The organism is Achromobacter sp. SIMBA_011, assembly GCF_046535435.1.
Classification (GTDB): Bacteria; Pseudomonadota; Gammaproteobacteria; order Burkholderiales; family Burkholderiaceae_B; genus Achromobacter; species Achromobacter dolens.
This window is the reverse complement of the sequence record NZ_JAWRWN010000003.1, coordinates 1-57,671: the sequence shown is the minus strand read 5'-3', so window position 1 is coordinate 57,671 and position 57,671 is coordinate 1. Positions and strand designations below refer to the sequence as shown.

At 67.5% G+C, this 57,671-nt stretch carries 38 protein-coding genes and 1 pseudogene (1 of these 39 running past the window's edge); 21 read left to right on the top strand and 18 right to left on the bottom strand.

Annotated elements, in window-relative coordinates; all coding sequences use genetic code 11:
* A protein-coding gene (locus SB816_RS13340; protein ID WP_410547141.1) for a hemagglutinin repeat-containing protein crosses the window boundary here: on the top strand, positions 1 to 5,363 show its 3' portion. 3,295 nt of this gene lie to the left of the window's left edge; 5,363 of the gene's 8,658 nt are visible here — the last part of the coding sequence; its start codon lies beyond the left edge, outside the window; its stop codon occupies positions 5,361 to 5,363.
* Positions 5,364 to 5,368: 5 nt separating this feature from the next.
* Positions 5,369 to 5,857: a contact-dependent growth inhibition system immunity protein gene (locus SB816_RS13335; protein WP_162876560.1), complete on the top strand. Its 489-nt coding sequence runs from the start codon at positions 5,369 to 5,371 to the stop codon at positions 5,855 to 5,857.
* A 469-nt stretch (positions 5,858 to 6,326) separates the two neighbouring features.
* On the opposite strand, the gene SB816_RS13330 is transcribed toward SB816_RS13335, so the two are convergent.
* The 3 genes from SB816_RS13330 to SB816_RS13320 form a co-directional block, all read right to left on the bottom strand.
* The gene (locus SB816_RS13330) at positions 6,327 to 6,920 is read right to left on the bottom strand and encodes a C40 family peptidase (RefSeq protein ID WP_116791225.1); all 594 of its coding nucleotides are present in this window, start codon (positions 6,918 to 6,920) and stop codon (positions 6,327 to 6,329) included.
* 212 nt (positions 6,921 to 7,132) lie between these two features.
* On the bottom strand, positions 7,133 to 9,220 hold the full coding sequence (locus tag SB816_RS13325) for a TonB-dependent receptor (protein WP_064522999.1): 2,088 nt from the start codon (positions 9,218 to 9,220) through the stop codon (positions 7,133 to 7,135).
* A 59-nt stretch (positions 9,221 to 9,279) separates the two neighbouring features.
* Positions 9,280 to 9,633, bottom strand: coding sequence for a hypothetical protein (locus SB816_RS13320; protein WP_054502639.1), 354 nt, complete (start codon positions 9,631 to 9,633; stop codon positions 9,280 to 9,282).
* A gap of 222 nt (positions 9,634 to 9,855) precedes the next feature.
* Here SB816_RS13320 and SB816_RS13315 point away from each other — a divergent pair, with 222 nt between their 5' ends.
* Together SB816_RS13315 and SB816_RS13310 are read left to right on the top strand one after the other, a co-directional pair.
* On the top strand, positions 9,856 to 11,355 hold the full coding sequence (locus tag SB816_RS13315; protein ID WP_369815833.1) for an AMP nucleosidase: 1,500 nt from the start codon (positions 9,856 to 9,858) through the stop codon (positions 11,353 to 11,355).
* A 166-nt stretch (positions 11,356 to 11,521) separates the two neighbouring features.
* Positions 11,522 to 13,099, top strand: a complete 1,578-nt coding sequence (locus SB816_RS13310) for an amino acid permease (RefSeq protein ID WP_156330766.1) — start codon at positions 11,522 to 11,524, stop codon at positions 13,097 to 13,099.
* 81 nt (positions 13,100 to 13,180) lie between these two features.
* Here SB816_RS13310 and SB816_RS13305 read toward each other — a convergent pair whose 3' ends face one another.
* A complete protein-coding gene (locus tag SB816_RS13305) occupies positions 13,181 to 14,110 on the bottom strand; it encodes a YicC/YloC family endoribonuclease (RefSeq protein ID WP_410547140.1) in 930 nt (309 codons plus the stop codon).
* Between the two features lie 179 nt (positions 14,111 to 14,289).
* Between SB816_RS13305 and rph the strand changes: the two genes are divergently transcribed.
* Complete coding sequence (rph, locus tag SB816_RS13300) at positions 14,290 to 15,024, top strand: ribonuclease PH (RefSeq protein ID WP_410547139.1); 735 nt, start codon at positions 14,290 to 14,292, stop codon at positions 15,022 to 15,024.
* A gap of 16 nt (positions 15,025 to 15,040) precedes the next feature.
* Here the strand turns inward: rph and SB816_RS13295 are convergent, their stop codons facing one another.
* Together SB816_RS13295 and SB816_RS13290 are read right to left on the bottom strand one after the other, a co-directional pair.
* A complete protein-coding gene (locus tag SB816_RS13295; protein ID WP_410547264.1) occupies positions 15,041 to 16,411 on the bottom strand; it encodes an MmgE/PrpD family protein in 1,371 nt (456 codons plus the stop codon).
* Complete coding sequence (locus SB816_RS13290) at positions 16,408 to 17,568, bottom strand: acyl-CoA dehydrogenase family protein (protein WP_054502634.1); 1,161 nt, start codon at positions 17,566 to 17,568, stop codon at positions 16,408 to 16,410. Before SB816_RS13290 ends, SB816_RS13295 begins: the two co-directional genes overlap by 4 nt.
* Before the next feature lie 140 nt (positions 17,569 to 17,708).
* Here SB816_RS13290 and SB816_RS13285 point away from each other — a divergent pair.
* A pseudogene (locus SB816_RS13285) lies at positions 17,709 to 19,235 on the top strand (methyl-accepting chemotaxis protein); the annotation flags it as partial.
* A gap of 150 nt (positions 19,236 to 19,385) precedes the next feature.
* On the opposite strand, the gene SB816_RS13280 reads toward SB816_RS13285, so the two are convergent.
* Positions 19,386 to 21,242 (bottom strand): EAL domain-containing protein, encoded by a 1,857-nt coding sequence (locus SB816_RS13280; RefSeq protein WP_231132851.1) that lies wholly within the window; start codon positions 21,240 to 21,242, stop codon positions 19,386 to 19,388.
* A 125-nt stretch (positions 21,243 to 21,367) separates the two neighbouring features.
* Here SB816_RS13280 and rdgB point away from each other — a divergent pair, with 125 nt between their 5' ends.
* The 5 genes from rdgB to ntrC all read left to right on the top strand — a co-directional run bounded on the left by rdgB (position 21,368) and on the right by ntrC (position 27,605).
* Complete coding sequence (gene rdgB, locus SB816_RS13275) at positions 21,368 to 21,991, top strand: RdgB/HAM1 family non-canonical purine NTP pyrophosphatase (RefSeq protein WP_054502632.1); 624 nt, start codon at positions 21,368 to 21,370, stop codon at positions 21,989 to 21,991.
* 36 nt (positions 21,992 to 22,027) lie between these two features.
* Positions 22,028 to 23,251: a radical SAM family heme chaperone HemW gene (gene hemW / locus SB816_RS13270; RefSeq protein ID WP_410547138.1), complete on the top strand. Its 1,224-nt coding sequence runs from the start codon at positions 22,028 to 22,030 to the stop codon at positions 23,249 to 23,251.
* Between the two features lie 184 nt (positions 23,252 to 23,435).
* The gene (glnA, locus tag SB816_RS13265) at positions 23,436 to 24,848 is read left to right on the top strand and encodes a type I glutamate--ammonia ligase (RefSeq protein ID WP_049073515.1); all 1,413 of its coding nucleotides are present in this window, start codon (positions 23,436 to 23,438) and stop codon (positions 24,846 to 24,848) included.
* A gap of 190 nt (positions 24,849 to 25,038) precedes the next feature.
* A complete protein-coding gene (glnL, locus tag SB816_RS13260; RefSeq protein ID WP_064522984.1) occupies positions 25,039 to 26,103 on the top strand; it encodes a nitrogen regulation protein NR(II) in 1,065 nt (354 codons plus the stop codon).
* Positions 26,103 to 27,605: a nitrogen regulation protein NR(I) gene (gene ntrC / locus SB816_RS13255; RefSeq protein ID WP_054502629.1), complete on the top strand. Its 1,503-nt coding sequence runs from the start codon at positions 26,103 to 26,105 to the stop codon at positions 27,603 to 27,605. The genes glnL and ntrC overlap by 1 nt, the downstream gene beginning before the upstream one ends.
* A gap of 72 nt (positions 27,606 to 27,677) precedes the next feature.
* On the opposite strand, the gene SB816_RS13250 is transcribed toward ntrC, so the two are convergent.
* Entirely contained in the window at positions 27,678 to 28,592 is a 915-nt protein-coding gene (locus tag SB816_RS13250) for a LysR family transcriptional regulator (protein WP_054502628.1), read from the bottom strand.
* A gap of 181 nt (positions 28,593 to 28,773) precedes the next feature.
* Here SB816_RS13250 and SB816_RS13245 point away from each other — a divergent pair, with 181 nt between their 5' ends.
* Both SB816_RS13245 and SB816_RS13240 read left to right on the top strand, forming a co-directional pair.
* Positions 28,774 to 29,472 carry a pirin family protein gene (locus tag SB816_RS13245; RefSeq protein WP_410547137.1) on the top strand — a complete coding sequence of 233 codons (699 nt, stop codon included), beginning with the start codon at positions 28,774 to 28,776 and terminating at the stop codon, positions 29,470 to 29,472.
* Positions 29,473 to 29,549: 77 nt separating this feature from the next.
* Positions 29,550 to 30,455 (top strand): pirin family protein, encoded by a 906-nt coding sequence (locus SB816_RS13240; protein ID WP_064522980.1) that lies wholly within the window; start codon positions 29,550 to 29,552, stop codon positions 30,453 to 30,455.
* 57 nt (positions 30,456 to 30,512) lie between these two features.
* Here the strand turns inward: SB816_RS13240 and prfH are convergent, their stop codons facing one another.
* The gene (gene prfH, locus SB816_RS13235) at positions 30,513 to 31,136 is read right to left on the bottom strand and encodes a peptide chain release factor H (protein WP_054502625.1); all 624 of its coding nucleotides are present in this window, start codon (positions 31,134 to 31,136) and stop codon (positions 30,513 to 30,515) included.
* The gene (locus SB816_RS13230; protein WP_336236258.1) at positions 31,136 to 32,272 is read right to left on the bottom strand and encodes an RNA ligase RtcB family protein; all 1,137 of its coding nucleotides are present in this window, start codon (positions 32,270 to 32,272) and stop codon (positions 31,136 to 31,138) included. The genes prfH and SB816_RS13230 overlap by 1 nt, the downstream gene beginning before the upstream one ends.
* A 418-nt stretch (positions 32,273 to 32,690) precedes the next feature.
* Here SB816_RS13230 and SB816_RS13225 point away from each other — a divergent pair, with 418 nt between their 5' ends.
* Entirely contained in the window at positions 32,691 to 33,668 is a 978-nt protein-coding gene (locus SB816_RS13225) for a Bug family tripartite tricarboxylate transporter substrate binding protein (RefSeq protein WP_410547136.1), read from the top strand.
* A 96-nt stretch (positions 33,669 to 33,764) separates the two neighbouring features.
* Here the strand turns inward: SB816_RS13225 and SB816_RS13220 are convergent, their stop codons facing one another.
* From SB816_RS13220 to SB816_RS13210, 3 genes are all read right to left on the bottom strand, one after another.
* Positions 33,765 to 34,541: an ABC transporter ATP-binding protein gene (locus SB816_RS13220; protein WP_410547135.1), complete on the bottom strand. Its 777-nt coding sequence runs from the start codon at positions 34,539 to 34,541 to the stop codon at positions 33,765 to 33,767.
* 5 nt (positions 34,542 to 34,546) lie between these two features.
* Positions 34,547 to 36,217, bottom strand: a complete 1,671-nt coding sequence (locus SB816_RS13215; RefSeq protein WP_064522972.1) for an ABC transporter permease — start codon at positions 36,215 to 36,217, stop codon at positions 34,547 to 34,549.
* A gap of 152 nt (positions 36,218 to 36,369) precedes the next feature.
* Positions 36,370 to 37,413: a Fe(3+) ABC transporter substrate-binding protein gene (locus SB816_RS13210; RefSeq protein WP_410547134.1), complete on the bottom strand. Its 1,044-nt coding sequence runs from the start codon at positions 37,411 to 37,413 to the stop codon at positions 36,370 to 36,372.
* Between the two features lie 299 nt (positions 37,414 to 37,712).
* Here SB816_RS13210 and SB816_RS13205 point away from each other — a divergent pair, with 299 nt between their 5' ends.
* Positions 37,713 to 38,489 (top strand): ferredoxin--NADP reductase, encoded by a 777-nt coding sequence (locus SB816_RS13205; protein ID WP_026383518.1) that lies wholly within the window; start codon positions 37,713 to 37,715, stop codon positions 38,487 to 38,489.
* Positions 38,490 to 38,595: 106 nt separating this feature from the next.
* Here the strand turns inward: SB816_RS13205 and SB816_RS13200 are convergent, their stop codons facing one another.
* Genes SB816_RS13200 through SB816_RS13190 form a run of 3 tightly spaced genes read right to left on the bottom strand, consistent with a single transcriptional unit; the run spans position 38,596 to position 41,366 of the window.
* Positions 38,596 to 39,573, bottom strand: a complete 978-nt coding sequence (locus SB816_RS13200) for a Bug family tripartite tricarboxylate transporter substrate binding protein (RefSeq protein ID WP_064522970.1) — start codon at positions 39,571 to 39,573, stop codon at positions 38,596 to 38,598.
* A gap of 54 nt (positions 39,574 to 39,627) precedes the next feature.
* Positions 39,628 to 40,011, bottom strand: a complete 384-nt coding sequence (locus SB816_RS13195) for a hypothetical protein (protein WP_410547133.1) — start codon at positions 40,009 to 40,011, stop codon at positions 39,628 to 39,630.
* Positions 40,008 to 41,366, bottom strand: a complete 1,359-nt coding sequence (locus SB816_RS13190) for an acyclic terpene utilization AtuA family protein (RefSeq protein WP_054502620.1) — start codon at positions 41,364 to 41,366, stop codon at positions 40,008 to 40,010. The genes SB816_RS13195 and SB816_RS13190 overlap by 4 nt, the downstream gene beginning before the upstream one ends.
* Before the next feature lie 91 nt (positions 41,367 to 41,457).
* On the opposite strand from SB816_RS13190, the gene SB816_RS13185 reads away from it, so the two are divergent.
* Entirely contained in the window at positions 41,458 to 42,372 is a 915-nt protein-coding gene (locus SB816_RS13185) for a LysR family transcriptional regulator (RefSeq protein ID WP_054502619.1), read from the top strand.
* Between the two features lie 37 nt (positions 42,373 to 42,409).
* Here the strand turns inward: SB816_RS13185 and SB816_RS13180 are convergent, their stop codons facing one another.
* Both SB816_RS13180 and SB816_RS13175 read right to left on the bottom strand, forming a co-directional pair.
* On the bottom strand, positions 42,410 to 43,636 hold the full coding sequence (locus tag SB816_RS13180; RefSeq protein ID WP_410547132.1) for a hypothetical protein: 1,227 nt from the start codon (positions 43,634 to 43,636) through the stop codon (positions 42,410 to 42,412).
* 136 nt (positions 43,637 to 43,772) lie between these two features.
* Positions 43,773 to 44,246 (bottom strand): YbjN domain-containing protein, encoded by a 474-nt coding sequence (locus SB816_RS13175; RefSeq protein ID WP_116791208.1) that lies wholly within the window; start codon positions 44,244 to 44,246, stop codon positions 43,773 to 43,775.
* A 184-nt stretch (positions 44,247 to 44,430) separates the two neighbouring features.
* Here SB816_RS13175 and SB816_RS13170 point away from each other — a divergent pair, with 184 nt between their 5' ends.
* The 5 genes from SB816_RS13170 to SB816_RS13150 form a co-directional block, all read left to right on the top strand.
* Positions 44,431 to 44,817: a Rid family detoxifying hydrolase gene (locus SB816_RS13170; RefSeq protein ID WP_054502616.1), complete on the top strand. Its 387-nt coding sequence runs from the start codon at positions 44,431 to 44,433 to the stop codon at positions 44,815 to 44,817.
* Positions 44,818 to 44,857: 40 nt separating this feature from the next.
* The gene (gene recG / locus SB816_RS13165) at positions 44,858 to 46,948 is read left to right on the top strand and encodes an ATP-dependent DNA helicase RecG (protein WP_144655032.1); all 2,091 of its coding nucleotides are present in this window, start codon (positions 44,858 to 44,860) and stop codon (positions 46,946 to 46,948) included.
* Positions 46,949 to 47,029: 81 nt separating this feature from the next.
* A complete protein-coding gene (locus SB816_RS13160) occupies positions 47,030 to 47,980 on the top strand; it encodes a LysR substrate-binding domain-containing protein (RefSeq protein ID WP_054502614.1) in 951 nt (316 codons plus the stop codon).
* Between the two features lie 120 nt (positions 47,981 to 48,100).
* Positions 48,101 to 48,601, top strand: coding sequence for a Dps family protein (locus SB816_RS13155; RefSeq protein ID WP_006386428.1), 501 nt, complete (start codon positions 48,101 to 48,103; stop codon positions 48,599 to 48,601).
* 380 nt (positions 48,602 to 48,981) lie between these two features.
* On the top strand, positions 48,982 to 57,671 hold an 8,690-nt coding region (locus tag SB816_RS13150; RefSeq protein ID WP_410547131.1), incomplete at its 3' end, for an autotransporter-associated beta strand repeat-containing protein.

The following is a 57,671-nucleotide window of genomic DNA, read 5'->3' as shown; positions in this document are numbered from 1 at the left end:
ACTTCCGCACCGAACTGGCAAGGATCAGCGGCCCGACCCGGCACCTGTACATCCAGCCTGAAGGCGATCCTGAAAAACACGATGCCGGCGAATACCGCTGGGAAAGCTGGAGCAGGGCCGGACGTTATCGGCACAGGGAAACCGGCGCGAAGATCCACGACTGGACCCAATACGACATAGCGCAGACCGAGTATGAAACGCAGGTGATGGAGAGCGCGCCGGCGCTCATCCGCGCCGGCGGCAACATGACCCTGCGCGGCGACCAGCTCGTCAACGACAAGAGCCGGATCATGGCCGGCGGCGCCCTGCACGGCGATCTGGACCGAATCGACAACGTGGCCGCCCTGGGCGAGCACACGATCAACCGGGTCGGAACCAGCCAGTACACCTACTCGAAATGGCACGGCGGTTTCAAACGCCACCACAAGCGCAAGTGGGACGGCAAGATCGCCTACGCGCCGGTCGACCTGGCGACCACCATCGAGCTCGGTGTTTCCCGCATTGTGCAGAACGCCGCGGGCGCAGGCAGCGGCTTCGCGGTCACCGACCGCCAGGACCATCGCGTCGGCCCCATTGTGGGCGGCGGCGTCCGTGCCGCCGTCAATGCCGACCCAGCGCCGATAACGGACCCCCGGGCGCAAGCAGCCCGCATCGAGGGGCCGGGAATCGACAGAGGAACACATGCCGCCGGCGGTAGCGGTCTCGCTACCGCGCGGCTGGACACGGCGGCGCCCGCCAACAGCCTGTTTCGTGTTTCCCCGAACGCCAGGGGTTACCTGGTCGAGACCGATCCGCGTTTCACCGACTACCGCAACTGGCTCAGTTCCGACTACATGCTGTCGCAGCTCGGCCATGACCCGGCCCTCGTGCACAAGCGACTGGGCGATGGCTTCTACGAACAGCAACTGGTCCGCGACCAGATAGGCCAGTTGACTGGCCGCCGATTCCTCGGGGGCTACGCCAGCGACGAGGCGCAGTTCCAGGCATTGTTGGACGCAGGCGTCACCTATGCGAAAGAATGGAATCTGCGTCCTGGCGTGGCGCTGAGCGCCAGGCAGATGGCCCAGCTCACCAGCGATATCGTCTGGCTGGTCGAACGCGACGTGACGCTGGCCGATGGCAGTATCACGCGCGCCCTGGCGCCGCAGGTCTACGTCCGCGTACGGCCTGGCGACATTGACGGCAACGGTAGCCTGCTGGCCGCCAACTCCATCGATCTCAACCTGAAAGGCGATCTCGTTAGTTCCGGCGCCATTGCGGGACGCGCGGTGGTCAGTCTCAGCGGCGAGAACCTGCGCATTCTCGGCGGCCGCATCACCGGCGATGCCGTGGCGCTCAGCGCCCGCGCCGACATCGACAACATCGGCGGCACGCTGGATGCCGGTTCGACGCTGCGGCTCGGCGCCGGACGCGACCTCAACGTGGTCAGCACCACTTGCGGCGGCGCCACGCGGGCCGGACGCAGCGACTTCAGCCGGACCAGCCTGGATCGCGTGGCCGGTCTCTACGTCACCAACCCGAATGGCCTCCTGCTGGCCTCGGCGGGGCGTGACGCCAAGCTGATCGCGGCCCGGGTCGGCAACCGCGGCAAGGATGGTCAGACCGCCATGGTCGCCGGCCGGGACCTGACGCTGGGCACCGTCACGATTGCCGAGCAGGAGAACAACGTACGCAATGCCAGCAACTATCTCAGGCAGGGTTACGAGCAGGATGTCGGCAGCGCCATCACCACGGCCGGCGACGTGCGCCTGCAGGCTGGCCGCGATCTGAGTAGCACCGCTGGCGCTGTCACCAGCGAGCAGGGAGCCCTGGTTGCCGTTGCGCGGGGCGACGTGAATATCCTGGCAGGCAAAGCGAACCGCAACTGGGCCGAAGGCCGTCGACATACATCCAGGAGCCTGCTGGGCTCCAGCACGAAAACGACCCGCGACAGCCTGGAAGAGACCACGGCGCTATCCGGCACCTTCAGCGGCAACACCGTTGCCATCCGGGGCGAGAACGTCAACCTGACCGGCAGCAACGTCGTCTCCGATGCCGGCACGGCCATCGTGGCCAACAACAACCTGACCCTGCTGGCCGCCACCGAAACCAGCCAGGAAAGCCACTTCAAGGAAAACCGGAAAAGCGGCTTCCTTTACAACGGGGGGCTCGCCTTCACGATCGGCAGCCAGATGCAAAGCGGCGACCGCCGGGACGCCAGTACCCATGCGGCGGCCTCAACCGCGGGCTCCACTGCCGGCAACGTGACCCTGGCGGCGGACGGCCACTACCAGCAGACCGGCAGCCATATCCTCGCGCCCAAGGGCGCTATCGACATCCACGCCGGGAAGGTCGATATCGTCGACGCGCGGGAAACCGGCAAGCGCGTGGAACAGAGCAAGTTCCGCCAGTCCGGCCTGACCGTGGCGCTTTCTGCGCCGGTGTTGTCGGCCATTGAGACCGCCGGGCAGATGAAGCGCGCTGCCGGCCAGACGACTGACGGACGTATGCAGGTGCTGGCAGGCGCGGCCACGGGGCTGGCGGCCAAGAATGCCTACGATGCCGTCCAGGCCGACCCGCAGTCGGCCGGCGGCGTCAATATCTCGATCACCGTTGGCGCCAGTAAAAGCGACAGCAAATCCACCGCCACCACGGATACGGCCGCCGGTTCAGCCGTGGCCGCTGGCGGCGATGTGCGCATCGACGCCAGCGGCGGCCCGGATTCCAACCTGACCGTGCGCGGCAGCGACATCCGCGCGGGCGGCGACGCGGTGCTCAAGGCCGATGGCGATATCAATCTGCTGGCGGCGCAGAACACCATAGAAACCCGCCGAACCAGCAGCAACTCCAGCGCGGGAGTGGGTGTGGCGATCTCTGTCGGCCAGGGCGGCGCCGCCATGGGCGTCACGGCGAACGCCAGCATTGGCAGAGGTAAGGGAGAAGGCAAGGATGTCACCTGGACCAACAGCCACGTAACAGCCGGCGAACGTTTGATCCTGGGATCCGGCGGCGACACCCGCCTGCGCGGCGCGGTCGCCAGCGGCAGGCAGGTGATGGCCGACGTAGGCGGCAACCTCAGCATCGAGAGCCTGCAGGATACCAGTACCTTCCGGAGCAAGGACACCAACGTTGGCGGCAGCGTGACCGTGGGCGCGGGCTTCTCGGGCAGCGTAAACCTTAGCCAGCAGAAGATACACAGCGACTATGCCAGCGTCACCGAACAGTCGCGCATCGAAGCCGGCGAGGGCGGGTTCCAGATAAAAGTCAGGGACAACACCGACCTAAGGGGAGCCGCCATCACGTCGTCCGAGAAGGCGGTCAGGGATGGTTTCAACACGCTGACCACCGGCACACTCACCACGAGTGACATCAGTAACCACGCCGAATACTCCGCCAGCAGCATCAGTGTTGGCGGCGGGTACAGCACTGGCAATGGCGACAGGAAGGAAACTGGCCCCGGCGGCGGTGTGGGTACCAACCAGCAGGGGCAGGCCGCCACCGGCGGCCAGGTGCCCGGCAGTACCCTGCCGACCCTGGGCAACTTCAGCGCCAGTCTGCCAGTTGTCATGGCCGCCAGCGGCAACAGTGCCAGCGCCACCCGCAGCGGCATTAGCGGGGCGCGCCTCACTATCACCAACGAACTGGCTCAGCAGGACCTGTCAGGCCAGTCGGTCGACGAAATGATGGCCGGACTGAACCGTGACGTGTTCACCGGACAGGACGGCGCCAACGCTCTCAAACCCATTTTCAACGAGCAGGAGATCAGGGCAGGCTTCGAGATCGTGGGGGCGCTGACGCGGGAAACCGGCACGCTGCTCAACAATATGGCGAAGAAGGCCGATGTCAGAGTCAGCGAAGCCAAAGCGGCTGAAGCAATGGCCGCGGACCCCGGCAATGGTCTTTCGGATGCTCAACGGCAGGCTCTCAGGGATCAGGCAGCGGCAAGCTACGCCGAAGCACGAAACATTGACGCCAATTGGGGGGCGGGCGGCACGTACCGGCAGATTGCTGCCGCCCTTACCGCTGCGGCTGGCGGCAACGTTACTGGCACGACTTCGCAGTTCGCTCAGAACATGCTGGTCAACTACGTGCAGCAACAGGGGGCGGGCTACGTCGGCAAACTGGTCGCCAACGGAACGCTGACCGAAGGCAGTGCGCTGCATGCGTCGATGCACGCGATAGTGGCCTGCGCAGGCGCCGCGGCGAGTAGCCAGAGTTGCACCAGCGCCGCGCTGGGAGCATCGGCCAGCAGTCTTCTGACAGGATTGTTCGGCGAAACGACACCCGATGAAAAAGCGACTGAGCGCGAAGCCAAACGCAATCTCATAGTCAGCATCGTGACAGGCATCGGTGCGGCAGGCGGCGTGGTGGATGCAGCCCCGGCATCGACCGCCGCGGCAACCGCGGTGGACAACAACTGGCTGGCGACCCAGCAGATCGTCCAGATGAACAAGGAACTCGCGGCCGCCGACGGCATGCTTGAGTACCTGAAGATTCAGGGCAAATGGGTCTACATCTCGGGCAAGCAGGATGTGCTGACGACTGCCGGCATTGGCAAAGGTCTCGCTCTGGCGGGCTGGGATGACGTTAAGGGTCTGGCGGCATTCCTGTCCGACCCGATCGCGGGATTGAACGGAATCAAGGAGCTCGTCACCGATCCTGATATGCGGAAACAACTCGGCGACTCGCTCGTCGCCGAATTCGACGCGAAGATCACTCGGATGCGTCAGGCCATTGAGGTTGGTGGCACCGACCATGCCCTTCAACTTGGCGAGGACCTCGGCAATCTGGCGTGGCAGGTTGGCACCGCAGTGACTGGCGTCGGTACTGCGGCAAAGGGGGGAATTGCACTTGCAAAGGCAGGCATTAACGTAAGTGCCAAGACCCTGGACGTCATGAAGCTTGGCGCTCAACTGCTGAAGGCTGAAGGCAAAGGCCTGGGCGGTACAGTTTCGATGAGCGAGATCGGGATGCAATGGGGGAAGGGGATCGCTCAGCAGGGCAAACCCTTCGAAGCTTTTGTTCAGGCGAAATTACCGCCGGGAACACGCGATCTGAACGCGGTCAAAAGTAATTTTTCAACCTTTGATCATCTCACCCCGGACGGAATAGCCATCAGCACAAAAACGCTGGATACAGGGGCAAAGAGCTATCAACAACCTGCGGCGATCACAAGAACGCTCAACAAATACGTGGATGAGATGATTGAGTTCACAAGGGATGGCGCAAAGGAAGAAATGATCAGTGCGAGCTCTTTTGCGCGACGCGAGATGCATCTTGCTGTGCCGGCGAATTCGACGGTCGAACAGTTTTCAGCCATCGCGAAAACTATCGAATATGCAAAGCAATTCGATATAAATATCGTTGTAACTAAAGTGAGGTAATGAGCATGAAAAAATTTATTCCATCTGCCATCGTGCTTTCGAATGACAAATTTTTCAGCGTAAGTTCCCTGGCAGTTGAATTAATAGAAATTAGTGATCCAGATGGATATAAGTTATTTCTGCCGCCGGATGAAAACGATGAGGTGCTGGGTAGTGCTGTCAGGCGGGCTCTTGCCGCGAGCAGACCCGTTTCTCAAGAATATGTGAATCAACTGATTAATTCGGGCGAACTGAAACGAAGGGGGGGCGAAGAAGATTCCTTGATGATGAAAAAATTCGGATATGCCGGGAAGCGGGCTTTATATAAGAGCATGAAGTTTTGTCCGGTCTCCGTGATAAGCGAGGGAATCGAATTCCAGCCGACTCACCGCAAAGGGCTGGACGGCTTCACGGTGCGTACTAATTTAGATCTTGTCCCAGTAATCGTTCCGCAGACTGCCAGCGACATGGAGCTGGGTCTTGCTTTGCGGGAGGCATTTACTCGCTGCACATGATCGATCGCATCGGCCCCAAGCGCATAACGGATGTTTCGGCACAAGCAGGGCGCGTCTACACCCTCAAGGCTCGTCCGAAGCGACGGTGATGGGGGAATGCCGTGATGAGGCGAAGCTTGCCGTCAGTGACATCGAGAGCGGCAGCTTTACAAGGTGCCCCGGGCGAGGCCTGTTGTGCGGCTTCAGCGTTACCGGGGATGCGAGCTGTTCAGAACTTGGGTGCCGGCGCCAGCGCCGGGCATGCGCACGCTCCTGAGCAGCAAAGCAACGTGACGCACAGCAGTATCTGCCGTGCGGCCGTGTCCAACGCCGGTATCAACGCCCAACGGAATCGCACCGGCAAGACCGCCAATCAGGTGCTGGCAATGCCGGATCCGAACTCGCGGGAGGGCGACGGCGCCTGCGCCCTCACGACGAGACATTCCCTACACGGCGCCGCGAGCGCACAGCACGCGGCGCGGCGGCTTATCTACTTCTGCGCCAGCATCTGGCCCTTGGCCGTATCGATGTAGCTGCGCGCGCCGAGATAGCGCTTGGACCAGTACGGATTCTTCATCTCGTCCACGCGCACTTTGGCGCCTCGGCGCGGGGCGTGCACGAATTTGTCCTGGCCGATGTAGATGCCCACGTGCGAGGTGATGCCGCGCCCGCGGGTGGCGAAGAACACCAGGTCGCCGGGCTTGAGCTGTTTCTTGTTGTTGACCGTATCGCCCTGGGTGCGCTGCTGGCGCGCGGTGCGCGGCAGTTCCAGGCCGGCGATCTCGCGAAACACGTACAGCACCAGGCCGCTGCAGTCGAAGCCTTCGGCGGCGTCGTCGCCGCCCCAACTGTAGGGCGTGCCGATGGCGGCCAGGCCGGCTTGCACCACGCGTTCGCGCAGGGTGGGCACGGTGGGTTCCTGCGCCAGGCTCAGGCCGGACAGGGTGGCGCGGGCTTGTTCGGAGGGGATGGACGCCTGGGCGGCGCCGGGTAACCAGGAGAACGTCAGGGCCAGCAGGGGCGCGGACAGGAATGCGGGCAGGCGGAACAGGGCGGATCGTGCTTTTCGCGTAGGCGGCGTCATTACGTCACTTCAGGAATCGGAGTGGGCGGCATGGCTTTGTCGGGTCAGACAAGCCGGCGGAAAAGGGCGCAGGGGAGGCTTGAGCCTCGCAATCTGCCTTCGCATTGTAATGGAATAAAGTTTCATTACATTTGTAGTGCAATGCAGCATTCTGGCGGGGCGCCCGTTACCTGCGGCAGTGGGGAAAAGGTAACGGGCGCCGCGCCTGGCGGCTAGAAACTGCCGCGCAGGCCGACCATCACGGCGCGCCCGCCTTCGGGAGCGACGTCGCGCAGCACCGAGGTGGCGTAGCGGATGTCCTGGTTGGTCAGGTTGATGCCGCGCACGTAGGCCTGCCATTGCACCGCGGCGACTTTGAAGCGGTAGCCGGCGGTGGCGTCCAGGCTGTAGTAGCCGGCGGTGGCCGTGTCGTTGTCCGGGCGGCTGTGCTGGGCGAAGGCCTTGGACACGCTCAGGCCGGCGCTGTAGGGGCCGTAGCCGTAGTCCAACCCCACCCGCAGGCGCAGCGGCGGAATGCGCGGCAGCGAGCGGCCGGTGTCGCTGTTGCGGGCCACGGTGTAGTCGCCCGACAGGCCCAGGTCCAGCTTGTGGCCGCCCGATTGCAGCACGCGCGTGCTGCTTTCCGCTTCCACGCCGTACAGGCGCGCGGACACGCCCTGGTAGCGGGCCTCGGGCAGGGCGCCGTCATCGCCGGCCGCGACCAGGTCGCCGTCATCGTTGCGGAAACGGCCGGTGTTCATTTCGGCCAGGTAGTTGGAGAAGCGGCTGTAGAACACGCCGACGCTGGCGCTGTCGGCGTCCTTCTTGTAGCGCAGCGACAGGTCGCCGGACCAGGCGCGTTCCTTGGCCAGGTTCTGGTCGCCCAGCAGGTATTGGCCGGTGGCGGCGTGCGGGCCGTTGGCGTACAGCTCGTAGAAGGTGGGCGCGCGCTCGGTGTAGGCGGTGTTGGCGGCCACCGACCAGGCGCTGTCCAGCTTGTAGATGCCGCCCAGCGAGAAGCTGCCGGCGGTGAAGGTGCGGCGATTGGAGCCGTCGAAGCGTTCGTTGCCGCCGCCGCCCGGCGTCAGGCGGGTGTGGTCGGCGCGCGCGCCGGCGCTCAGCGTCAGGCGCTCGTTGATCTTCCATTCCTCCAGCGCGAACAGCGCGGCGGAATCGGTGTCGGTGGTGGGCACCAGCGCTTCGTCGCCCAGCGCCGAGAAGCGCGTCTGGCCCAGTTGCAGGCCTACCACGCCGCGCAGCGGCCCGATGTCGGCGTGGCGGGCCTCGATGCGGGCCTCGTAGCCGCGGTTCTTGAAGATGGTGCCCGTCTCGCCGTCCTCGATTTCCTTGTGCTGGTAATCGGTGTAGGCGAAGTTCATCTTGACGCTGGTGAACAGGCCTTCCAGGTCGCGCAGCTCGCTGGCGAAGCCGAAGCGTTCCTGGCGCATCCTGATGCGCACGTCCGGCTCGGCCACCGAGCCGTAGTTCGAGTCGTAGCCGCTGTAGGACAGGCCGGCGTAGCCGCGGTCGCCGGTCCAGGACATGCCGAGCGCGCCGCCGCTGGCCTGGCCGTCGCTGTTGGGCAGGGTGCCGCGCGGCTGGTCCCGGTCGGGGCCGTCGATCGCGCGTTGCTGCGAGGTGCGGGCGTAGCCGGGAATGCGCAGGTCGCCGGTCTTGCGGCTGAAGGCGTCGGCGTGGATGGCGAAGTTGCCGTCGCCGCCTTCGAGCTGGATTGCGCCGTTGCGGTCGTTGTTGGCGCCGCCGTAGCTGCCGGCGACGTCGCCGTGGATGCCGTCGATGGGTTCGGTGGGAATGCGGTTGTCGATGGTGTTGACCACGCCGCCGATGGCGCTGCCGCCGTACAGCAGGGCGGCCGGGCCTCGCAGGATCTCGACGCGGTTGGTGGACAGCGGGTCCTGCGGCACCGCGTGGTCGAACGACAGGGACGAGGCGTCGAGCGAGCCGACGCCGTTGTTGAGCAGGCGGATGCGGTCGCCGTCCATGCCGCGGATGATGGGGCGGCCCACCATCGGGCCGTAGGTGGTGGTGGAGACGCCGGGCAGCCCGTTGAGGGTCTCGCCGAGGTTCGAGGCGCGCCGCAGGTCGAGGCCGGTGCCTTGCACCACCGTCGACGGCGAGGCGAGCGCTTCGCTGCCCAGCGGATTGGCGGTGATGATGACGGGCGACAGCGTGGTGGCGTCGGCGGCGGCCTGGGCGCGGGCGGCCTGCGGCAGGGCCAGCAGGCAGGCGAGGGCGAGCGGGCTGAGGGTGAAGGCGCGCAGGGACGAGCGCGTCCCCGCAAAGGAAGAAGCAATAGACATGGTGGCAGTCCTGGGTGCCGGCCGATGGACGGCGGCGGTTGGAATCGGGCGCGAGGGGATCAGGCCGCGGCGGGCGGGGCGCGCGATTGGAACCAGGGACTGGTGACGAGCGTGGCGCCGCGCGGGGTGGGCGGCGGCGGCGTCAGCCGGGGCGGACTGCCGTTGATGACGGGAAACGAGGCTGGCAGCGTTGCGTCCAGCAGATCCCAGATATGGCAGAGGTCGCAGTGGCCGAGCTTGTCGGGGGTATGCGCGGCGTCCTGGCTGGACTCGGGTGCGTCATACAGGTGCGCCAGCGCGTGCCGCACTCCGCCCAGCGGCGCCAGCAGCAGGCAGGCGCACAGCCACGCCAGCGTCGCCCATCGGGCAAGGCGCTGAGTCGGGCGGGGGCGAAAGCCGGTGGCCGGCGGCATGGGCAGGGCGTAAAAATGGAAAAACGGAATGATATATTGTTTCCATCGCAATGACGACCCTGGCGCCGGAGATCAGGCGTCAGATGGCGTCTGGTCAGGCGGGCCAATATGGCACTTCATCGAGCGATTGGGTCGGGCATAATCGGTGCCATCGGCCCTTGCCGGTTTGATCGCCGACAGCGGCCGCTGAAAACAAGACCATAAGAAAGCGGAGTCCAGCGCATGATGAACGCAGTACACCCTTTGTCCTCGATGAACCGGCCCGAGGCCATTCCTTTCGAGCCCTACCAAGACGCGGTGGCGGCGGTCGACCGGCTGGCGGAGATCTACGCCCGCAACACGGCATTCCTGCGGGCGGCGTTCCGCGAAGTCCTGAAAGGCTCGTCCAATGGCCGCGAACGGGCCCGGGCCTATTACCCGGCCATCCGTATCCTGGTGGAAACCTACGATCCCATCGATACCCGCCTGTCGTACGGCCACGTGGCCGAACCCGGCATCTACCAGACCACCATCACCCAGCCGGCGCTGTTTCGCGACTATCTGATCGAACAGGTGGGCCAACTGCTGCAGAACCACCGCGTGGCGGTCGAGGTTGGCGAATCCGATTCGCCCATCCCGCTGCACTTCGCTTTCCCCGAGGGCGCGTATGTCGAAGGCGAGCATCTCGAGGCGCTCAAGCGCCCGCTGCGCGACCTGTTCGACGTGCCCGACCTGGCGGTGACCGACGACGCCATCGTCAACGGTTCGTGGCGCGGCAAGGAGGGCGAGCCCAAGCCGCTGGCGCCCTTCACGGCGCAACGGGTGGACTATTCCCTGCACCGGCTGCAGCACTACACCGCCACGGCGCCGGCGCATTTCCAGAATTTCGTGCTGTTCACCAACTACCAGTTCTACGTCGACGAGTTCTGCGCCCGCGCCCGCGCGCTGATGGCCAGCGGCAACGAAGACTACGAGATGCTGGTGGAGCCGGGCAACCGCATCACGCGGCGCGGCGAATCCGGCCCGGCCGACGACGGCCAGGCGCAGCGCCTGCCGCAGATGCCGGCCTATCACCTGGTGCGCGGCGACCATTCGGGCATCACGCTGGTGAACATCGGCGTGGGGCCGTCCAATGCCAAAACCATCACCGACCACATCGCGGTGCTGCGCCCGCACGCCTGGCTGATGCTGGGCCACTGCGCCGGCCTGCGCGACTCGCAGCGGCTGGGAGACTACGTGCTGGCCCACGGTTACGTGCGCGAGGACCACGTGCTGGACGACGACCTGCCCACCTGGGTGCCGGTGCCGGCCCTGGCCGAGGTGCAGGTGGCGCTGGAGCAGGCGGTCGAAGAGGTCGCCGGACTGTCCGGCTGGGACCTCAAGCGCATCATGCGCACCGGCACCGTGGCCACCATCGACAACCGCAACTGGGAACTGCGCGACCACGTCGAGCTGGTCGAGCGCTTCGCGCAGTCGCGCGCCATCGCGCTGGACATGGAGTCCGCCACCATCGCCGCCAACGGCTTCCGCTTCCGCGTGCCGTACGGCACGCTGCTGTGCGTGTCGGACAAGCCGCTGCATGGCGAATTGAAATTGCCGGGCATGGCCAGCGCGTTCTACCGCCGCCAGGTCAATCAGCACCTGGAAATCGGAATCCGGGCGCTCGAACGCCTGCGCGACATGCCGCCCGAGCGGCTGCATTCGCGCAAGCTGCGCACCTTCATGGAAACGGCGTTTCAATAGCCCCGGCGTGAATATCCCCCGCGCGGGGACGGATCCACGCCTGCCCCCGGCCGTTTCGACGACCGGGGGCAGTTGCGCTATGCTCGCGCGTTGCGTGGAAATCCCACGGCGCCCGGGGGCACAATCCGCGGGGGCTTTTTTGCTCTGAAGGAACACGACTTTGGCATTGACGGAACACGACCAGCACCGCGACGGCGGCAAGAAGGGGGCGGCAGAACCGTCCGAATTGCGCCGCGCCCTGTCGGCGCGCCACCTGACGATGATCGCGGTGGGCGGCTCCATCGGGACGGGGCTGTTCGTGGCCTCCGGCGCCACCATCGCCCAGGCCGGTCCGGGCGGGGCGCTGCTGGGTTATGTGCTGATCGGCGTGATGGTCTATTTCCTCATGACAAGCCTGGGCGAGCTGGCCGCCGCGATGCCGGTGTCCGGGTCGTTCTCGACCTACGGCGCGCGCTATGTCGAAGATGGCTTCGGCTTCGCGCTGGGCTGGAACTACTGGTACAACTGGGCCGTCACGGTGGCGGTGGATCTGGTGGCCGCGCAACTGGTGATGGCGTACTGGTTTCCCGACGTGCCGGGCGTGTACTGGAGCGCGCTGTTCCTTGCCATCACTTTTGGGTTGAATGCGCTGTCGGCGCGCGGCTTCGGCGAGGCCGAATTCTGGTTCGCGCTGATCAAGGTGATCGCCGTGCTGGCGTTTGTCGCCATGGGCGTGATGATGCTGCTGGGCATCATCCGCGGCGGCGAGGATGGCGGGGTGGCCAACTGGACCGTGGGCGACGCGCCGTTCGCCGGCGGTTTCGCCGCCCTGATCGGGGTGGCCATGGTAGTGGGCTTTTCGTTCCAGGGCACCGAACTCATCGGCATCGCCGCCGGCGAATCCAAGGACCCCGCGCGCAACCTGCCGCGCGCCGTGCGCCAGGTGTTCTGGCGCATCCTGCTGTTCTACGTGATGGCGATCCTGGTGATCGGCCTGCTGATTCCCTATACCGATCCGCACTTGCTGCGCAATGACGTCACCGACGTCAGCGTCAGTCCGTTCGCGTTGATCTTCGAACGCGCCGGGCTGCTGGCGGCGGCCTCGATCATGAACGCGGTGGTGCTGACCTCGGTGCTGTCGGCCGGCAATTCCGGCATGTACGCGGCCACCCGCATGCTCTACAGCCTGGCGCGTGACGGCAAGGCGCCGCGTATTTTCGGCCGGGTGGCGCGCAACGGCGTGCCGCTGTGGGCGCTGCTGGCCACCACCGTGGTGGCGGCGCTGTGCTTCTTCTCGTTCATCTTCAGCCCCAAGGCGGTCTACATCTGGCTGCTGAACACCTCGGGCATGACCGGCTTCATCGCCTGGCTGGGCATTGCCATCAGCCATTACCGGTTCCGCCGTGGCTACGTCAAGCAGGGCCGCAATCTGGCCGATCTGCCCTATGTGTCGCCGTTCTTCCCGTTCGGCCCGATCTTCGCCTTCGTGCTCTGTCTCATCATCACGCTGGGCCAGAACTACCAGGCCTTCCTGGAACACCGCATCGACTGGGGCGGCGTCGCGGCCACCTACATCGGCATTCCGCTGTTCCTGCTGATCTGGCTGGGCTACCGGCTGGTCAAGGGTTCGCGCTTTGTCAGCTACAAGGACATGACGTTCCCGGATGCCCGGGCGCGCAGCGCCTACCTGGATTCGGCCCTGCGCGGCGAGCCCGCCACGGTCGGGCCGGAGACGGCGACAGCGCCCGGTACCAACGCGCGATGAGAAAAGGCCGCGGAACTCCGCGGCCTTCTTGCATCCGGCCAAGGCCGCCGCAGTGATTGCGGCGGCCTTGGCGTTTGCGGGTCACTCGATGTTCTGCGCCTGTTCCCGCATCTGCTCGATCAGCAGCTTCAGGTCCATGGCGGCGCGGGTGACTTCCATGCTGCCGGCCTTGGAACCCAGCGTATTGGCTTCGCGGTTCATTTCCTGGAACAGGAAGTCCAGGCGCTTGCCGGCGCTGCCGGCGCTTTTCTTGCCTTCGGCCTTGCCGCCGCCGTCGGTCAGCAGGTGACGCAGCTCCGCCACGTGCGAGCGCAGGCGCGACAGTTCCTCGGCGACGTCGATGCGCAGCGCGAACAGGTTGGCTTCCTGCGACAGCCGCTCGGACAATTCGGCGCCCGAGATATGGGTGAAACCGCCGGGGAAAGCCGTTTCCACGCTTTCACGCAGCTTGGCGGCGAGCTTGTCACGGTGGTCGGCGAGCAACTGCGGCAGGTGGTTCTGCACCAGTTCGACGATGGCGGCCACGCCGTCGGCACAGTCGCGCATCATGCCGGCCAGGCGTTCGCCTTCGCGCGCGCGGCCTTCCTGCAACTGCTTGAGCGCTTCCTGGGCGGCCTGCATGCAGGCGGCGCCCCAGACCTGCGGGTCGAGCGCGTCGTTGGCGCGCTGGCCGGGCCAGTTGAACAGCTCGACCAGTCGCGGGGCGGCGATGTCGGGCAGGACGCGGCGCGCGGCCTGCAGTTGTTCGGCCAGCGTTTCGAGCCAGGCGGGGTCCAGCCTGGACAGGTCGGCGCTGACGTTGCGGGTGTAGGACACGCGGATCTCGACCTTGCCGCGCCCCAGTTGCGCCGTCAGCAGTTCGCGCAGCGGCGTCTCGACGTGGCGCAGCTCGTCGGGCAGGCGGAAATAGAGGTCGAGGAAGCGGCTGTTGACGCTGCGCAGTTCCAGCGCCAGCGTGCCTTGTTCCAGGTCTGCCCGGGCGTTGCCGAAGGCGGTCATACTGCGAATCATGGTGTCGATATCCTGTTGCTTGTTTTGGATCGGGCCGCGCCGGTTCCGCCTGTCCGTCGTGCGCGGACGCGGGCGGGTATATGCAACCCGTGTATCGCGGCAGGATACTCCAAACCCGGGCGGGGCAGCGACCGGCAGCCCGTACAATGCCGCCAACCGAATCTGATTGGAGCCTTGCCATGACCACTGCCACCGCCATTGCCCGCCCGTCGGGCCGCGCCGTCGACGAACTGCGGCCGTTCAGCCTGGAGCGCGGTTTCACGCGCTACGCCGAAGGGTCGGTACTGGTGAAGGCCGGCAACACCCACGTGCTGTGCACGGCCAGCGTGCTGGAAAAGGTGCCGCCATTCCTCAAGGGCAAAGGCGAGGGCTGGGTCACGGCCGAGTACGGTATGCTGCCGCGCGCCACCCATACCCGCGGCGACCGCGAGGCCGCGCGTGGCAAGCAGAGCGGCCGCACCCAGGAGATCCAGCGCCTGATCGGCCGCAGCCTGCGCGCCGTGTTCGATATGCGGGCGCTGGGCGAGCGCACGCTGCACCTGGATTGCGACGTGCTGCAGGCCGACGGCGGCACCCGCTGCGCCAGCATCACCGGCGCCTGGGTGGCCGCGTCCGACGCGGTGGCGCTGCTGATGCAACGCGGCGACCTGGCCGTGAACCCGATCCGCGACGCGGTGGCGGCGGTGTCGGTCGGGCTGGTGCAGGGCCGTCCGGTGCTGGACCTGGACTATGAGGAAGACTCGGCCTGCGACGCCGACGTCAACGTCATCATGACGGGCGGCGGCGCCTTCGTGGAAGTGCAGGGCACGGGCGAGGGCGCGACCTTCACGCGCGCCGAACTGGACGCGATGCTGGGCCTGGCCGAGAGCGGCATCGCCGGCCTGGTGCGGGCGCAGCGGGCGGCGCTGGCGTAAGCGGCCGGCGCGGGCCTCAGGGCAGCAGGGCGCCCACCTTGCCGGCCCGCTCCAGGTCCCAGATCGCTTTGATCAGGCCGCGCAGCTCGGCCTCGGTGGCGGCGTCGGCATAGCGGCCCAAACTCAGCGTCTTGGTTTCGATCTCGTCGCGCGACAGGGTGTTGCCGGGATCGCCCTTGGGTTCGTCGACGCGGCCGTGCAGCACGCGGCCGTCGCGGGTATGCACCGTGACCTTGCCGATCCAGCGCTGCGGATAGGCGCCGTCGACTTCCGGATCCAGTTCCATCGTGACCCGGCCGCGGAAGTCGGCCACCGCCGGATCGTCCAGCGCGGCATCGAATTCCGGCAGGCCGGCGCGACCCTGGCGCGCGATCAGGCCCAGCACCGTGCCCATCGAGAACTTGGACTGGTGCACGGTGCGCGGATCGACCACCGGCCCCAGCACGTCGATGGCGCCCTGGTGCACGTGCGCCACCACGCGCGCGATATTGCTCTCGGCCAGCTTGTGTTCGCGCAGCACCTGTTGCAGGGCGTCCGCCGCCGGATGGGTGTGGCGGCACGATGCATGGAACTTGAACGAGGTTTCGGCCAGCGCCCAGCGCGTGCCAAGGCGGTCGGTCAGGCGGGCCGGGTCGGCGTCGCTCGACATGCCGGCGGCCATGCCCTGCGGCCCTTCGAGGATGTGGCGCGCGCCGGTGAAGCCTTCCTGCGCCAGGTAGGCCGCGGCGATGCCGTTGGCGGCGGCGCGGGCGGTATGCAATTGTTTGGAATCGGCGGCGTCGCGCAGGAACTCCCACAGGCCCGCCGCTTGCGTGCCGGCCGAGCCGAAGGCGTCCAGCATGGCCGCGGGCGACAGGCCCAGCAGGCGGCCGGTGGCCGCGGCGGCGGCCAGCGTGCCGGCGGTGCCGGTGGTGTGGAAGATCTTGTAGTGCGAACGGCCCAGGAATTCGCCGACGCGGATGCCGACTTCGTAGCCGGCCACGGCCGCCACCAGCAGGTCGCGGCCGCTGCGGCCCAGCGCCTGGGCCACCGCCAGCACCGGCGGGAACACCACGGCCGCGGGGTGGAACACCGACCCGTTGTGCACGTCGTCCTGCTCGACCACGTGGGCGGCGGCGGCGTTGACCATGGCGGCGAACACCGGCGAGGTGCGGCGCCGGTTGATCAGGATCTCGCTGGGGCCGTCCGCCGGCCCCATGGCGGCGGCGTAGCGGTCGATGGCCAGCACCGGGCGCGACGCGGCGCCCGCCAGGATCGAAGCCAGGCAGTCCAGCAACAGGTCTTCGGCGCGGCGCAGCACCGGGGCGGGGATGTCCTCGAAGCGCAGGTTGGCGGCGAAGGCGGCGAGGGTGGCGCTGGGGTGGGAGGTGTCGGGGGTCATGGTCAGAAGGAGCGCGGCAGGCCCAGGATGTGTTCGGCGACGTAGGAGAGGATCAGGTTGGTCGAGATCGGCGCGACCTGATAGAGACGGGTCTCGCGGAACTTGCGCTCGACGTCGTATTCGGTGGCGAAGCCGAAGCCGCCGTGGAACTGCAGGCAGGCGTTGGCGGCCTCCCAGGAGGCGTCGGCGGCCAGCAGCTTGGCCATGTTGGCCTGCGCGCCGCAGGGTTCGTGCGCGTCGAACAGGCGGCAGGCCTCGTAGCGCATCAGGCTGGCGGCCTCGACGTTGATGTGGGCGCGGGCGATGGGGAACTGCACGCCCTGGTTCTGGCCGATGGGGCGACCGAACACCATGCGTTCCTTGGCGTAGGCGGTGACCTTGTCGACGAACCAGTAGCCGTCGCCGATGCACTCGGCGGCGATCAGGGTGCGCTCGGCGTTCAGGCCGTCCAGGATGTACTTGAAACCCTTGCCTTCCTCGCCGATCAGGTTGTCGGCCGGGATCTCCAGGTTGTCGAAGAACAGCTCGTTGGTCTCGTGGTTGACCATGTTGGGGATCGGGCGGATCGACATGCCGTGCTTGACCGCCTCGTGCAGGTCCACCAGGAAGATCGACATGCCCTCGGACTTGCGCGTGACCTGATCCAGCGGCGTGGTGCGGGCCAGCAGGATCATCAGGTCGGAATGCTGCACCCGCGAGATCCAGACCTTCTGGCCGTTGATGACGTAGCGGTCGCCGCGGCGCACGGCGGTGGTCTTGATCTTGGTGGTGTCGGTGCCGGTGGTGGGCTCGGTCACGCCCATCGACTGCAGGCGCAGCTCGCCGGCGGCGATGCGCGGCAGGTATTCGCGCTTCTGCGCCTCGGAACCGTGCCGCAGCAGGGTGCCCATGTTGTACATCTGGCCGTGGCAGGCGCCCGAGTTGCCGCCGCTGCGGTTGATCTCTTCCATGATGACCGAGGCCTCGGTCAGGCCCAGGCCCGAGCCGCCGTATTCCTGGGGAATCAGCGCGGCCAGCCAGCCGGCTTCGGTGAGCGCGCGCACGAAGGCGTCGGGGTAGCCGCGTTCTTCATCGACCTTGCGGAAGTATTCGGCGGGGAATTGGGCGCACAGGTCGCGGACGGCTTCGCGGATGTCCTGGTAGGCGTGGGAGGCGTGAGGCATGGGGTGGGCTGCGATGTCGACAGTGAAATGGAATTCGGGACAGGATCGAATGTGCCGCAAGGCGCCGCGCCTGCCAATTCACAATTCATTAATACCGGGTTCCTGTTCGCAAAAGCGCATTTGTGTGACGGCCGTTCGTCATGCGGGGGGCCGGGTTGTGTCAAGAAATTGCCAAACTGCATCCCCATAATCGCGCCGATGCGCCTGTGTGGCGATGCAACAGACGGATGGATATGCGGAAAAATCTCAGGGTGACGACGGCGGTTTCCGCCATTCTGGCAGTGTTTGTGGTGCTGTTCGCGCTGGCCGCGGCGGCCGGGATCTTCGTGCTGCGCGAAAACCGCGCCGACATCGAGGCGCTGGGACGGGGCAGTATCGAGCGCGCCAGCGACCTGTCGGACATGACCAGCAGCCTGTTCCAGGCGCGCGCCGCGCTGACCGACGCCAAGACGGCCATGGAGGGCGGGCTGGAGGAAGCCCGCGACCAGTCGCTGAACCATGCCGATGCGCTGCTCAGGCAGGCCGCTGCCAGCCTGGCGCGGCTGCGCGCCAATCCCGACACCAGCGCCCAGGGCGCGCCGCTGTTCGACCAGGCGCTGGCGGCCTATGCCGCTTTTGCCGACCAGACGCTGGCGCCCATGTTCAAGGCCATCAAGGGCTGGAACGGCATCGAGGTGAATCGATTGGTCGACAAGGTGTTGCCGGCATCTGGCTCGGCCTACGTGAAGCAGGCCGACGCCTACCAGGCCTATGCGCGCCAGCAGGGCCAGGCCGCGGTGGCCGGGGCCAGCCAGACCATGCAGCGCGTGACCGTGGTGGCCGCGGCGGTGCTGGGCTTCGTGCTGGTGCTGGCGGTGTTGATCCGGCTGGGCTTTCGCCGCCGCATCCTGCGGCCGCTGAACGAGGCCGGCGCGCATTTCGACCGCATCGCCGACGGCGACCTGACCGGCCACATCGCCGTCCATGGCGACAACGAGATTGGCGTGCTGTATTCGGCCATGCGCCGCATGCAGACCGGCCTGTCGGCGGCGGTGGCGTCGGTGCGCCATGGCGTCGAGGAGATCCATACGGGCTCGGGCGAGATCGCGGCCGGGGGCGCCGACATGTCGGACCGCACCGCGCGCCAGGCCGGTTCGCTGCAGGAGGCCGCGGCCAACATGACGCAACTGGCCCATACGGTGCAGATGACCGCAGGCAACGCCGATCTGGCCAGCCGCCAGGCGCTCAGCGCGACCCAACTGGCCCAGCGCGGCGGCCAGGCGGTGCAGGAGGTGGTGACCAGCATGCAGGGCATTGCCGACAGCGCGCGCCGCATCGGCGAGATCGTCGGGGTGGTGGACAGCATCGCCTTCCAGACCAACATCCTGGCGTTGAACGCGGCGGTGGAAGCCGCCCGCGCCGGCGAGCAGGGCAAGGGCTTTGCGGTGGTGGCGGGAGAAGTGCGCTCGCTGGCCCAGCGCAGCGCCCAGGCGGCCAGGGAAATCAAGGGCTTGATCGAGGATTCGGCCGCGCGCGTCGAGGCCGGCGTGCGCCAGGTCAACCTGGCCGGCGACACCATGCGCGACATGCTGGCCTCGGTCGACCGCGTGACCCAGATCGTGGCGGAAATCTCCAGCGCCACGGCCGAGCAGGCCGCGGGCATCGCCTCGGTCAATGACGCCGTGGCGGATATCGAACGCTCGACCCAGGAGAATGCGGCAATGGTCGAACAGACCGCCGCCGCGGCCGCCGCGCTGGAACAGCAGGCCCAGGGCCTGCGGCGCGCGGTGTCGGTATTCCAGATCGACCAGGCGACGCAGGAGGCCGCCGGGCAGGCTTCAGCGCACGAGCTGCGGCAGGGCGCCGCCGTTGTAGCGCTCGGTCACCAGCGACAGGTTCCCATGCTTGACCTTGTGCTTGACATGGGCAGCGGCCGACGCGATGTCCTCCGGGCGGATGCGCTCGCATAGGGAAGGGGTGACGGTGAGCGCGCCGACCCCCAGCGTCACGAACGGGAAAAAGCGCGGCACGCCGTAACGGTCCTCGGCCTCGATGCCGCCGTTGCGGCGGCCCTCGTCGTCGTACAGGTCGATGGCGCGCTCGTTGAACTCGGCGATGACGCGCTGGATGCGCTCGTTCCAGTCGGCGCTGCGCAGCAGCACCACGAAGTCGTCGCCGCCGACGTGGCCGACGAAATCGCGCAGCGGATCGCAGTGGCGCTTGATGATGTCGGCGGTCAGCAGGATCATGTCGTCGCCGCGCCAGTAACCGTAGACGTCGTTGAATGGCTTGAAGTTGTTCAGGTCGCCGTAGCAGATGGTGAAATCGGCGGCGTCCTCCAGCAGCGTGGCGATATGCCGGCTGATGGGAATGTTGCCCGGCAGCGAGGTCAACGGGTTGGCGTAGCGCGCGGCCTCGATGCGCATCTCGGTCACCGAGCGCACCAGCGTCTCGCCGGTGGCCAGGCCGTCGTAGCGGCCGTCGCGGGTGATGATGAGGCCGTCCATCAGGTAGCGCTGGTCTTCCGAGATCAACACGTGGCTCAACTGGTCGATCGACACGTCCAGGTCCACCAGCACCGGCTCGCCGTTCATGAAGGTCGAGCAGGCGTCGCGTCCGAACAGTTCGCGGGTGTAGCGCTGCGCGTAGTGTTCGGAGAAGTCGCGGCGGTTGATGATGCCCACCGGCCGGTTGTCGCCGTCGACCACCGCCACGGCGTGCAGGCTCTTGTGCTCGATGAACAGGCGGTGCACGTCGTCGTTGGTGTGCTTGTGCAGCAGCGCGGCCGGGGCCTCGACCCGCAGGCTGGCGGCGGTGCCGCCGGTCGAGCGCTGCGACAGTGGGGCGGGCGCCCGCACCCGCAGCGAGTCGCGCAGCGGCGGGGTCAGTTCGGTCAGCAGGGCTTCGTCGGGGCGTCCCAGCAGCCAGCCCTGGGCGTAGCGGATCTCCAGGTCGCGCACCACCGCCAAGTCCTCGGCGGTCTCGATGCCCTCGGCCACGATGGCCGTGCCCAGGTACTGCGCCACCTTGAGGATGGCGCGCACCATGTTCTGCTTGCGATCGTCATGGCCGATGCCGTTGAAGAAGTAGCGGTCGATCTTGACCAGATCGGGCTGCATCTCGGCCCACAACTGCAGGTTGGAATTGCCCACGCCATAGTCGTCCAGGGCGATGCGCATGCCGTATTCGCGCAGGCAGGCAAAGGCGTTGCCCAGCGTCGACATGTGCTCGGACAGGGGATCCTGCTCGGTCAGTTCGACGATGATGTTGGACGGCGCCAGCGTGCAATCCTTGAGCAGGCGCAGCGGCATTTCGTCGCCCCACAGCGTCCAGTAGTGGATCAGCGCCGAACCCGACAGGTTCAGGAACAGCTTGCCGGCGGCCGCGGTCTGGTCGAAGCCCTGGGCGCCGGCCCGGAAGCTGGCCAGCTCCAGTTGCGGATGCAGGCCCTGGCGGCGGGCCTCGGCGAACAGGGCGTCGGGAAAGTGCAGGGTGGTGTCGACCGGGCCGCGGATCAGGCTTTCATGACCATAGATGCGGCTGTGCGAGAGGTCGATCACCGGCTGGAAGCGGGGGCGCAGCAGCCGTTCGCGCAGGATGCCGGCCAGGCTGACGGGGGCTGGCGCAGCGGCGCCGGCGGAATGGGTGGGCGCGCTGGCCGCAACCGGCCGTGGCAAAGCGTGAAGTGGGTTCATCGCCGGGGCGTTCAGATACGATCAGTGACAAGATTGCCCATATTGACGACGAAATATGTCTGTGTTGTTGCGCTTACACGTAACATGCCGCCCGGGGCGGTGACCGCGCCCTATACAATTTGGCCATGACTTCCCCCAAGATTCCCGATTCCCTGCGCCGCGTCGTGCTGGCATCCAACAACCCGGGCAAGCTGCGTGAGTTCTCCGCCTTGTTCGCCCCGCTCGGCATCGAGCTGGTGCCCCAGGGCGACCTGGGCGTGCCCGAGGCCGAGGAGCCCCACGTCACCTTTGTCGAGAACGCGCTGACCAAGGCGCGCCATGCCAGCCGCCTGACCGGGCTGCCGGCGCTGGCCGATGATTCCGGCCTGTGCGTGGCCGCGCTGGACGGCGCTCCGGGCGTGTATTCGGCGCGCTACGCCAAGATGCATGGCGGCGAGAAATCCGACCAGGCCAACAACGCGCTGCTGGTCGACAAGCTGGCGTCGGCGACCGACCGCAGCGCCTGTTATGTGGCGGTGCTGGCGCTGGTGCGCGGTGAAAACGACCCGCGCCCGCTGATCGGCGAAGGCCTGTGGCAGGGCGAAATCATCGACCAGCCGGAAGGCGAGAACGGCTTCGGCTACGATCCGCACTTCTACCTGCCCGACCAGGGCCTGACGGCCGCCGCGCTCGATCCCGAGGAAAAGAACCGCATCAGCCATCGCGCCCGCGCGCTGCGCGAACTGCTGAGCAAGCTGAACCAGGCTTGACCCCGGCGCGCGTGTGCGCCGCCGCCAGGAACACGAATGTCCATCACCATCCCCATCCGCTCCGAAATGGGCGCGGCCCGCTCGCGCCTGGTCACCCCGGCCGGCGCCACCCTGACCAGCTTGCCGCCGCTGTCGGTCTATGTGCACGTGCCGTGGTGCGTGCGCAAGTGCCCGTACTGTGATTTCAATTCGCACGCCGCGCCCGGCGGCGAGATTCCCGAACGCGCCTACCTGGACGCGCTGCGCAGCGACCTGGAGCAGGCGCTGCCGTCGATCTGGGGGCGCCAGGTGGTTTCGGTGTTCATCGGCGGCGGCACGCCCAGCCTGCTGTCGGCCGCCGGCCTGGACGAATTGCTGGCCATGCTGCGCGCCTGTCTGAACATGTGGCCCGATGCGGAAATCACCATGGAGGCCAATCCCGGCACCGCCGAGGCCGGCCGTTTCCGCGACTACGCCGCCAGCGGCGTGACCCGTTTCTCGCTGGGCATCCAGAGCTTCGACGACGCCCAGTTGAAGAAGCTGGGCCGCATCCACGACGCGGCCCAGGCCCGCGCCGCCATCGAGATGGCCCAGCGCGCCGCGCCGCGCGTCAACCTGGACATGATGTTCGCGCTGCCGGGCCAGACCCTGGACGCCTGCGTGGCCGACCTGCGCCAGGCCATCGGCTTCGGCACCGAGCACCTGTCGCTCTATCACCTGACGATGGAGCCCAACACCGTCTTCGCCAAGTTCCCGCCCGAGGACCTGCCGGACGACGACGCCAGCGCCGCCATGCAGGACGCGGTCGAGGCCGAGCTGGCCGCGGCCGGCCTGGCGCGCTACGAGGTCTCGGCCTATGCCCGGCCCGGGGCGCGCTGCCGCCACAACCTGAACTATTGGGAGTTCGGCGACTACCTCGGCCTGGGGCCGGGCGCCCACGGCAAACTGTCGTTCCATGACCGCATCGTGCGCGAGGCGCGCCTGCGCAGCCCGGAGTCCTGGATGCGCGCGGCCGCCGCCGGCGACGGCAGCCACCTGGCGGAGAGCCGCCAGGTCGGCCCCGACGAGCTGCCGTTCGAGTTCATGCTGAACGCCCTGCGTCTGAAGGACGGCGTCGCGGCCTCGCTGTTCAACGAGCGCACCGGCCTGTCGCTGGCCGCCATCGCGCACCAATTGGAGGCAGCGTCCGCCAAGGGCCTGCTGGACGCCGATCCCACCCGCCTGCGGGCCACGCCCCTGGGCTGGCGCTTCCTGAACGACCTGCAGGAAATGTTCCTGTAGCAATAAAGCACCATGATGGGGCAATCATGCCCCATCATTTGCACCAAGATGGTGCTACATTGCCCCATGACCTCACAGGCCTCCCCGGGCAATCCCGGGGGTGAGACCTGGCACGCTTATTGCTTCCCTCTTTTATGCCAGTCGAGCGGCACAGCCCTCGACCCTTTTATCTAATGGAGATGACATGGCAAGCCCGAAAGACGTCCTGAAACAGATCGCCGACAACGAAGTCAAATTCGTGGATTTCCGCTTTACCGATACGGTTGGCCGCGAGCACCACGTGTCGGTGCCCACTTCCGCTATCGATGAAGACAAGCTGGAAAGCGGGCAGGCTTTCGACGGTTCGTCGATCCCGGGCTGGAAGGGCATCGAAGCCTCCGACATGCTGCTCATCCCCGACCTGTCGACCGCCAACCTGGATCCGTTCCGCGAAGAGCCGACCCTGATCCTGTCGTGCGACGTGGTCGAACCGTCGGACCTGAAGGGCTATGACCGCGACCCGCGTTCGCTGGCCAAGCGCGCCGAAGCCTACCTGAAGGCCTCGGGCCTGGGCGACACCGCCTACTTCGGTCCGGAACCCGAATTCTTCGTGTTCGACGGCGTGACCTGGAACACCGACATGTCGGGCACCTTCGTCAAGATCAAGTCGGAAGAGGCCTCCTGGTCCACCGGCCTGGAATTCGAAGGCGGCAACACCGGCCACCGTCCCGCGGTCAAGGGCGGCTACTTCCCCGTTCCCCCGGTCGATTCGTTCCAGGACATGCGTTCGGAAATGTGCCTGCTGATGGAACAGATGGGCGTGCCGGTCGAAGTGCACCACCATGAAGTGGCCGGCGCCGGCCAACTGGAAATCGGCACCAAGTTCAGCACCCTGGTGCAACGTGCCGACTGGACCCAGATCGTCAAGTACATCGTGCACAACGTGGCCCATGCCTACGGCAAGACCGCCACCTTCATGCCCAAGCCCGTCGTCGGCGACAACGGTTCCGGCATGCACGTGCACCAGTCGATCTGGAAGGACGGCCAGAACCTGTTCGCGGGCAACGGCTACGCCGGCCTGTCGGAATTCGCGCTGTACTACATCGGCGGCATCATCAAGCACGCCCGCGCCCTGAACGCCATCACCAACCCGGGCACCAACTCGTACAAGCGCCTGGTCCCGCACTACGAAGCCCCGGTCAAGCTGGCCTACTCGGCCCGCAACCGTTCGGCCTCGATCCGCATCCCGTACGTGGGCAACCCAAAGGGCCGCCGCGTCGAAGCGCGCTTCCCGGACCCCCTGGCCAACCCGTACCTGGCCTTCTCGGCCCTGATGATGGCCGGCCTGGACGGCGTGCAGAACAAGATTCACCCCGGCGATCCGGCCGACAAGAATCTGTACGACCTGCCGCCGGAAGAAGACGCCAAGATCCCGACCGTGTGCTCCTCGCTGGAGCAGGCGCTGGAAGCGCTGGACAACGACCGCGAGTTCCTGACCCGCGGCGGCGTGTTCAGCAACGACATGCTCAACGCCTACATCGACCTGAAGATGGCCGATGTGAACCGTCTGCGCATGACCACGCACCCGGTCGAATTCGACATGTACTACAGCCTCTGATTTCCAGGGGTTGTGGCTGGGGGAGCGCGATGATGTAGGCAGAAACCAGGGCCGACACCACGCGCACCGCCAGGTCGCCGACCGACAGCCTGTCCCGCCGGCCCTCGCGCCGGCGGGCAGGGCGGCGCACGCAAGCGCCACCGGACCGGTGTGCCGATTTCCCCCTTGTAGTCATTCGGGTACGTTGAAAATGAATGTAGAAGCTCTCGATCTGCTTGCCACGTCCGTTTTCCTGGTCAACGCACGCGGGCATATCGAATACGCCAATGCGGCCGCCGAGGATCTGTTCGGCCGTTCCCGCAAGCAGCTTTGCGGCCACTCCGCCGCCACGCTGTTCGACAATCCGGAAAACATCCAATCGTCCATCGACCGCGCCGCGGCCGGCAGGTATGCCGACGTCAGGCAACTGGCCTCATTGCGCCGCGCCGCCGAATCGGTGGAAGTGGCGGTGACCACGGTCGGCTTGAGCGGCCAGGCCTGGCCGGTGCTGATCGAGACCCGCGAGATCGAGCAGCGCGTGCTGGCCGACCGCAACCATCGCCTGGTCGACGAGATCGAGGCGCACCGCGAACTGCTGCGCAACCTCGCGCACGAAGTCAAGAATCCCCTGGGCGGCTTGCGCGGCGCCGCGCAACTGCTGGAAGCCGAGCTGCCGAGCGCGGCGCTGGCCGAGTACACCCAGGTCATCATTTCCGAAGCCGACCGCCTGCAGGCGCTGGTGGACCGCCTGAGCGGCCCGCAACGCGTGCCGCTGAACGCGCGGCCGGTGAACATCCACGAGATCTGCGAGCGCGTCTGCGCCCTGATCCAGGCCGAATTCCGCAACGACGTCACGCTGGTGCGCGACTACGACGCGTCCATGCCCGACCTGAAGGGCGACGCCGCCCGCCTGATGCAGGCGGTGCTGAACGTGGCCCGCAACGCGGCGCAGGAACTGGTCGCGCGGCCGCAGACGCCCGGACTCGAACCTGGCGTCGTCACGCTGCGCACCCGCGTGGCGCGCCAGGTCATGCTGGCGCATCGGCAGCACCGCCTGGCGCTGGAGCTGTCCATCATCGATAACGGTCCCGGCGTGCCGGACCATATCCGCGACCGCATTTTCCATCCCCTGGTCACCGCCCGCGCCGGCGGGACCGGCCTGGGCCTGAGCCTGGCCCAGGATTTCGTGCAGCAGCACGGAGGCATCATCGAATTTGAATCCCGACCCGGGCGCACCGAGTTTCGCCTGGTCCTACCGATGGAGCCCGCACTCTGATGAAACCCGTATGGATCGTCGACGACGACCAGGCCATCCGCTGGGTCCTCGAAAAGGCCCTGGCCCGCGCCGGTGTCCCCACCCGTAGTTTCTCCCAGGCCGCCGACGTGCTCGACGCGCTGGCGCACGAGACGCCCGTCGCCCTGGTTTCCGATATCCGCATGCCCGGCGGCAACGGCCTTGAACTGCTGCGCCAGCTCAAGGAACGCCATCCTGGCCTGCCCGTCATCGTCATGACCGCCTTTGCCGACCTGGACAGCACCGTGTCGGCCTTCCAGGGAGGCGCCTTCGACTACCTGGCCAAGCCCTTCGACGTGAACGAAGCGGTGGCGCTGATCCAGCGCGCCATGCAGGAATCGGCCCAGCCCGAGAGTCCCGAAGGGCAGGGCGAGGCGCAGAACAACGAACGCTGGATGATGACGCAGTCGTCGTCCACCGCCATGCAGGAAGTGTTCCGCGCCATCGGCCGGCTGGCGCAGTCCAAGGTCACCGTGCTGATCACCGGCGAGTCCGGCACCGGCAAGGAGCTGGTGGCGCGCGCGCTGCACGGCCATGGCATGCGCGCCGGCGGCCCGTTCGTGGCGCTGAACGCCGCCGCCATCCCGCGCGACCTGCTGGAAGCCGAACTGTTCGGCCACGAACGCGGCGCTTTCACCGGCGCCAACACGCTGCGCCGCGGCCGCTTCGAGGAAGCCCATGGCGGCACGCTGTTCCTCGATGAAATCGGCGACATGCCGATCGAATTGCAGACCCGCCTGCTGCGCGTGCTGGCCGAAGGCAGCTTCTACCGCGTCGGCGGCGCCCAGCCGGTGCGGGTCGACGTGCGCATCGTCGCCGCCACCCACCAGCCGCTGGAGCAGCGGGTCGAGCAGGGCCTGTTCCGCGAAGACCTGTTCCACCGCCTGAACGTCATCCGCCTGCGCCTGCCCCCGCTGCGCGAACGGGTCGAGGACATCCCCGCGCTCGCCAACCACTTCCTCACCGCCAGCGCGCGCGCCCTTGGCGTGCCGGTCAAGCGGCTGACTCCGGAAGCGCTGGCCGTCCTGACCAAGTTCGACTTTCCGGGCAACGTGCGCCAGTTGGAGAACTTCTGCCATTGGCTTACCGTCATGGCCCCTGGTCAGACCGTCGAACGCGCCGACCTGCCGCCCGAAATCCGCGCGATGGAACACGCGCCGGCCGCCGGCTCCGTATCGCCGCGACCGCCCGCCAGCGCCGGCGTTGCCGCCATCGGCACCGTGGTCCAGCACTCCGCGCCCGCCGCGGCCGACGAAGCCACGCCCCGCAACTGGCAGGACTCCCTGCTGCGCGACGCGCAGTACCGCCTAGAGCGCGGCGAACCCGCCGTCATGGCGACGCTGACGCGCCAGTTCGAGAAGATCCTGCTACAAAGCGCCCTGGACGCCAGTCGCGGCCGCCGCGTGGAAGCCGCCTCAAGGCTGGGCATCGGCCGCAACACCATCACGCGCAAGCTGCGCGAGCTGGGCATCGAGGACGAGTAGGCCGCGTTGGCCCGGACCCCGGGGCGGCCGCTGCGCCGCCCGCGGGGCGTCCTTCAGAGGAAAATGACGCGCTCAGGCCATGCCTAGCAGGCCCTCGCAAAGGCGCGGCGACTTCAACTTCTGCAGCCACCACTTCAACGCCTCGCCGGGCGCCTCCGCCCGCCACGCATACGCCACATGCTCGGTCAGCGACATCCCCTCATCGGTATCGCAGACCACCAGCACGCCCTGCGCCAGGTAGGGCGCGGCCAGCGTCAACGGCAGGTAGCCGCATCCCAACCCGCGAATCTGGGCCTCGATCTTGGCCTGCATCGTGGGCATCACCAGCGTCGGCTGCTCCGCCAGGATGCCGCGCGACTGCGGCGGCAGGTTGCGCGAGGTATCGGCCACCACCACCGCGCAGTAGCGCGTGATGTCGGCGCGGCTCAGCGGCTGCGGCAGCGATGCGAGCGGGTGATGCGCCGCCACGCAGAAGCCGAATTGCGCCTGTCCCATCGTCTGTGAGCGGTAGGGGCCGGTCGGCTCGCCGGCCGCTCCCGCGCCGATCACGAGGTCGGCGCGGTTCGAGGTCAACGCATCCCAGTTGCCGCTCAGCACCTCGGTCGAAAAGCGCAGGGTCGTCGCGCTGCCCAGCGCCTGGAATTCCTCGACCAGGTCGTACAGCGGCCGCCAGGGCAGCACCGCGCTTACCGCGATGCGCAGCTCCACCTCCCAGCCGGTGGCGATGCGCTTGACCCGGCAAGCCAGGTCGTCGAGCGACTGCAGCACGTGGCGGCCGTCCTTGAGCAGCGCCTCGCCGGCCGGCGTCAGCAGCGCCCGGTGCCCGGAGCGGTCGAACAGCAGCACGTCCAGCCCGTCCTCCAGCTTGCGGATGGCGTAGGTCACGGCGGAGGGCACCTTGTCCAGCTCGCGCGCCGCCTTGGCAAAGCTGCCGTGGCGCGCGATCGCATCCACCAGGACGAGCAATTCGGGGGTGATCGGCTGCATGGGGAAGCTCCGGGCAATATCGTTCAAAAAAATTGAATGGTTTCTTCAAATCATAGCGTCAAATCGGCGCGCGAGTACGCGCACAATGTCACTCGTGCCGGTCGAGCAGCCAGCGCCAAGCGAAAAAAGTCAGGCGCCGGCCCAAGCGAAACCATTCACATATTTGAAACAGGAGTCCACCATGCTTACCATCCGCCGTAGCGTCGAACGCGGTCACGCCAACCACGGCTGGCTCGATTCGTTCCACACCTTCTCGTTCGCCAACTACTACGATCCCGCCCACATGGGCTTCGGCGCGCTGCGCGTGATCAATGACGACCGCATCGCCGCCGGCCGCGGTTTCGGCACCCACGGCCACCGCGACATGGAGATCATCACTTATGTGCTGGACGGCGCCATTGCGCACAAGGACAGCATGGGCAGCGGCTCCACCATCCAGCCCGGCAACGTGCAGCGGATGAGCGCCGGCCGCGGCGTGATGCACTCCGAGTTCAACCCGCGCGCCGACAAGGAAACGCACATGCTGCAGATCTGGATCGAGCCGAACGTCACCGGTATCGCGCCGGAGTATGAGGAAAAGGCCTTCACCGACGCCCAAAAGCGCGGCCGTCTGCAAGCCCTGGTGTCGGGAGACGGCGTCGACGGCTCGATGACGATCCATCAGGACGTGCGGCTCTATGCCGGCCTGTTCGACGGCGATGAGTCGGCCTCGCTGGAACTGGCCCCCGGCCGCCGCGCCTGGGTGCACGTGGCCCGCGGCAGCCTGACGGTCAACGGCGTGGCGCTGGCGGCCGGCGACGCGGTCGCGATCAGCGATGAAACGCGGGTGGCGCTGTCCGGCGGCGACAACGCCGAGGTGCTGGTGTTCGATCTGGCTTGAGGCCGGCAGCCGGGTGGATCGCCGATCCACCCGGCCTTAACATGGCCCCGAGACGGCCAACCTACAGGAGTATTCCCATGTCCACTTTGTCCCAAGCCGGCGACAGCCAGATCGAAACCGTGGTGGTGCCGCGCAGCAGCGACCTGGGCGGCTTCGAAGTCCGTCGCGCGCTGCCCTCGGCGCAGCGCCGCACCGTCGGCCCGTTCGTTTTCCTGGACCACATGGGCCCGGTTGAATTCACGGCCGGCTCGGGCATCGACGTGCGCCCGCATCCGCACATCGGCCTGTCCACCGTCACCTATCTGTACGAAGGCTCGATGGTGCATCGCGACGGCGCCGGCAATACCCAGACCATCCTGCCCGGCGAGGTGAACTGGATGACGGCCGGCCGCGGCATCGTGCACTCCGAACGCTCCTCGCCCGAAAGCCGCCAGGCCGCGCAGCGCCTGGCCGGCCTGCAGATCTGGGTCGGCCTGCCCAAGGCCCACGAGGAAACCGATCCCGGTTTCACCCACTATGGCCTGGACGCCCAGCCGGTGGTCGAGGGCGAGGGGGTGCGCGCGCAGGTCGTGGCCGGCTCGCTGTTCGGCAAGACCTCGGCCGTTAAGACCCACTCGCCGCTGTTCTATGGCGACATGCAGTTGCGCGCCGGCGCCGTCACCGTGCTGCCCGCGGAACACGAAGAGCGCGCCGCCTACCTGGCGATCGGCTCGGTCGAGGTGGACGGGCAGGTGTTCGAGAGCGGCCGCCTGATCGTGTTCGCGCCCGGCCGTCCGGTGCAGATCCGCGCCTGTACCGACGCGCGCTTCGCGGTGCTCGGTGGCGAGCCGCTGGAAGGCCCGCGCTTCCTCTGGTGGAATTTCGTCTCCAGCAGCAAGGACCGCATCGAGCAGGCCAAGGAAGACTGGCAGCGCAACCGCTTCGGCCAGACCGTGCCGGGCGACGAGACCGAGTTCATTCCGCTGCCGCCGCCGCGGGCTTGACGCGCCCGATCGGAGCGCCGGGCGGCATGCGCCTGGCGGCTCCGGCCGGTTCGCCGTCTATCCGGCGTTCAACAACTCGAACGCCTCGCCCTTGAACACGCGCGCGGGACCACCCCGTGCCACCTCATGGTGGAATTGGCGCCGCCGGGCCCGCTCCGTGGCATGCGCGGCCTGCTCATGTTGGGCCAGCCGATGCGCGATCAGCAGCGCGGCGATGCGCTTGTTGGCATGCTGGCTGCGCTCGGACTGCACCTTCACGCTGATGCCCGTCGCCACGTGCGTCGCGCGCACCGCGGATTCCGTCTTGTTGACGTGCTGGCCGCCCGGCCCGGATGCGCGCGTCGTTTCGAAGCGTATCTCCGTGTCCTGGCGGATGGCCGGCGGGTCGCAACGCAAAGCGCCGATGAACCAGTTCTTGCGCGGGTGGCCAGGGCGATAAGGGCTGGGGCAGATCCACTGGATCGATCCCTCCCAACACGCGGCCAGGCCGGCCGCGCCCGGACCATCGAGGGCCAGCAGCACCGAGCGATAGGTGCCGGCTCGGGTGCCGGTCTCCTGTTCGAGGATATCGATGCCAACGCCGCGCGCTTCGGCCTCGCGCAACAGGTAGGCGAGGGCCTTGGCGACCGCCAGGCAGCACTCATCGGGGCCCTGGGCCGCGGATAACTGTAGCAGCATCATCAGCAGCACTCCCCCCGGGTCTTGTAGGTCAACACCGGGCGCAGCCTGGCCAGCACCGTCAGCAGGCCCGCCTGTTGCAGGCTGGCGATGATGCTGTCCACGGGTTTGTACGCTTCCGGCGCTTCCTCATAGATCAGTTGCTTGTCCTGGCAGATGACATGGCTGCCCAACCGGGTCTTGCTCAGTTGCGCGGGACTGTAGCGCTTGAACAGCCGGTCCTTGCACTCGCTGCGCATCCACTTGCGGCCCGCGCCGTGCGCCAGCGAGAACAGGCTGGCCTCGCTGGCGATCGGCGCCACCAGATAGCTGAAGTCGCCGCGCGAACCGGGGATGATGACCGGTCCGCCGTCGGACGGGGTCGCGCCCTTGCGGTGCAGCCAGCCCGCTTCTCCGGCGATGACGGCGGGGGTTACCAGGTTGTGGTCGACGTCCAGTACCTGGTCGCCATCCACGCCCCAGCGTGCCAGCATGCGGCGCGCAATGAGGTGGCGATTGGCCTGCGCGAATCGCAACGCGTCGTCGTGTTGCGCCAGGTAATCCCGGCATGCGGCGCTGTCCTGCTCGAGGCCGTCATGGCCATGGCGACGGACGTGTTCCTCCAGGATCGAGCGGCCCAGGCCCCGCGAACCGCTGTGCACCAGCAGCAGCAGCTTTTTCTCGTCGATGCGCAAGGCCGCCAATGCCTGCGCATCGTGGATTTCGTCGATGCACTGGAGCTCGGCGAAGTGGTTGCCGCCGCCGATGGTGCCCAGCGCCTGCCGATGGCCGACGCCGGCGGGCGCCAGTGCCGACACCAGCGCCTGCCAGGTGTCGTCGAGCGGCTCGTCGATGTTGCGCAGCCGCTTGTCGAGCTTGTCCGGCGCGACTTTGCGGCTTTCGAGATGCGTCGACCAGAGCGCCATGCCGCAGCCGATGTCGCCGCCGATCAAGGCCGGATACAGGCGGCCGAGCGAGAAGAACGCGGCGCCCACTGGATAGCCGCGTCCTGGATGCAGGTCCGGCATGCCCGCGACGTGGCGCATGCCGGCGAGCCTGGCGGTGGTATGGAGTTGTTGGATCGCGTTGCCTTCGATCCAGGTGTCGTCCGAGGCGATCAATGTGACGCGCTCGGACAGTGCTTGAATGCAATTGCCCATGGAGATTCCAGATCAGGTCATGAGGAGGGCCGCTCTCATTGCGATACGAATGAGAGACCCTGTCAGGCAGGTCCGGGCCTGGGCAATGCGAATGGTCTGCCGCGAAGATGCGGCAAGGAAATTCGAACGCGCTAGACGCGGCCTGCGATGGGGGAAGTCTGTTGTTGCATGGTGCTTTCCTCCTGTGCAGTACGGTGTGTGGGGATAGGGCGGCGCATCGGGCGCGGCGCCTGGGGGCCGGCGAAGCCGCGGCGCAATCAGGGCGCCGCTTGCCGGGAAGTGCGCACTGTATCACCGATCGCGGCGGATTGATCCGCGCACGTGCGAAGAACCGCGATTTCGTTCGTCATGGCGTCTGAATTGCGCCACACAGTATGATGCGCATCCCTAACGTGATAACAATCGGGATGGAGACATCATGCAACGCTTTACCCTGAACGCGCTGCGCGGCCTGGCCGCGCTGGCGCTGATCCATGGCGCCAATGCCGCGCTGGCCGCCGGCTATCCGGCCAAGCCCATCGTGTTCATCGTGCCGTACACCGCCGGCGGCACCACCGACCTGGTGGCGCGCACCGCCGGCGCGAAAGTGGCCGAGAAACTGGGCCAGCCCGTCATCGTCGAGAACCGTCCGGGCGCCGGCGGCAACATCGGCATGGACGCCGTGGCCAAGGCCGCGCCGGACGGCTACACCATCGGCTTCGGCGCCATCTCCACCAATGCGCTGAACCCCTTCGTCTATCCGTCGATGCCGTTCGATCCGACCAAAGACTTCACCGGCATCAGCATGCTGGGCGCGTCTTCGGTGGTGCTGGAGACCGGCCCGTCGCTCAAGACCGACAGCGTCAAGGACCTGGTGGCCTACGCCAAGCAGCATCCCGGCACGGCCTTCGGCACCCCGGGCACCGGCACCTCGATGCACCTGGCCGGCGTCATGTTCGACCAGCTCACCGGCGCCGGCATGCAGCACATTCCCTACAAGGGCAGCGCGCAGGCGCTGAACGACCTGCTGGGCGGCCATCTGCCGATCCTGTTCGATAACCTGCCGGCCTCGCTGCCGCACATCAAGTCGGGCAAGGTCCACGCGCTGGCGGTTACCGGCAGCAAGCGCGCGCCTGCCTTGCCGGACGTGCCGACGTTGGCCGAGCTGGGTTACGGCGGGGCGGTGGTGGATCCGTGGTTCGCCGTCTATGGCCCGGCCAGGATGCCGGCGGAAATCACCAACGCGTTGAGCGAAGCCTTCCAGGCGGCGCTGGCGATGCCGGATGTCAAGGACAAGCTGGAGCAGGCCGGTTTCATGCCGTATGGCTCGACGCCGGCTGAAGTGGAACGCCTGACCCGCAGCCAGTACGAGTCGTTCAAGGCGCTGTCGCAGAAGGTGAAACTGTCGGCCGACTGATCGGCCGTCGTGGGCGTGGGCCACGCCGCCGGCCGGACACGCCGCAATCGCCGGTTCGTCGCGTGCCGCGCCCATGCCCCGGGCGCGGCCCTTGGATCAGCGCCCGCGCGCGAAGACCTGCTCGCGTTGCTCCACCAGCGCTTCGCGGCGGATGAAGTCGCGCACGAAGTCGTCCGTCGGGTGGTGGTGCAGGTTGTAGGGCGTGTCCCACTGGGCGATGCGCCCGGATGCCATGACGCCGATGCGGTCGGCGATGGCGAAGGCCTCGGCCTGGTTGTGGGTCACCAGGATGGCGGTGTGGCCCGTGGTCTTCAGGATCTCGCGCACCTCGAAGGCGAGGCGCTCGCGGGTGTCGACATCCAGGTTGGAAAACGGTTCGTCCAACAGCAGCAGGTCGGGCGAAGGCGCCAGGGCCCGCGCCAGCGCCACGCGCTGCTGCTGCCCGCCGGAGATCTCGTGCGGATAGCTGTTGGCGGCATGTGCCAGGCCGACCAGCGCCAGCATTTCCTCGACGCGGCGGGCGCGCTCGGCGCGCTCCAGGCGGCGCAGGCCGAAGGCCACGTTCTGCGCCACCGACAGGTGCGGGAACAAGGCGTAGTCCTGGAACATCATGCCGACGCGGCGCTTTTCCGGCGCGACCTGCTCGGCGGGCGAGGAGATGACCGCGCCATCGAGCAGGATGCGTCCGGCGCGCACCGGTTCGAAGCCGGCGATGGCGCGCAGCACCGTGGTCTTGCCGCAGCCGGATTCGCCCAGCAGGCAGCCGATGTGGCCGGCCGGCAGGCCCAGCGTCAGGTCCTGCACCACGGGCCGCAGGCCCTTGGGGGTGTCGTAGGCCAGCGAGATGTGATCGAGTTCAAGCAGATCGGGCACGATGTTCAATGTCCCATTTTCAGATTGGTGCGGGCCAGCAGGATGACGGGCAGCAGGCCGGCCAGCACGATCGCCAGCGCGGCGACCGCGCCTTCCTCGTAGGTGCCGCGGGCCGCTTCGGCGTAGAGCCAGGTGGCGAGCGTGTCGAAATTCATGGGCCGCAGCAGGAGCGTGGCCGGCAATTCCTTCATGGCGTCCACGAACACCAGCAGCGCGCTGGCCGCCAGCGCCGGCCGCAGCAGCGGCAGGTGGACGCGGCGCAAGGTGCCTGCCGAGCTTTCTCCCAGCAGCCGCGAGGCTTGTTCCAGCGACGGCGGAATGCGGGCCAGGCCGGCTTCGAGCGCGCCGGTGGAGATGGCCAGGAAGCGGATGGCATAGGCGCACACCAGCGCCGCCATCGAACCCATCAGGAACAGGCCGCCGCCGCCAAAGACCTTGGCCACGGCGGTGTCGATCCAGACGAAGGGGGTGAGCAGACCGATGGCCAGCACGGTGCCGGGCACGGCGTAGCCCAGGCTGGCGACGCGGGCGCAGGCGCGGCCCGGATTGAAGCCGGCGCTTTCGCGCAGCGTGCGGCCGGCCCAGGCCACGATCAGGCCGCAGAGCAGCGTCACAATGGTGGCGCTGAACGCCACGATCAGCGTGTTGCCCAAGCCGTTGAGCAGTTGGTTGGAAACGCCGCCCACCAGGTGCAGGCGCTTGTAGGTTTCGACCACCAGGTACAGCGCCGGCGCCACGAAGCCGATGATCACGGGTATCCAGCCCAGCACCGCCGCCAGCACGGCGGCCGCGCCGCGCAGCCGCCGCGGCTGCATCGGCCGCATGCGTTGCGTGTTGGCGTAGCGCTGGCGCTTGCGGCCATGGCGTTCGAGCAGGATCAGGCCGATCACGATGGCCAGCATGGTCAGCGCGATCTGCGCCGCGCCGGCCAGGTCCGAGCGCGTGACCCAGGTGGTGTAGACGGAGACGGTCAGCGTCTGCACGCCCAGGAATTCGGACGCGCCGATGTCGTTCAGGGTTTCCAGCAGCGCCAGGCTGACGCCCACCACGATGGCCGGACGAGCCAGCGGCAGCGCCACCCGGAAGAACACGCCATAGCGGCCCGCGCCCAGCGTGCGCGCCGCTTCCAGCAGGCTGGCGGCCTGCGTCATGAACATGACGCGGGTGCTCAGGTAGACATAGGGATACAGCACGAAGCCCAGCACGAAGATCGCGCCCTGTATCGAGCGCAGGTCCGGCAGCCGGAACTGGCGCGGGCTGTCGTAGCCCAGCAGCGCGCGGATGGCGCTCTGGATCGGGCCGATCGGGTGCAGCAGGTCGAGATAGGCGAAGGCGATGATGTAGGTCGGCACCGCCAGCGGCAGCAGCAACGCCCAGGTCAAGGTGCGCCGCGAGGGGAATTCGTAAGCCGTCACCAGCCAGGCCGAGCCGGTGCCCAGCAGGGTCACCAGCACGCCGACGCCAGCCAGCAGCGCGGCGGTGTTGGCCAGCGCCTGCGGCAACACGTAGGTGGCCAGGTGGCGCCAGTGCGACAGATCGCCGCCCAGCGCCCACCAGACCAGGGTCAGCACCGGCGCCAGCACCGCCAGGCCGATCAGGGCGGCGCCGGCCAGCCAGCCGGCGCCGCGTTCAGTCCAGCGCAAACGCAGTGGCCGGGGCAGGGAATCTGTATGCATGCTTCACAAGAGTTACTGCGGGGAAGGCGCTGCGCGGGCGGCGCCTGTAGTAGCGTCAAGGCCTGCCGTCGCGCGTCCCGGGAGTTTTCCGGGCGAGCAAGGGCAGGCCTGAGAGCCGCGAGACGGCGCCAGGGGGCGCCGCCTTGCCGCGTTTAGTTGTCGAAACCGACCTTGTCCACCAGCTCGCTGGCTTGCTTGCGGTACTTGGCGATCTCGGTCAGGGGCAGGGGATCGACCTTCAGTTCGCCGAAGCTGGCGATGACCGGGTCGAGCTTGACGCCCTTGCGCACCGGGTACTCGTAGTTGGCCTGCGCGTACAGGACCTGCGCCGGCTCGGACACCAGGAAGTCCAGCAGCTTGATGGCGTTGGCCTTGTTGGGCGCGTGGGCCGCCACGGCCGCGCCGCTGACGTTCACGTGGGTGCCGCCGCTCTTTTCGTTGGCGAAGGTCGGGCGGACCACCTTGATGGCGTCGCCCCACTTGCGGGCGTCGGTGCCGGGCTCGGCGTTCTTCATGTGGCCGACGTAGTAGGCATTGGCCAGGCCGATGTCGCAGATGCCGCCCAGGATGTCGCGGGCCACGTCGCGGTCGCCGCCGGCGGCCTTGCGGGCCAGGTTGGCCTTGACGCCGCGCAGCCACTTCTCGGTGGCCTCGGCGCCGTCATGGGCGATCATGGAGGCGACCATGGCGGTGTTGTAGGGGTGCTGGCCCGAGCGGATGCAGACCCTGCCCTTCCATTTCGGGTCGGCCAGGTCTTCGTAGCGGAAGGATTCCAGCTTCAGGTCCTTTTCGACGTACAGCACGCGGTCGCGCAGCGACAGGGCGTACCATTTGCCATCGGCGCCGCGCAGGTTGGCGGGGATGACGGATTCCAGCGTCTGCGACTTGATCGACTGCGTCACGCCGCCGTCCACCAGGTCGAGCAGGTTGCCGATGTCGACCGTCATGAGCACGTCGGCGGGCGACTTGGCGCCTTCGGCCTTGACGCGTTCGAGCAGGCCGTCCTTGACGAAGACGGTGTTGACCTTGATGCCGCTTTCCTTGGTGAAGGCGTCCAGCAGCGGCTGGATCAGCTTCGGTTCCCGGGTGGTGTAGAGGCTGACTTCCTCGGCCGCGTGGGCCGGGACGGCGAAGGCGGCGGCGCCGGCCAGGGCCAGGGCGCGCAGCAGGGTGGTCATTGGGGGACGCTTGGACATAGGGACTCCGGCAAAGCGGTCTGCTAACGAAAATGATTATCAAGTCAGAGCGGGACGATAACAGGAAGTTTTATCGTATTCAACTCAATGTAAGACTGCGCATAAGACCCTTGATCCCCATCAATACGGCATAAGGGTATTACGGAATAATGAGAGCAATTATCATCAAGTCCCTGTAGAATAGGGACAACCCTAATGCCGGGCGCGTCTTTTGTGCGCCATGGCGAACCCCTCGCGGAACGAGCCGAGGCCGTCGCGGTTTCCCGTCGGCTCCTGGTCCCGCCCTTACTAGATACGACATGGCTGCTTTCAATACCGAGCGCGTGCTGAGCGTGCACCACTGGAACGACACCCTGTTCTCCTTCACCACCACGCGTGACGCGGCCCTGCGGTTCCACAACGGCCACTTCGTCATGATCGGCCTGGAAGTCGAAGGCAAGCCGCTGCTGCGGGCGTACAGCATCGCCAGCGCCAATTACGAAGAGAACCTCGAATTCCTCAGCATCAAGGTGCAGAACGGTCCGCTGACCTCGCGCCTGCAGCATCTGAAGGAAGGCGACACCATCCTGGTGAGCCGCAAGCCGGTCGGCACGCTGGTGGTCGACGACCTCAAGCCGGGCAAGCACCTGTTCCTGTTCGGCACCGGCACGGGCCTGGCGCCCTTCATGAGCATCATCAAGGATCCGGACGTCTACGAACGCTTCGACAAGGTCATTCTGGTGCATGGCGTGCGCTGGGTCAGCGAGCTGGCCTACGCCGACTTCATCGAGAACGAACTGCCCAACAACGAGTTCTTCGGCGACGTGGTGCGCGAAAAGCTGGTCTATTACCCGACCGTCACGCGCGAGCCGTTCCGCAACCAGGGCCGCATCACCGAGCTGATGGAAAGCGGCAAGCTGTGCGAAGACATCGGCATTCCCCAGATCAACCCCGAAACCGATCGCGCCATGATCTGCGGCAGCCCGCACATGCTGGCCGACATCAGCGCCATGCTGGACAAGCGTGGTTTCGTGGTGTCGCCGGGCGTGGGCCAGCCGGGCGACTACGTGGTCGAGCGCGCCTTCGTCGACAAATAAGTCGCGCTTCATCCGCTCCAGCAAAAAGCCCCGTCGCATCTGCGACGGGGCTTTTTGTTTCTGCGGGATAGGCGCCAGCAGGGCGGCGCGCAGCCGCCCGGGACGGTCATTCCGGCTGGATGCCGGCCTTCTTGATGATGTCGCCCCACTTCTTCGACTCGGCCTGCTGGAACTGCGCCAGCTCGTCCGGCGTGGAGCTGGCCGGGTCGGTGCCTGTCTGGGCGTAGAACTGCTTGGCCGGCGCGCTCTGCGTGGCCTTGACCAGCAGTTCGTTCAGGCGCTTGACGACGTCGGGCGGGGTGCCGGCCGGCGCATAGGCCGCGAACCAGTAGCCCATCTCGTAGCCCGGCACGCCGGATTCGGCGATGGTGGGCACGTCCGGCGCCAGCGGCGAGCGTGCCTGGCCGGTCACGCCCAGGGCCCGCAGCTTGCCCGACTTGACCTGGGGGAGCCCGGTGGCGGTGTCGGTGATCATCATGTCGATCTGGCCGCCGAGCAGGTCGGTGACGGCCAGCGGGTTGCTCTTGTAGGGCACGTGCAGCAACTGAACGCCGGCCATCTGCTGCAGCAGTTCCCCGGCGATGCGGCTGCTGGAGCTGCCGCTGCCGAAGCTCAGCTTGCCGGGCGACTGGCGCGCCTGCGCCAGGAAGTCGCCGACCGACTTGGCGGTCGAATTGGGGTTGACCACCATGATCTGGCCGCCCTTGCCGAGCAGCGAGATCGGCGCGTAGTCCTTGACCGGCTGGTAGGTCAGCGTCTTGTACAGGTGCTCGTTGGCGGCGTGGGTGGTGTTGGTGGTGATGAGCACGGTGTAGCCGTCGGGCGCGGCGCGGGCCGCGGCGGCGGCGCCGATCATGGCGCTGGCGCCGGGCTTGTTCTCGATCACCACGGCCTGGCCGGTCTGTTCGGTGACGCCCTGGCCGATGGCGCGGCCGATCTGGTCGGTGGCGCTGCCGGCGGCGAACGGCACGATGAAGGTGATGGGCTTGGTCGGAAAGCCGTTGGCGGCGGCGCCCTGGGCCAGGGCGGTCAGCGGCATGGCGGCCAGCAGCAGGGCCAGCCGGCCCTTGAGGGTAAAGCGCATGATGTGTCTCCTGTCGTGTGTTGTGTGTGTTGTTGTCGTGGCGGTGCGGCGGGGTCAGGCGGGGGCGGGACGGTCCTCCGGAATGTCGGGCAGGCGGGCGGCCAGCGCCGCGCTGACCGGCACCGTCATGTCCAGCAGGCGGAAAGACAGGCTCTTGCCGTGCGCGTCCAGGTTGAGCGCGTCGTTGACCCCGCCGTCCAGCACGCCTTCGAGCACGAAGTTCATGGCGTGCAGGGTCGGCAGCAGGTAGCGGGTGACGCGGGCCGGCTGGCGATAGGCGAACCAGGCGGCCACGTGCGCTTCGGTGACCTGCGCGGCCAGCACTTCATAGCATTCGGGGTCCCAGGCGATCAGGCTGAGGTTGGAGGTGTCGCCTTTGTCGCCGGAGCGGCTGTGCGCCAGGCGGTACAGGGGGACGGTCATCGACGGGGTGTTCATTGCGGGATCTCGTCCAGGAAGCGCCAGCCGCTGGGCACGGCATCGCGGGGGATGGTGCAGGACACCATGTTCAGGCGCGGGCGCAGCGCCGTGCGCACGCCGCCGCCGCCCGCCGGGCCGCAGGTATAGAGCGCGGTGACTTCGCGCAGCACGCGTTCGGCGATGGCGCGATCGGTGTGCTCGCCGGCGATCCGCAGGCGCACATCGCGGGCATGTCCGGCCGCCTGGCCCTGCCGCAAGGCGCCGGCGTCGTTGTCCAGGATGCTGATGGCGCCGATGAGGTCGGCGCGCAGGCGCAGCGCCGAGCCGATGCGTTGGCGCACGATGTCGGCGGCGAGCCGGGCGCGCGCCTCGGCCTGCACGCCGGCGTAGGAAATCTCGGCCTCGGCCAGCCAGCCGCCGTGGTGGCAGACGTTGACCTTCAGTTCCGCGGGGCGCGCGTGGCCGGTGATGCCACGCACGGCGACGCGGTCGGGGCCCAGTTCCTCGACCCGCGCCTGGCTGAGGTCGGCGGTCACGTCGGGCGTCAGGTAGCGGGCCGGGTCGTGCACTTCGTACAGCAACTGTTCCTTGACCGTGCGGGCGTTCACCGCGCCGCCGGTGTCGGCGGCCTTGCCGATGACGAACTCGCCGTCGGCGTCGATCTCGGCGATGGGAAAGCCGGCGGCATGCACGTCCGGCACTTCCTTCAGGCCGGGCACGCAGAAATAGCCGCCGGTGACCTGCAGGCCGCATTCGAGCATGTGGCCGGCCATGGTGGCGCGGCCCAGGCGCGGCCAGTCTTGCGCGTCCCAGCCGAAATGGGCCAGCGCCGGGCCCAGCGTCAGCGACGGATCGGCGACGCGGCCGGCGACCACGATCTGCGCGCCGGCGGCCAGCGCCTGCGCGATCTCGCTGGCGCCCAGGTACGCGGTGGCGCTGACCACCTCGACCCCGTCCAGTGCCGCGCCCAGGCGTTGCCGCAACAGGTCGCGCTGTGCCGGTGTGTCCAGCGCGTCGCCATGGATCACGGCGATGCGCGGCGCCGGCAGGCCCTGCTGCGCCGCCAGTTCGGCAATGCGGCGCGCCGCGCCCACCGGGTTGGCGGCGCCAAAGTTGCTGACGATGGCGATGCCGTGGCGCAGGCAGTCGGCCAGCACCGGCGCCACCAGTTCGTCCAGCAGCGGCTCGTAGCCGCGGCGCGGGTCGGCATTGCGCGCCAGTTGCGCCAGCGCCAGGGTGCGCTCGGCCAGCGTTTCGAAGATCAGCGTGCCGCCGCCCCGGGCAGCCAGCGTACGCACCACGGCGGCGGCGCCGTCGCTGCGATCGCCGGAGAAGCCGGAGGCGCAACCGATGAGCAGGGGAGAGGAAGGCATAAAAGTCGCGTGAGGGAAGCCGGAGCCCACTATAGGCAGCGTCCGATCATCCGTAAAATAGAAATATCGGATCAATTAATCCAAAAAAGCCATGAATCTATCCGCCCGGCAATTGCGCGCTTTCGTGGCCCTGGCCGAAGAAAGGCACTTCACCCGCGCCGCCCAGCGCTGCCATCTGACGCAGCCGGCCTTCAGCGCGTTGATCCGGCAACTGGAAGACAGCGCCGGCCTGCGGCTGTTCGACCGCAACACCCGCAATGTGGAGCTGACGGCCGAAGGGCGCGTGCTGGACGCGTCGGCGCGCCGCCTGCTGGCCGATATGGACCTGGTGATGGAAGACCTGCGCGATCACGCCGCCCGCCGTCGCGGCCGGGTGGCGCTGGCCGCGCTGCCGTCGCTGGCGGCGGGTTGGCTGCCGCCGCTGCTGGCGAGGTTCCGCGAGCAGCATCCGGGCATCGCGGTGGACCTGCGCGATGCCTTGCTCGACCCGTGCCTGGACATGGTGCGCGACGGCCAGGTGGACTTCGCGGTGGCGTCGCGACGCCCGGACATGAGCGACCTGGACAGCGAGTTCCTGCACGCCGATCGCTATTTCCTGGTGTGCCGCGCCGATCATCCGCTGGCTGCGCAGGCGCGGGTGCGCCTGCGCGACGTGGCGCGTCATGCGGTGATCCAGTTGGCGCGCAACAGCAGCGTGCGCAAGCATCTGGACGCCGCCTTCGGCGCCGACGCGCCGCCGCCGGTGTTCGAGGTCGAGCACCTGGCCACGGTCACCGGGCTGGTGCGCGCCGGCCTGGGCGTGGCGGTGGTGCCGGCGATGACGCTGTTCCACTTCGGCGGCACGGACCTGCGCATCGTGCCGCTGGCGGGCAAGGCGCTGCTGCGGCCGCTGTATCTGGTGTGGCGCCAGGGCCGCAGCCTGCCGCTGGCGGCGCAGGCGCTGTACGACCTGCTGTGGGCGAGCCGGGCGGAGATCGGCGGCCCGCCCCTGGCGGACCGCCGTTGACGCCGGGCGGGCAGGGCGCCAGGCGGGGCAAGCGGCGCTAGGCCGTCAGCTTGCCGCGAGCCAGCGCCAGCAGTTCGTCGGGATGTTCGGCGATGCGCGTGCGGGCGGCGTCGGCGCGTTCGGTGCGGGCCTGGGTCTGGACGGCGGTTTCCAGCGTGCCTTCCTGGAAGGTGAAGTGACGGGCGATGTCGGCCAGCGCATTGGCATGGACCGCCATGTCCGCGTGGGCCGCCACGATCGGCACGCCATTGTGCTCGCCGATCTTGACCAGTACCTGCCCGACCGCCATGTGCTCGGCTTCCGCGCGCGCCAGGTCATTGGCGTCCGGACCATGCGGGTCGACGAAGGCGTTGTCGACGGAGACCAGGTACATGGCGGGGGACGCGGCGTCCAGCTTGGTGGTGACCGAGATGACGCCGGCATCGGTGACCGCTTCGCCCGCGTTCAGGCGCCTGAGCAACTCGGTGTTGTGGTCGTTGGTGGCCAGGGTGCGGGCATACACCTTGGGCTCGCCCGACGGCGTGGGGGGCGTCAGCACCCGCAGTTCCAGCCCGGCGATCAGTTTCTCGCGGGATATATCGCGGGCATCGTGGGTGTCGCGCGGGGGGCGGGATTCTCCCGTCCTGAGCGGCGCGTCGCCGCGTAGCGCCTGGTTGAAATCGCGACCGTTGAACGGGGGCGGCACGTGGTTGTCGTCCACGCTGCCGCCATCGGTCTGCGCCTGCTGGTACATCCACATGGCCAGATCCGCCTCCGGCGGCATCTGGTCGGCCACGCTCTTGGGCACGCCGAGGCTGGTCGCGGTCTCGCTGGCGCGTTGCTGGTGGAAGCGGACCGCCGCCTGGGCATCGCCCTGGAAGGGTTGCGCCGAGGGGCGTTTGAAGCTGTGGTCGCCTAGATAGGCGTAGACCTCTTTGGCGCGCTCGGGGGCGACGGTCGGCAAGGGCGGCGAGGCCGTGCCGGTCTGCCCGAACAGGGCCGAGACCGCGTTGACGAGGGCGTCGACCGCGATGCGCAGCAGGCCGGGGCCTTGCGAGGATGGCGTGGCGGGACTGGGCGGCGTGCGGTGGCCCTGGGTGCCGGCGGTCGAATGGCCGCGTGAACGCTGGATGCCGCCCGTGGTGGTGCCCGTGCCGCCAGTGCCACGAGTGCCACGGGTGCCCCCGGTGCCTCCGGTGCGTCCGGTACCCCCCGGCGGAATGGATGACGAGCTGTAGCGCCGCATCTGGATGTGGGTGCCCACCGGCCGGGAGCGGTTACTCAAGGTCTGGCGCCGCATGAACGACGAGACGATTTGTCTCTGGGTGCGGTTGGTGACCACACGTCTGGCGGAGTCCGCGATTTTGGGGGTTTGGCTGGTCAGGAGTCGGGAAATGCTTTGCATGGCGGGTCTCCCGGGGTCAGGCGCGCAGGACGCCGGGCGCCTGGCCGAACGGCTCCGCGCTGGCGGCGGCGGTGGCCACGGGCAGGGCGTCGCGATAGGCATCGAGCGCCTTGCCCGCCAGCACGGCGAAATTGCCCAGGACGTTCTGGAAACTGGTTTCGTCCATGTCCGGCAGGTCCACGACCCAGCGGTACAGCACGACCTGTTCCTGCGGCTCCAGCGCGAAGGCGCCCGGCAGCAGATCCGGGTCGCAATTGAGTTGCAGGACGTTGCGCAGCAGGGTCGGGTGGACGTCGGCATCCAGGGCGTCGACCTGGACCGCCAGGATGAACACCTCGCTGTTCTCGGGCGGGTGGGCCAGGATGATGGCTTCCGGGAACGGGGATATGCTCAAGACCGTGATGCCGGTCTGTTCGAATTCGTCCGAGTCTTGCGCGCCGGTGGCCTGGCGAATCCAATCCTTGAGGGTGACGCGATAGTCCTGGGCCATGATGTTTTCCTTGGGTGGGAATGCCGGTGGGCGATGCCGGGGCGGTCCGCATTGCGTTTTTCCGTCCCGAAGTGTGGGTAACATGGACGGTTCGGGGGTTCCCTGGCATAGAGCCTTTCGCAAAACCCTATTGCCGATTAAAATCCGATAGTTGTAGCTATCCGTCACCAGAAGGATTCCGCCCATGAGCAAGCAAATCATCCATACCGACGCCGCGCCCGCCGCCGTTGGCCCTTACTCGCAAGCGGTTGCCGTCACTGGCACCAAGACCGTCTACCTTTCGGGCCAGATCGGCCTCGAGCCCGGCACCGGCGACCTGGTCTCCGAGAATTTCGATGCGCAGGTGCGCCAGGCCTTCGCCAACATGACGGCCGTGGTCGAAGCGGCCGGCGGCACGCTGGACAATGTGGTCAAGCTGACGCTGTTCCTGACCGACCTGGGCAAGTTCACCGCCGCCAACGCCATCATGGCCGAACTCATTCCGCAGCCGTTCCCGGCCCGTTCGACGGTCGGCGTGGCCAGCCTGCCCAAGGGCGCGCAGTTCGAGGTCGAGGCCGTCCTGGTCCTGTAACGCCCGCCCACGCGCGTTTTCCCCCGGGGTTTCCTCCCATATGCCGGCCGCGGCAGTGGCTTCCAAGCGATCCGGCGCCGATTCCAAAGGCGCCGGCAAAGCCATGACGGATACGGAGCGCAAGCTGCGTAACCTGGGTCTGGTGCTGCCCGAGGACTTCGTGCTGCACCTGCCGCTGCGCTACGAGGACGAAACCCGGGTCATCCCGATCAGCCAGTTGCGGCCGGGCTTCGCCGGCCAGGTCGAAGGCGAGATCACCAAATCCGAAGTGCTGTACCGGCCGCGGCGCCAACTGACCGCGACGCTGGCCGATGACAGCGGCGAATTGCAGTTGCGCTGGCTGAATTTCTACCCCAGCCAGCAGAAGCAGGTCACGGTCGGCAGGCGGCTGCGCGCGCGCGGCGAGGTCCGTGGCGGTCTGTTCGGGCGCGAGATGGTGCATCCGCGCCTGACCAACGCCGACGCGCCGCTGCCCACCGCGCTGACGCCCGTCTATCCCACCACCGAGGGCCTGCCGCAGTTGACGCTGCGGCGCGCCATCGCGCAGGCGCTGGACCGCGCCGACCTGTCCGATACGCTGCCGCCGCAGGCGCTGGCGCGTTACGACCTGGCGCCGTTCGAGCCGGCGATCCGCGCGTTGCACACGCCGGCGCAGGGCGAGTCCGAGGCGGCCCTGCTGGAGCGCGTGCATCCCGCCTGGCGCCGCATCAAGTTCGATGAGTTGCTGGCTCAGCAGTTGTCGCTGGCCGCGGCGCGCGCCGCGCGGCGCGTCAAGGAAGCCGAGGCGCTGCCGGCGCGCGACGAGCCGGGCGGCCTGGTGGACCGGCTGTACCAGGCGCTTCCCTTCAAGCTGACCGGGGCGCAGCAGCGCGTGGTGGCCGAGATTTCGGCGGACCTGGCGCGGCCGTATCCGATGCATCGCCTGCTGCAGGGCGATGTCGGCAGCGGCAAGACCGTGGTCGCCGCGATCGCCGCGGCCCAGGCCATTGCTGGCGGCGCGCAGGTGGCGCTGATGGCGCCCACCGAAATCCTGGCCGAGCAGCATTTCCGCAAGCTGGTGTCGTGGCTGCAGCCGCTGGGCGTGAACGTTGCGTGGCTCAGCGGCAGCCTGACGGCCAAGGCGCGGCGCGAGGCCGCCGCCGCGGCGGCCGACGGCAGCGTGCAACTGGTGGTGGGCACCCAGGCCCTGATCCAGGACCACGTCGAGTTCCACCGGCTGGGGCTGTCGATCGTCGACGAGCAGCACCGCTTCGGCGTCGGCCAGCGCCTGGCGCTGACGCGCAAGGGCGAGACGGTGCGCGGCCGCATCGTGCCGCACCAGCTCAACATGAGCGCCACGCCGATTCCTCGCACGCTGGCCATGACCTTCTTCGCCGACCTGGACGTGTCGGTGATCGACGAACTACCGCCGGGGCGTACGCCGGTGCTGACCAAGCTGGTGTCGGACGCGCGCCGCGAGGAGGTCATCGCCCATATCGCCCAGGCCGCGCGCGGCGGCCGGCAGGCCTATTGGGTCTGTCCGCTGGTCGAGGAAAGCGAAGCCCTCGAGTTGCAGACCGCCGTCGACACCTACGAGGGCATGCGCGCCGACCTGCCGGACCTGCGCATCGGCCTGGTGCACGGCCGCCTGCCGCAGGCCGAGAAGGCCGCCGTGATGCAGGCCTTCCGAGAGGGCGAGATCGACCTGCTGGTGGCGACCACCGTGATCGAGGTCGGGGTGGACGTGCCCAATGCCTCGATGATGGTCATCGAACACGCCGAGCGCTTCGGGCTGGCGCAACTGCACCAACTGCGCGGCCGGGTGGGGCGCGGCACCGCCGAGTCCGTCTGCGTCCTGATCTACCAGACGCCGTTGTCGCAGGTGGCGCGCGAGCGCCTGCGCGCCATGTTCGAAACCTCGGATGGCTTCGAGATTGCGCGCCGCGACCTGGAGCTGCGCGGTCCGGGCGAATTCCTGGGCACGCGCCAGTCCGGCATGGCGTTGCTGCGTTTCGCCGATCTGGAAACCGACGCCGAGATCGCCGAGCAGGCGCGCGACGCCGCGGTGTGGCTGCGCGCCGAACATCCCGCCGCCGTCGAGGCGCACCTGGCCCGCTGGATGCGGGGCAGGGAAGACTTCCTGCGCACCTAGCGGACGAGCATTCCGATGACCTTTTCATTTTCCAGCGCGGCCCGCCGGGCGCGCGCTCAACTCCCGGGGGCGTAGTCCACCATGACTCTCACCGAACTGAAATACATCGTGGCGGTGGCGCGCGAGCGCCATTTCGGCCGGGCGGCCGAGGCCTGTTTCGTCAGCCAGCCCACGCTGTCGGTGGCGATCCGCAAGCTCGAGGACGAGCTGGGCGTGACGCTGTTCGAGCGGGGCGGGGCCGAAGTGGGCGTGACGCCCATCGGCCAGCGCATCGTCGCCCAGGCCCAGAAGGTGCTGGAAGAGAGCGCCAGCATCAAGGAGATCGCGCGCCAGGGCCACGACCCGCTGGCCGGTCCGTTGCGGGTCGGCGTGATCCACACCATCGGCCCGTACCTGCTGCCGCGCCTGGTGCCAGTGCAGATCGGCCGCACGCCGCAGATGCCGCTGCTGCTGCAGGAGAACTTCACCGTGCGCCTGGTGGAGCTGCTGCGTCAGGGCGAGATCGATTGCGCCATCATGGCGCTGCCGCTGCCCGAAGCGGGGCTGGTGATGCAGCCGCTGTACGACGAGCCGTTCGTGGTGGCGGTGCCGCAGGACCACGAGCTGGCGCAGCGCGAGTCGATCGACGCGCAGGACCTGAAGCAGCAGACCATGCTGCTGCTTGGCAGCGGCCACTGTTTCCGCGACCAGGTGCTGGAGGTGTGTCCGGAGCTGTCGCGCTTCTCGGCCGCCAGCGACGGCATCCAGCGCACCTTCGAGGGATCTTCGCTGGAGACCATCCGCCACATGGTCGCGGCCGGGATCGGCGTGACGGTGCTGCCGGTGACTGCTGTCCCGGAGCAGCCGCCGGCCAACAGTCTGCTGCGCTACCTGCCGTTCGAGGGCCACGTGCCCGAGCGTCGCGTGGTGCTGGCCTGGCGCCGCAGCTTCCCGCGGCTGGCGGCGATCGAGGCGCTGGCCCAGGCGGTGTACGAATGCGAACTGCCTGGCGTGCGGATGCTGTCGGACGAAGCCGCGGCCGTGCAGGACTGAAGAAAATACGAGCGGATTTGCGCTCGATCAAGCCGCATGGCGGCGGCCGGCGGCAGCGCCGGATTGTCGCAATCGCGGTGTTATCCTCGTTTTGTCTACCAACCCCACAGGGAGCTAGCAATGGCAAAGTCCTCCAAGAAGACCCCCAGCGTTCCGCGCATCAACATCGGCATTTCGGACAAGGACCGCGCCGCCGTCGCCGGCGAGCTGTCCAAGCTGCTGGCCGACTCGTACACCTTGTACCTGATGACGCACAACTTCCACTGGAACGTCACGGGGCCCATGTTCAACACGCTGCACCTGATGTTCATGACCCAGTACACCGAGTCGTGGAACGCGCTGGACAGCATCGCCGAACGCATCCGCGCCCTGGGCCACTACGCGCCGGGCACGTATCGCGAGTACGCCAAGCTGTCGTCCATCGCCGAGCCGGAATCCGTGCCCGAAGCGCTGGAAATGGTGCGCCTGCTGGTCAACGCCAATGAGTCGGTCGCCAAGACCGCCCGCGCCGCCTTCGAGAAGGCCGACGCCGCCAACGACCAGCCGACCGCCGACCTGCTGACCCAGCGCCTGGACGTGCACGAAAAGAACGCCTGGATGCTGCGCAGCCTGCTGCAGTAAGCATGGAGATGGCGCCCGCCGCGGGCGCCTGCGACACCCCAAGCCGGCGCCTCGTGGCGCCGGTTTTTTTTGCGTGCGGACAAGGCCGGGCCACGGGGCGGATGGCGCGCCGATTGATGGCTGCGGCCACGCAACGGCGCAATGTCCGCTTTGCGGCTGTCCCGCATTTTTGCGGGGGCGGCAGCGCGCTATACCGGATCGATGATATGTCGGGCTGGTCCGCCGACGTATAAGTGACTGCTGCCCGCCTCCGGTTTTCCTCCTGTTTGCCTACCTAGAATTTTCATCGCGTCTGCCCTCAGGCAATGCGCATGTTCGTTCATTTCCGGAGGAGGTGCGTCGAGCGTCGTCGATGACGCTCGACGCCTGTGTAGGCAACCATGACCATATCCCATTGGCCCGAGCCGTTCGCGACATGCGCGGCCTTGAAGAAAGATTCCGCCGGCGCGACGTCCGCGCCACGTGTTCCGTTTCGCCTGAACCGGACGACCGCGGCGCTCTGCGCCGGCCTGATGGTCTCTGGCTCCTTTTCCACCGCGATCGCCGCGACCGGCGTGCAGACCGTCAGCCTGCCCGCCCAGGAGGATCCGTATTCGCTGGAAGAGGTTGACGGGCTGGGCGCGACGGGCAGCTCCGCCTATGTGATCAGCAGCCCTGACGGGGCCGATGTCGAGGCGAACCGGGTGTCCGTCGATGGACGCACGGTGGTCACGGGGGGCAAGGGGAGCGGGGTGTATACGACAGGAGGCAGCGCGATTCGGGGGGCGGGGTTCAGCGTTTCCAATGCGGGCATTCTTCTGGGCGGCTCCGGCGGTGATAGTGCTCGGTCACAATGGAGCGTGACCGCCGCTGCCTCGGCGGGGAGCGCAATCAGTGGAAGCCGCATGAACATCACGAACCGTCTGGTCATTCAGGGCGGTTCGGGTTCTTCAGGGATGGGGGACTATTACAACTGGGGGCAACCCTATTATTCCGCGGCTCCAGGCGGCTTGGGCGGGAATGGAATCCAGGGTGACGGCCTGCGGATCATCAACGCTGGCGGCGCCCAGATATTGGGCGGAGGTGGGGGCGCGGGCGGAAGTGCTCATATTCCTGCGTATGGCGTCGTTGGCGGGGATGGCGGCGCCGCTATCAGCGGCAGCAACCTCACCATCATCAATAGCGGAGATATCGAAAAGGGCGCGGGCGGGGCTGGCACGGGAATCGCTAAGTCAGGCCGGGACGGCGCCGCCATCTCCCTGACGGGGGGCGTGAATTCCCTCACGCTCGAAGCGGGCTCGAGCATCGACGGCAATATCGTGCTGTCGCATGACGACAAGACGCTGGGCGCGCCGCGCTTGTCGATCCTCAACCGCGGCGGCAGCTCGGCCCGGGTAAAGGGCGACGTCATCGTCGGCGCGGGCGCCGATGCCGGATTCGCCGGCAATCCGATGACAGTGGACGGCAGCGTCAGGTTGGGCGATGGCGCGATGTTGTCGATCACGTCAGCGAGCGCGCCGTCGGGTGAATCGCCGGCAAGCATGCAGGCCAGAACCGTCAGCATCGGTACGGATGTCGGCTTCAACCTGTCCGGGGTCGGGCAGGGCAGCGCGACGGACGCGTTGCTGTTCAGCGCGACGGGCGGAAAGATCGAAGGCGATTTCGCCCATGTCGCCATCGGCGGGAAAAAAGCGGTGCACGACGCCGCCGACCCGACCCAATGGATCTCGGACTATCTGACCCTGCGTACCCGCAAGTCCGACGACGGGGAGCACTTCCTGGGGAGCTGGCGGCTGGCCTGGTTCGACACGCCGCCCAAGGCGCATGGCACGTTCCTGATCGGTGACGACGAGGCGTTTACCGTGGGCGCGGCGTTGAGCAAGGTGCAGGCCACCGATGACTGGGACGGCAACAGCCTGACCAAGCAGGGGCCGGGCACGCTGATCCTGAGCGGCGACAACACCTACAGCGGCGATACCGTGGTGGAGGCGGGCACCCTGCGCGTGGGCAACAACGGCGCGACGGGCGCCGTGGCCGGAAACATCGTCAATCAGGGCGAGCTGGTCTTTGACCGTAGCGACGCGGCGACCTACGCGGGCGTGATTTCAGGCGCGGGCACGGTGACGCAGGCCGGCACCGGCGTCCTGACATTGAGCAACCAGAACACCTACACCGGCGCCACCGCCATCACCGCCGGCACGCTCTACACCGCGGTGGCGGACGCCATGGCCTACAGCACGGCGCTGTCGGTGTGGGCGGACGCGGAGTGGAACCTGGACGGTCATTCGCAGACGCTCGCCGCCGGCGCGACGCTCACGAATCGCGGCGTCATCCAGACGGGGGGCGCCGACCTGCGCGGCAGCGACCTGACCCTCACCAACACCAATCGCGGCAGCATCGATGCGGGCGATGGCGCGCTGGTCCTGACTGGCGGCGCCAATACCCTGACGCTCGAACGCGGGGCCAGGATGGCCGGCGGCGTGAAACTGTCCGCGGGCGCGGATGCGGATCATCTCACTGCCTTGCGCATTGTCAGCAATGTCGATTCCCTGGTGAGCGGCACGTTGACGGCGGCCGCGCATACCCGCCTTACCCTGGCCGGCAAGGGATTGACGTTCAGCGGCGACGCCGCGCTGGGGGCCGGCGCCTTGGCCTTCGAGCCGGGCAGCAGCCTGAGCGCGCGCGCGGTTTCGTTCGATGAGGGCGCCACGGTATCCGCCGGCCTGACGGGGTGGGATCAGCACGCGGTGCGGCTGATCACCACCACCGGTGGCATTACGGGGGCATGGCGCGCCGGCGAGGTGCTGGTGGACGGCTCGGCCGCTCCGGAGTACGGCTACCTCAACACCGACGGGCGCAACATGCAGTACTCCTTGCGCTGGGACGGGTTGGATGCGGCGGCCAGCGGCACGTTCCACGTGGCCGATGGCAAGACCTTCGAGGTGACGGGCGCGCTCTCGAACAACACGGCGCAGGTCAATCCCGACTGGGATGGCCGGCGCCTGACCAAGGCCGGCGGCGGCACCTTGGTTCTCAGCGCCGACAATCTTTACGACGCGGGCACGCGCGTCCTGGAAGGCACGTTGCAGTTGGGCAAGGGCCGCGCCACCGGCAGCGTGCAGGGGGACATCGTCAACGAGGGCTTGCTGGTGTTCGATCATGGCGCCGAGGCGGCCGCGTACGCCGGGCAGATTTCGGGCTCGGGTTCGGTGGCCAAGAACGGCGCCGGCACGATGACGCTGACCGGCGACCACCTTTACACCGGGCGCACCACCATCAATGCCGGCACGCTGCGGATTGGCGATGGCGGCGCCACCGGCTCCCTGCAAGCCAATGTCGCCAACAATGCCGCGCTCGTCTTCAACCGCGGCGACAGCCTGACCTATGGCGGCAGGCTGTCCGGCACGGGCAGCCTGACGCAGGCCGGCGCCGGGACGCTGATCCTGACCGGCACCAATATCTATTCCGGCGATACCCGCGTCGATGCCGGCACCCTGCAATTCGGGGCGCCCGGCGCCGACACGTCCCTCAATGTGTTGAGCGGCGGGCTCACGGTCGCGCCGGGCGCGACATTGGCCAGGGACCCGTCGGCGACGCTACGGGTCGGCGGCAACGTGATGATCGGGGCGGGCTCGACGCTGCTGCTGCGCGACACGATGCAAACAACCTCGTCTTCGCCGGGGCTGACGATGGGCACGCTGAACATCGGCGCCGACGCCACCCTGCATCTGCCCAACTTCGTCGACAGGCCTGCCGCCGACGTCGAATTGTTCCGCTCGGCTGGCGGCATCGGGGGCGACTTTGCCCATGTTGTGTTGGGCGAGGCGTACGTGCCCGAGGTGGACTATCGCAAGCTGACCGTCAGGAAATCGGGCGGCAGCTTCGTGGCCGGGTACGGCTTGAGCTGGTATGCGCACCCCTCCATGTCGCATGGCACCTTCACGGTCGATACCGACGACACGGTCAGTGAGGCGCTCAAGGATGTGGCGGCCAGTACCGATCCGGACAAGCGCTGGAACGGCGCCAGCCTGACCAAGCAGGGGCTCGGGACGCTGACCCTGACTGGCGAGAACAGCTACCGGGGCGGCACCGTGGTGCGCGCGGGCACGCTGCGCATCGGCGACGGCGGCACGGCGGGCGTCGTCACGGGAAACATGTCCATCGAGGATGGCGCCGCGCTGGTCTTCGACCATAGCGATGATGTCGCGGTTTTCATGGGCACCATCGCAGGGGCGGGCACGATCACCAAGAAAGGGACCAATACCTTGTCGCTCTGGGCCGATGGCCGAGGCTATGCCGGCGTCACCACGATCGAGGGCGGCACGCTGAAGGTTGGCTCTTCCGGATATGCAGGATACACGCTGGCGATGCTGGCCGGGGACATCATCGACCACGGCACACTGGAATTCCGCGCCGTCAGTGGTCTTTACAACGACGTGATTTCCGGCTCCGGCGGCGTCAAGCTCACAAGTAGCGATGTGACATTTGTCGGCGAAAATTCCTACAGCGGTCTTACTACCCTCGACAACGGAAGGCTCTATATCGGCAACCGTGGCACGACCGGTTCCCTGGCTGGAGACATCCACATTCAATCCGGCTCGGTGGGCTTTCAGCGCTCCGATGCGTTGGAATACGGTGGGGTGATTTCCGGGGCAGGGAGTGTTGCACAGGGCAATCTCTACGGCGGGGGCGGCGGTACGCTGACGCTGACCGGTGAGAACAGCTATACCGGCGGCACATCGATCTACGGTGGCACGCTACGCATCGGCAAGGGCGGCACCGCGGGCTCGGTGGTGGGGAACATTTCCAACAGCGGCGCGCTGGTTTTCGACCGCAGCGACGATGTGCAATACACGGGCGTGGTTTCAGGTGGCGGCAGCGTCACCCAGGACGGCGGCGGCCGCCTGTTGCTGACGGCGGCGAACACCTATACCGGAGACACCTTCATCAACGCCGGCGTGCTGCAGTTGGGCGATGGCGGCGCGGGCGGTTCGGTTGCGGGCAATATCGTCAACAACGCCACGCTGATCTTTGACCGCGGCAATGCGGTCACGTACGCGGGCAGGATTTCCGGCAGTGGCGCGCTCATCAAGCAGGGCGCCAACACCCTGACGCTGGGCGCAAGCAATACCTATGGCGGCTCGACCGCCATCAATGCCGGCACCTTGAAATTCGCCGGTGGCGCAATCGCCGCCAACACGCTGGGTGGCCGGGTGGCCGTGGCTGACGGTGCCAGTCTCGCGATCCAGGTGCCGGCCAGCGTGCGTGTTTCGGACCAGGTGGCCTTGCGGCAAGGGTCCACGCTGGCCCTGCAGGATGCCATGAAGGGCATCGCGTCCGGCCCCGGCCTGGCGGCCAGCAAGGTGTCGATCGGCGACGATGTCACCTTGGCGCTGTCCGGCATCGCCCACAAGATCCAGCGCGACGTGCTGTTGTTCAGCGCCGACGAGGCCATCGAGGGAGAGTTCTCGCGTGTCGCCACGGACGGATTCGAAAGGCCGGTCGATTACCTGACGCTGACCACCCGCAAATCCGACGACGGCAAGCAGTACCTGGCGGACTATGACCTGACCTGGCTGCTTGGCAATGGCCAGGCGGACGGCCTGTTCACCATCGCCACCGGACTTGCGCAGACCATTGAAGACGCGCTCACGAACGCCGACGCCAATACCGCCACGGGTTGGGACGGCAGCAGCCTGACCAAGCAGGGAGGGGGGACGCTGGTCCTGACCGGCGACAACACCTACACCGGCGCCACCACGATCGCGGCCGGGACGCTGGCGCTGGGCGCTGGCGGGGCCACGGGCTCGGTGACCGGCGATGTCGTCAACCAGGGCGCGCTGGTCTTCAATCGCGGCGATGCCGTGACCTATTCGGGCGAGATTTCAGGCGCTGGAACGGTCACCAAGAAAGGCACCAACACCCTGACCTTGACCGGTGATAACACCTACACCGGCCGCACCACCATCGAAGCCGGCTCGTTGCGGGTGGGCGACGGCGGCGCGAGCGGCGCCCTGGCGGGCGACATCGCCTTCCAGAATGCCTCAGGCTCGCTGGTGTTCGACCGCAGCGATGCCTCGCGGTATGGGGGCGTCGTCTCCGGCGCTGTCGGCGTCGCAAAGAACGGCGCCGGCACGCTCGTCCTGTCGGGAGACAATACCTATACCGGCGGCACCGTCATCAACGCGGGCGCGCTGCAGCTTGGCGACGGCGGCGTCGGCGGTTCGGTGCGCGGAAACATCGTCAACAATGGCGCGCTGGTGTTCGACCACGGCAGCGAAGCGCTAAACACGGGCGATATTTCGGGCACGGGCACGGTGATCCAGACCGGCGCCGGCGTGCAGGTGCTTGGTGGCGGCAATAGCTACAGTGGCGATACGGCGATCCGGGCTGGCACTTTGCGGTTCGGCAATGGCACGGCGGCCGTCAGTACGCTCGCCGGCGGGATCGATGTGGCCGATGGCGCCACGTTGTCGGTGCACGCGCCCGCGACCGTCGCCTTGTCCGGCGCCGTGGTTCTCGAAAATGGGGCGACGCTGTCCATGTTGGACCCGCTGAAAAGCGGCGCGCCGTTCGGCAATCTGACGGCCTCCAAGGTGCGTATCGGCGATAACGTCTCGCTCGATCTGTCCGGCTTCGTGCACAAGCCCAACCAGACCAAGGTGCTGTTCAGCGCGGCGGATGGCATCGAAGGCGACTTTGCACGCGTCAGGTCGGACGGATTCCAGAAGAAGGTCGACTATCTGACGGTGGTCACCCGAAAATCCGAGGACCAAAAACGCTACCTGGCCAGTTACGGCCTGAGCTGGCTGGCCGACAACGGGCTGGAGCATGGCACCTTCACCCTGGCCGCCGGCGAGCAGGATACCGTGGACGTATCGTTGATGGATGTGAAACCGTCCGCGCATTGGGACGGCGCCAGCCTGACCAAACAAGGGGCCGGCATGCTGACGCTGACCGGCGATCACATCTACAGCGGCGACACCACGATCGCCGCCGGCACGCTGGCTTTGGGCGCGGGCGGCAACACCGGCTCGATCACAGGCGATATCGCCAACCGGGGCACGTTGGTTTTCAATCGTGCCAACGCGGCAACCTACGCGGGTGTGATCTCGGGCGCGGGGGTTGTCACGAAGAAGGGGCCCAATGTCCTGACGCTGGCGGGCGATAACACCTACACCGGACTGACCACCGTGGAAGGCGGCACGCTGCGCATCGGTGATGGCGGTACAAGCGGCTCCCTGGCCAGCGATGTCACTTTCGCGGGCCTGGGCAGCATGGTGTTTGACCGCAGCGATGCGTCGCAGTACGCGGGCGTGATCAAGGGGGGCGGCGTGGGGGTTCAAAAGAATGGCGCCGGCACCCTGATCCTGTCCGGCGATAACACGTATACCGGTAACACCGTCATCAATGCAGGCGTTCTGCAGCTTGGCGACGGAAGGGTGAGCGGGTCGGTGGGAGGCGCCATCGTGAACAACGCCGTCCTGGCCTTTGATCGCAGCGATGCGGTGACCTTCTCGAATGCGATCTCAGGCACGGGTGACGTGATCAAGCGCGGCAACAACACCCTCACTTTGCGCTACGGCTCGACCCATAAGGGCGAGACCCGTATCGAGGCGGGCACGCTCAAGATCGGCGTGGCGAACGCATTCGCGCAGTCCTCCGGTCTGACCGTGGCGCCTGGCGCCACCCTCAACCTGGGGGGACCCGGCTACCAGGCGATTCGCCAGTTGGACAACCGCGGCATCATCCTGTTCAACGACCAGGGCGCACCCGCGGCCGGGGGCGGCATCCAGGTGGTCGGAAACATGCGCCACGGCGGCATGCTGATGCTGAACACTTGCGCCGACTGCGCCGGCCAAGTCTACGTACAGGACGGAGACTGGGTCGGAGACGGTGGCACCGTGTCTTTCGGCACGGTGCTCGGCGGCGACGCCAGCAAGACGGACCAACTGCGGATCAGTGGCGCTGCGAGCGGCACGACTTATGTCGTGGTGACCAACGAGGGAGGGGCCGGCGCGCAGACGATCGAGGGGATCGAACTTATTCGGACCGGGACTTCCACGGCGGACGCCTTCGTACAAAGAGGCCGCATCGCCGCCGGCGCCTATGACTACCATCTGCAAAAGGGCTCGGCTTCGGGGAAGAACGAGAACAACTGGTATCTGACGAGTTTCATCGCGCCGCCGGAAAAACCAAGCGAGCCGCCTGCCGACGAGCCTGAGGCGCCGCCCGTCGACGAGCCGGCAGTCCCGCCTGTCGATGCGCCAGTGGTGCCGCCTGCGGAGAAGCCGTCGGTTCCGCCTGCTGACAAGCCGGAGGTTCCGCCTGTTGATGGGCCGGTGGTGCCGCCGACTGACAAGCCGGAGGCTCCGCCCGTTGAGACGCCGTCGGTGCCGCCCGCTGACAAGCCGGAGGTTCCGTCCGTTGATGCGCCGCCGGTGCCGCCTGCTGACAAGCCGGAGGTCCCGTCCGTTGATGCGCCAGTGGTGCCGCCGACTGACAAACCGGAGGCTCCGCCCGCTGAGACGCCGTCGGTGCCGCCCACTGACAAGCCGGAGGTCCCGTCCGTTGATGCGCCAGTGGTGCCGCCGACTGACAAACCGGAGGCTCCGCCCGCTGAGACGCCGTCGGTGCCGCCCACTGACAAGCCGGAGGTCCCGTCCGTTGATGCGCCGCCGGTGCCGCCGACTGACAAGCCGGAGGTTCCGCCCGCTGAGACGCCGTCGGTGCCGCCCGCTGACAAGCCGGAGGTCCCGTCCGTTGATGCGCCAGTGGTACCGCCGACTGACAAGCCGGAGGCTCCGCCCGTTGAGACGCCGCCGGTGCCGCCTACCGACAAGCCGGAGGTTCCGCCCGTTGATGCGCCCGTGGTACCGCCGACTGACAAGCCGGAGGTTCCGCCCGTTGAGGCGCCGTCGGTGCCGCCTGCCGACAAGCCGGAGGTTCCGCCCGTTGATGCGCCAGTGGTACCGCCCACTGACAAGCCGGAGGCTCCGCCTGCTGAGACGCCGTCGGTGCCGCCCGCTGACAAGCCGGAGGTCCCGCCTGCCGACAAGCCGGAGGTTCCGTCCGTTGATGCGCCGCCGGT

Bases quoted from the DNA above. Each gene is read 5' to 3' on its own strand.
- SB816_RS13335 (WP_162876560.1), top strand. From the start codon at position 5,369: ATGAAAAAATTTATTCCATCTGCCATCGTGCTTTCGAATGACAAATTT.
- SB816_RS13330 (WP_116791225.1), bottom strand. From the start codon at position 6,920: ATGACGCCGCCTACGCGAAAAGCACGATCCGCCCTGTTCCGCCTGCCC.
- SB816_RS13325 (WP_064522999.1), bottom strand. From the start codon at position 9,220: ATGTCTATTGCTTCTTCCTTTGCGGGGACGCGCTCGTCCCTGCGCGCC.
- SB816_RS13320 (WP_054502639.1), bottom strand. From the start codon at position 9,633: ATGCCGCCGGCCACCGGCTTTCGCCCCCGCCCGACTCAGCGCCTTGCC.
- SB816_RS13315 (WP_369815833.1), top strand. From the start codon at position 9,856: ATGATGAACGCAGTACACCCTTTGTCCTCGATGAACCGGCCCGAGGCC.
- SB816_RS13305 (WP_410547140.1), bottom strand. From the start codon at position 14,110: ATGATTCGCAGTATGACCGCCTTCGGCAACGCCCGGGCAGACCTGGAA.
- rph (WP_410547139.1), top strand. From the start codon at position 14,290: ATGACCACTGCCACCGCCATTGCCCGCCCGTCGGGCCGCGCCGTCGAC.
- SB816_RS13290 (WP_054502634.1), bottom strand. From the start codon at position 17,568: ATGCCTCACGCCTCCCACGCCTACCAGGACATCCGCGAAGCCGTCCGC.
- SB816_RS13280 (WP_231132851.1), bottom strand. From the start codon at position 21,242: ATGAACCCACTTCACGCTTTGCCACGGCCGGTTGCGGCCAGCGCGCCC.
- rdgB (WP_054502632.1), top strand. From the start codon at position 21,368: ATGACTTCCCCCAAGATTCCCGATTCCCTGCGCCGCGTCGTGCTGGCA.
- hemW (WP_410547138.1), top strand. From the start codon at position 22,028: ATGTCCATCACCATCCCCATCCGCTCCGAAATGGGCGCGGCCCGCTCG.
- glnA (WP_049073515.1), top strand. From the start codon at position 23,436: ATGGCAAGCCCGAAAGACGTCCTGAAACAGATCGCCGACAACGAAGTC.
- glnL (WP_064522984.1), top strand. From the start codon at position 25,039: ATGAATGTAGAAGCTCTCGATCTGCTTGCCACGTCCGTTTTCCTGGTC.
- ntrC (WP_054502629.1), top strand. From the start codon at position 26,103: ATGAAACCCGTATGGATCGTCGACGACGACCAGGCCATCCGCTGGGTC.
- SB816_RS13250 (WP_054502628.1), bottom strand. From the start codon at position 28,592: ATGCAGCCGATCACCCCCGAATTGCTCGTCCTGGTGGATGCGATCGCG.
- SB816_RS13245 (WP_410547137.1), top strand. From the start codon at position 28,774: ATGCTTACCATCCGCCGTAGCGTCGAACGCGGTCACGCCAACCACGGC.
- SB816_RS13240 (WP_064522980.1), top strand. From the start codon at position 29,550: ATGTCCACTTTGTCCCAAGCCGGCGACAGCCAGATCGAAACCGTGGTG.
- prfH (WP_054502625.1), bottom strand. From the start codon at position 31,136: ATGATGCTGCTACAGTTATCCGCGGCCCAGGGCCCCGATGAGTGCTGC.
- SB816_RS13230 (WP_336236258.1), bottom strand. From the start codon at position 32,272: ATGGGCAATTGCATTCAAGCACTGTCCGAGCGCGTCACATTGATCGCC.
- SB816_RS13225 (WP_410547136.1), top strand. From the start codon at position 32,691: ATGCAACGCTTTACCCTGAACGCGCTGCGCGGCCTGGCCGCGCTGGCG.
- SB816_RS13215 (WP_064522972.1), bottom strand. From the start codon at position 36,217: ATGCATACAGATTCCCTGCCCCGGCCACTGCGTTTGCGCTGGACTGAA.
- SB816_RS13210 (WP_410547134.1), bottom strand. From the start codon at position 37,413: ATGTCCAAGCGTCCCCCAATGACCACCCTGCTGCGCGCCCTGGCCCTG.
- SB816_RS13205 (WP_026383518.1), top strand. From the start codon at position 37,713: ATGGCTGCTTTCAATACCGAGCGCGTGCTGAGCGTGCACCACTGGAAC.
- SB816_RS13200 (WP_064522970.1), bottom strand. From the start codon at position 39,573: ATGCGCTTTACCCTCAAGGGCCGGCTGGCCCTGCTGCTGGCCGCCATG.
- SB816_RS13195 (WP_410547133.1), bottom strand. From the start codon at position 40,011: ATGAACACCCCGTCGATGACCGTCCCCCTGTACCGCCTGGCGCACAGC.
- SB816_RS13190 (WP_054502620.1), bottom strand. From the start codon at position 41,366: ATGCCTTCCTCTCCCCTGCTCATCGGTTGCGCCTCCGGCTTCTCCGGC.
- SB816_RS13185 (WP_054502619.1), top strand. From the start codon at position 41,458: ATGAATCTATCCGCCCGGCAATTGCGCGCTTTCGTGGCCCTGGCCGAA.
- SB816_RS13175 (WP_116791208.1), bottom strand. From the start codon at position 44,246: ATGGCCCAGGACTATCGCGTCACCCTCAAGGATTGGATTCGCCAGGCC.
- SB816_RS13170 (WP_054502616.1), top strand. From the start codon at position 44,431: ATGAGCAAGCAAATCATCCATACCGACGCCGCGCCCGCCGCCGTTGGC.
- recG (WP_144655032.1), top strand. From the start codon at position 44,858: ATGCCGGCCGCGGCAGTGGCTTCCAAGCGATCCGGCGCCGATTCCAAA.
- SB816_RS13160 (WP_054502614.1), top strand. From the start codon at position 47,030: ATGACTCTCACCGAACTGAAATACATCGTGGCGGTGGCGCGCGAGCGC.
- SB816_RS13155 (WP_006386428.1), top strand. From the start codon at position 48,101: ATGGCAAAGTCCTCCAAGAAGACCCCCAGCGTTCCGCGCATCAACATC.